This is a genomic window from Nocardioides sp. OK12, assembly GCF_024341885.1.
In the GTDB taxonomy this organism is placed as follows: Bacteria; Actinomycetota; Actinomycetes; order Propionibacteriales; family Nocardioidaceae; genus Nocardioides; species Nocardioides marinisabuli.
The window spans coordinates 55242-99706 of the sequence record NZ_BNET01000009.1; the positions used below are offsets into that span (position 1 = coordinate 55242).

Sequence of the window (44465 nt, forward strand, 5' to 3'; positions counted from 1 at the left end):
ACGAGGTGCACCCCGCAGCCGGCCCGGGCCGCCTCGTCCGCGGCGAAGGCGAGGGCGGCCTCGCCGACGTCGCTGCTGACCGCGACCACGACGGGGTGCGGATCGGTGTCGTCCATGGGGTCCTCCGTTGTCGGTGCAGGTTCGGCAGGCTCGATGGGTGGGCGTCTCTCAGCCGCGGCGGTGGGGCTCGACCAGGAGCACCGGGCAGGCCGCCTCGTGCAGCACGGCCCCGGTCACCGGACCCAGGTGGGAGCCCATCGGCACCAGCGGGTCGTGCTTGCCGAGGACCAGCAGGCAGGAGGTGCGGCTGGCGTCCACGAGCCGCTCGGCCGTGGGCTCCTCGTAGGCCTCCACCGAGACCTCCACCCCGTCCAGGTCGAGCGCCCCCTCGCCGGCCAGGGCGTCGAGCCGCTCCCGGATCTCCTGGGCCTCCTGGCGCCCGACGCCCTCGCCGTGGGTGCGTGCCAGGGCGGGGTCGTCGTAGAAGCCGGGCAACCCCCAGGAGTGCAGCAGCTCGAGCCGGGCGCCGTGGGCGCGGGCGGCACCGACGGCGGCGACCAGCACCGCGTCCGAGCGCTCGGGCGAGTCCACCCCGGCGGTCACGACGGCTCCCCCCGGAGTCGGCGGCGGACCGGTCCAGCCGGCGGGCACCGAGACCAGCGGCACCCGCAGCCGCGCCGCCAGCCCGCGCGTCGTCGAGCGCGAGACGAGGCGGCGCACGCGCGAGAGGTCGCGGTGCTGGAGCACCACGACGCGCGGTTCGTCGAGGTCCTCCACGGCCGCGACGAGCTCGTGCACGACCGTCCCGATCATCAGCCTGCCGGTGACCCGGGTGCCCTCCCCCGCGAGCTCGCGGCACCGCTCGAGGGCGTCGCGCAGGCTCTGGCGCCCGACCGCCTCGACGTCGACCGACTGCACCAGCACCAGCTCGGGCCCCTGCGGCAGCGAGTGGACGACGTGCACCACGTGCAGCCCGCACCCCAGCCGCTGGGCCTCGGCGACGGCGAAGGACATGGCGGCGTCGGCCGGCTGGTCGCCGACGGCGAGGACGACGGGTCCGGGATCGGGCTGGCTCATCTGGGCCTCCGTGTCGGTGTGGAGCCCGGGGCCGGCGGGCCCCGGGTCTGCTCCCACTCTCGTGGACCTCCCCGCTGCTTCCTAGGGACCAAGGTCCGCCCCGTGGGGACCCGAGGCCCCTGCCCCACGTGCCCGTGCGCACGCACCGTGGAGCCGGAAGGCTCGGCACGCACACACAGGAGGGGTCGCGATGCAGGCGCTACGGCTGAAGGCATGGAGGAGCGAGGCGGAGCTCGAGGAGGTGGAGGTGCCCGAGCCTGGTCCCGGCGAGGTGCTGGTGCAGGTGGGCGCCGCGGGCGCCTGCCACTCCGACCTGCACCTGATGCACGAGTTCGACGCCGGCGCGCTGCCCTGGGGCCCGCCCTTCACGCTGGGCCACGAGAACGCCGGCTGGGTGCACACCCTCGGTGCGGGGGTGCGTGGGCTGGAGCCCGGCCAACCGGTCGCCGTCGTCGGCGCGTGGGGCTGCGGCACCTGCCAGCGCTGCCTCGACGGGCTCGAGACCTACTGCGAGCGGCCCGACCTGGCCCCCGTGCCCGGTGGTGGCGGGGGGCTGGGCCTCGACGGCGGGATGGCGGAGTTCCTGCTGGTGCCGGCCGCGCGGCACCTCGTCCCGCTGCCCGACGGGCTCGACCCGCTCGGGGCCGCACCCCTCACCGACGCGGGCCTCACGCCCTACCACGCCGTACGGCGCTCGCAGGCCAAGCTCGGCCCCACCTCCACCGCGGTCGTCATCGGCATCGGTGGGCTGGGCCACCTGTGCGTGCAGGTCCTCAAGGCCACCACGGCCGCCACGGTGGTCGCCGTCGACCCTCGCGGCTCCGCGCGCGACCTGGCGCTCGCCTGCGGGGCCGACCTGGCCCTCCCACCCGGTGCCGACCTGGTCGACCAGGTCCGCGAGGCCAGCCACGGCCGCGGCGCCGACGTGGTGCTCGACATGGTGGGCTCCGACGACACCCTGACCGCGGGCGCGGCCTGCGTGCGCCAGCTGGGCGACCTGACGATCGTGGGCCTCGGCGGGGGCACGCTGCCGGTCTCCTTCTTCGGGATCGCCTACGAGGCCAGCGTGCAGACCACCTACTGGGGCAACCGTCGCGAGCTGGTCGAGGTGCTCGACCTCGGCGCGCGCGGTCTGCTCCGCTCGGAGTCGACCCTCTACACGCTGGCTGACGCCGCGCAGGCCTACCGCGACCTGGCGCACGGCACCGTGTCGGGGCGGGCGGTGGTCGTCCCGAGCGACCGGTACGCCGGGTAGGCGCTCAGCCCTCGAGGTCGATGTCGCACTCCGTCTTGGCGTGCTCGGCGATCTCGTCGGCGGCGGTCTCGAACTCCTCGCCGCCGAAGCCCTCGAGAGCGGCGCCCACCTCCTCTAGCTTCTCGAGGTCCATGTCGGCCTCCGCGTCGCCGCTGACCATGGCGTCGAGGTCCTCGACGCTGAGACCGGCCTCGTCGAGCCGGTCCTCGAGCTCGGCGGTGCCCTCGTTGAGGGTGGCCCACTGCTCGCTGACCTCGTCGGGGGCCGCGTCGCCGAGCCGCTCGAAGACGTCGATGAGCTCGGCGAAGCTGCCCGCCTCGCCGCTGTCGATGGCCTCGAACTGGTCGCGGGAGCCCGCGAGCTCCTCGCAGTAGGCCTCGACGTCGCCGCCGGAGCAGGCGCCCAGCGCCAGCGGGAGGCCCAGGAGGGCTGCCGCGAGGAGGGCGGAGGGACGGGTGGCGCGCGCTCTGGGATTCGTCATGCCAGCAGCATGCACCCATCGCACGGCCCGCGCCGCGCTTCCGCGCTTCCGCGGCGGGTCAGCCCAGGCGCCCGGGGCCCTGCTCCCACCCGTCCGGGTCGGCGGTGAACCTGCGGATGTCGTCGAGCAGCACCGTCGACAGCTCCGGGGCGACGTCGCGGTCCTGCCAGGCGACCTCGCGCAGGTGCTCGATGAAGGCGTCACGACGACGCAGGGCGCCGGAGAGGTCGGGGCCGGGCGGGGCGGCCGAGCGGCCGACCGCGAACCCGACCGCGGCCCCGAGCAGCAGCAGGACGAGGAGCAGCGCGACGGGGATCACCCTTCGACTCTGCCACCCCGCCCCGCACCGCCACACCCCCCGGCGCGGGTGCCCTCAGGCGTCGGCGCCCACCGGGGTGCGGAGCACCGGAGCGGGCGCCGGGCTCTCCTGCACCCAGCCGCCCTCGCGCGGCGCGTCGTACGTCGCGCGGTCGAGGATGCCCTCGCGCTGGGCGACCAGGGTCGGCACCAGCGCCTGCCCGGTGACGTTGACCGCGGTGCGGCCCATGTCGAGGATCGGGTCGATCGCCAGCAGCAGGCCCACGCCCTCGAGTGGCAGCCCGAGCGTCGAGAGGGTCAGGGTGAGCATCACGGTGGCGCCGGTGACGCCGGCCGTGGCGGCCGAGCCGATGACCGAGACCAGCACGATCAGCAGGTAGTCGGTCACCGCGAGGTCGACGCCGAAGAACTGGGCCACGAAGATCGCGGAGATCGCCGGGTAGATCGAGGCGCAGCCGTCCATCTTGGTGGTCGCGCCCAGCGGCACCGCGAAGGAGGAGTAGGCGCGCGGCACGCCCAGGTTGCGCTCGGTCACCGACTCCGTGACGGGCATCGTGCCGACCGAGGAGCGGGAGACGAAGGCCAGCGAGATGGCCGGCCAGGCGCCGGAGAAGAACTGGCGCACCGAGAGGCCGTTGACGGCCAGCAGCACCGGGTAGACGACCAGCAGCACCAGCAGCAGGCCGGCGTACACCGCACCGGTGAAGACGCCCAGCGAGCCCAGCGCGTCCCAGCCGTACGTCGCGACCGCCTTGCCCAGCAGCCCGACCGTGGCGACCGGCGCGAGCAGGATGATCCACCAGAGCACCTTCTGCACCACGGCCAGCGCGGAGCGGACCACGACCAGGAACGGCTCGGCCGCGTCGCCGACCTTGAGGGTGGCGATGCCGACGGCGATGGCCACGACGAGGATCTGCAGCACGTTGAAGGACAGCGCGACGCTGCCGTCGTCACCGGCGGCGGCCTGGAGGCCCAGGACGTTGGAGGGCACGAGGCCGTTGAGGAAGTCGAGCCACGAGCCGCTGGTCGACGGCGCCGACGCGGCCTGCTCGGAGACGCTGGTGCGCGAGCCCGGCTGCAGGACCAGGCCCAGGACGATGCCGATGGACACGGCGATCAGCGCCGTGCCGGCGAACCAGGCCAGCGTCTTCCAGGCCAGCCGGGCGGCGCCGGCGACGTCGCGCAGGTTGGCGATCGAGGCCACGATGGCCAGGAAGACCAGTGCCGGCACGACCGCCTTGAGCAGGGTGACGAAGGTGCTGCCGACCGTGGTCAGGGTCTCGGTCAGCCAGTTGGGGTCGACCTCGCCGGCGGCCGAGACGCCGTCGGGGCCCATCGAGCGGGCCACCAGGCCCAGGACGACGCCGAGGACGAGCCCGATCAGGACCTGGACGCCGAAGGAGGGCATCCGCAGGCGGCGGGCGGGGGGCGAGGCGGGCGTGGTGGGTGGTGCAGAGGTGGGCAGGGCGGAACTCATGGGGTGGTGCCTTTCGCAGCGGCCGACCGGCGTGCGCCGTCGGCTGGGACCGAGGAGTGGGGGTCGGGCTCAGCTGCGACAGGGGGCGCTCTGCGCGCGCTGGAGGTCGATGAAGAGCCGCCGCGTCAGCAGCTCACCCTCGATCGTCCCTCTGCGCACGGGTGGCCGAACCCGGTCCTCACGCGGTTCATTCCCCGCCGGGGGTGGATGTGCCGCAGGGCACACTGCCGCGTGAGTGTCAGCTGCCGTCGGCGATCCGCTTGATCGCCGCCAGCGTGCGCGGGATGCCGTCGAGCGCCTGCTGGGTGCGGTCGTCGATCTGGGCAGCGGCGTCGTCGCCGAACTTCTCCTCGAACATGGCGATCCCGCCGGGCAGGAACTCCCACGACTCGGTGAGCCTCGTGCCCTCGCCGGACGGCTCCATGGTGAAGCCCCACCGCACGAACCCGTCGCCCACGACCCACGCGAACTCGCGCCCGCGCTCGGCCGCGACCACCCGCGACCGGGTCTCCCAGGTGCGGTGCGGCAGCTCGTTGCGGCCGGTGAACCAGGCCCCGACCTGACCGGCCTGCGACTCGTCGTCCCACCAGCACGTCGCGCAGACGGGGCTCCACTCGCCGGTGCGGGTGATGTCGGAGACGAGGTCGTAGACCGCCGGCGGCGACGCGTCGATCTCGATCGACTCCTGGTGGGTGCGGGGGCTGGTGGTGTCCATGCCTCCACCTTCACAGACGAGACGTCGTTCCGTCGCCGTTGCCTGGTGCACGGGACCGTGCCAGCATCGACCGATGGACCTGAGCACGAGGATCCCCCCGCCGGCGTACGCCGCCGCGGCCGTCACGGCCCAGGGCCTGCTGGCCCGCGAGAAGAGGCCGACACGGTGGTCGGGACTGCTGGGTGGCGCCCTGGCCGCCGGTTCGCTCGGCGTCGCGATGTCGGCCACCAGGCTGTTCCACCGGCACGGCACCACCGAGCTGCCGTTCCACCCCGAGCAGGCGAGGGTCCTGGTCACCGACGGCCCCTTCTCCCGCACCCGCAACCCCATGTACGTCGGCCTCACGGGCATGCTGGTCGGCCACGCCCTCGCCCGCCGCTCGCCGGCGGCGCTGCTGCCGGTCGCCGCGTTCGTGACCGTCGTCGACCGGCTGCAGATCGCCGCCGAGGAGGCGGCCCTGAGCGCGAAGTTCGGCGCCGGGTACGACGCCTACCGGGCCAGGGTCCCCCGCTGGCTCGGGCCGGTCGGCGCCTGAGGCTCCTCGTCCTCCCCCGGGTCAACGCGCGCTGGCGAACCAGGGCCGGTGCAGGTCGAGGTACCTCGTGTCCCGCACGTGCGCCATCGCCTCGGCGAACTCCCCCAGCTCGGGCGGCAGGTCCTTCTGCTCGCCGGCCCGGGCCTCCTCCTCGGTGCGGAAGCACACGGTCTCGACGAACCAGCCGTCGGGCTCGATGGCCAGCGTCCCGCCGATGATGTCCGGGCGCGTCTCGTGCAGGGCGTCCATCGGCTGCTGCATCACGTGCCGGAGCCGCTCGGGGTCGTCGATGCGTCCCTGGATGACCTGGACGAAGCCGGCGTCGTCGGAACCGCCGTCCATGAACAGCATCGCGTCGTCGCAGTCGTGGACGCTGACCTCGCCGTCGATGCAGCCCTGCATGCGCTGCCACCACTCGCCCTGTTCGGGCCGCGCCGAGTTGCGCTCCGCAGCCTCGCGCGACCCGAAGCGCACGACCGCCACGGCCTCGCCCTCGTCGGTGACCCCGTAGGTCCCGCCGAGCCAGCCCTCGGCGCTCCGCCCCAGGGTCTCGGTCCACTCCTCCGTGAGCTGGCGCAACCGATCGGGATCGTTGCACCGCCCCTGGATGACCTGGATGAACATGTCTCCTCCCCTCTCCAGAGCCCACCCCGCCCGGAGCGGGCACCCATCGACGTTACGCCTGCACCGGGGCGCTGTCACCGGATGAGGAGGCCTATCGGCAGGCCGTACGCCGCAGCGAGCAGCAGGCCCAGCACCGCCGCGAGGTGCCAGCGCACACCCGTCGCGAGCCGCGCGACGACGGCCAGGAGGGCGACCACCCACAGCACCCCTGCGAGCTGGTAGGCCGCAGCGAACCCGGCGCCCTCGCCGGTCAACCAGCCGAGCGCCTCGTCGGGCGTCACCAGGCCGACCAGCACGAGCACGGCCACCACCGCCTCCACCAGCATGGTGGTGAGCGCGAAGGGGACCGTCGTGGCCAGGCTGACCTGCGCGAACACCCCGGGGAAGCCGGCCGCCTCCGATCCGCTCCGGTCGGAGACCCCTGCCAGCAGCCAGGCGAGAGCGGCGGTCATGGCCAGGAACAGCGGCCCCTGGTACCAGATCTGGTAGGCGTACTGCTCCTCCACCGTGAGCGGCAGGACGGACGGGGCCGCGGCGGGGTAGTCGCGCAGCAGGAACACCAGCAGGATCAGCGTGTAGGTGCCCAGGACGAGCGCGAGGGCCGCCAACCCGGTGCGCAGCGGCGCACCGCTGTGCCCGGCGCTCGCGAGCCCCTCGACCGGTCGCGCCACCACCGACCACCACTGTCGCCGGAGGCCCAGGGCGTCACCCATGGCGAGCTCCTCGTCCGTCGGCCTCACCCGTCCGTACTGCTCCCACCCCACAGGCGCCAGCCGAACGGGGGAAGGGGCGAAGGTCCTTGACGAGGGACGGCGCCTCAGGCGCCGGGCAGCACGAACATCTCCCGGATGAGACGCTTGGCGAGCTGGCCACTGCGCTCGAGATCCATCGTGTCCGGGTCGGCCAGGTGCTGGACCAGGACTCCTCGGAGCAGCGCCTCCACCATCCTGCCGGCATCCTCGGCCGTGTAGCCGCGCAGGTCGAAGTCCCCGGCCTCGACGCCCTCGCGCACCCAGCCGGCCACCAGCGACCGGAACAGCGCGTTGTTCGCGGCGACGGCCTCGCGCAGCTCCGGCGTCGAGGTCGTGGACTCGACGATGATGACGTACATGGCGCGCGACAGGTTCGTGTAGTCACGTCCGCCGCTCAGGTACTGGTCGACGAAGTAGTCGAGCACCTCGATCCCGTGCAGGTCGGGGATGGCCGTCAGGGCCCCCCGCAGTCGGTCCTGGATGCTGCGGACCACCTCGACCATGCACTGGTCCTTGGTGCCGAAGTGGTGCGAGACGAGCCCTCGGCTCAGCTGCGCCACCCGGCCGATCTCCGACATCGTGGTCTTCGCGTACCCGCGGGTCCCGAGCAGCTCGATGGCGGCGCTGACGAGCTTCTCGCGGGACTCCGCGGTCCTGTCGGCCTGGCTGCGGCGCGCGACGCCGTTCGGACTCGGGGACATGGCGGGACTATAGGCCGCACCACCCCTCCCCGCCGGAGCGGCCCGCTCGCCGCGGTCCGCCTGGGACTGGGGCGCTCCCCCGGACGGTCGCCAACCCCGCGAACAGTCCTGGACAAGTTACTTGTCATCCAGCCAACTTGTGGTTAGCGTCACGCGCACCTCGTGACACAGGTCACGGTCGCGTCCGCGTCCCAGCGCACGACGCGTCACCTCGAGACTGGAAAGAGACGTCGTGAACTCAACTCACACTCCCCTGGCGAAGGCGGAGGGGCACCCACCCCGCCCGTCGGCACCGAACAAGGCGGTGATCCTCGCGGTGGCGACCCTGCTGATCTTCACCCTCGACGCGGAGGCGTTCGCCCTGATCCCGATCCTGGCCGACCTGGTGGTGCACTACGGGCTCAGCCCCGTCCAGCTGACCTGGACGCTGGCGGTGATGGGTCTCGTCGGAGCGGGGACGATCCCGATCCTGGCGCGGGTCGGCGACCTCTTCGGCATCCGGCGGGTCATGATCATCTCGTCCGGCATCGCTGCCACGGGTGCGGTGCTCGCCGCCCTGGCCGACGGCGCCACGCTGCTGATCATCGGGCGCGCCATGACCGCCGTCGGCGCAGCCTGCCTCCCGCTGCTCTACGCCTACATGCGCAGCTTCAGCGACAGCAACGACAGCGTCGACTTCGCCGCGGGCTTCATGACCGCCGTCATCGGCGCCGGACTGGTCGTGTCGTTCCTGCTCGGCGGGTTCGTCATCAAGGTCGGCGGCACGGCGCAGACGGTCCTGGCGATCATCGCCGCCCTCGCCGTCCTCGGGTTCGTCCTGCTGTGGCTGCTGCCCGAGGTCAGCACGCGGGTCGTCTCGTCGATCGACTACGTCGGCGCCGGCCTGCTCGTCGCCGCGCTCACCGCGCTCACGCTGGGGCTCAGCCAGGGCAACCGTTGGGAGTGGACGTCCGGCCGTGTCGTCGCGCTGCTCGTCCTCGGCGTTGCTGGGCTGCTGCTCTGGGTCGCGTGGGAGCTGCGGGCAACGAACCCGATCATCGACCTGCGCGTGCTCGGGCGCCGCGAGGTGTGGCCCGCCTGTGTCGTGGCCGCGTTCGGCTCCTTCCTGGCAGGCAGCTTCGTCCTGACCGCCAGCCAGTACATGGCCACCCCTGAGGTGGTCGGGTACGGCTTCGGCATGACCTCGTTCTCGATCGGTCTGTACTTCCTGCCGCTCGGCATCATCATCGGCTTCGGCGGCCTGACCCTGCGCCCCCTGCTCACCCGCCTCGGCCTGCGCGACACCGCGGTCCTCGGCGGCGTGATCTCGACCATCGGCTTCATCTGGTTCACGCTGGACGAGACGCCGTCACGGACGGACTACCTGCTCATCATGGTCGTGTGGGCGTTCTCCTACCTGCTGATGGTGACCGCCGCGGCCGCCGCCTACATGCGAGCCTCCCGCCCCGGCGAGGAGGGCATGGTCGCCGGCGGGGCACGCGTCGTGGCGACCGGACTGGGTGCACTCGGGCCGGCGATCGTCTCGGCCATCCTGACGTCGTCCTTCATCCCCCAGACCGCGGTGCCCCAGGGCACCAACTACAACGGCATCTGGCTCTTCATCGCCGTCTGCACCGGGCTCGTCACCGTCACGGCCATGCTCATCCGCCCCTCGGAGACCCGGTCCGACCTGGCTCCCAACACGGTCCTGGCCGACGAGGGCGACTCCGCGGCCCTGTCGGTCCCGTAGTCGGCGCCGACCGGCCGCAGCCTCTCGAGGCAGCCCCGTGGTCCCCTGCCGCCACCGAGCCCCCCGCCGGTGGTGGCGGGGGGCTCGGTGGCGGTGGAGGCGCCCGGCAGTCTGCTGCCGGGTCACAGCTCGACCAGGAACTCCTCGAGCGAGGCCGCGAAGACGTCGTTGTCGTCGCCGGTCACCATGTGACCGGCACCCGCCACGTCCGCGACCCGTGCCTGCGGAATGAGGGTCCGCAGGAGGTCGACCCCGTCCTCGGTGGCGATGTCGGACGCCGTCCCGCGCACCAGCAGCGTCGGACGGGTGATGCGGCCGGCGGCTCGCTCCAGCGGCTCCTGCAGGTCCTGGGGCGTCGCGCCGGGTCGGCTGGAGAAGAAGGCCGGGTCCCAGTGCCAGTACCAGCGACCGTTGTCCCGCCGGCGCAGGTTCTTGCGCAACCCGTCCAGGTTGCCAGGGTTCTTGCGGTGCGGGTTGTACGCCGAGACGGCCCGGCCGACGGCCTCGAGGTCCTCGAAGCCGTCGGGGGCCGCCGTGACGAACCGGTGGATCCGCTCGATGCCGGCGACCTCGACCTTGGGTGTCACGTCGACGAGGACGAGCGCGTCGGCGAGGTCCGGGTCCGCCGCGAGCGCCATCATGCTCGACGCTCCGCCCATCGAGGCGCCCACGAGGACCACCCGGTCCCGGCCCGTCCTGAGGCGCGCCTGCCTCACCACGTGTGCCACGTCGACAGCCAGGTCCTCGAACTCGTAGCGGCCGTCGCTCGACCAGTCGCTGTCGCCGTGGCCGCGCGCGTCGAAGGTCACGACCGTGGAGCCCCCGTCGGCCAGACGCTCGGCGGTGCGTCGCCAGGAGTGCCGGGTCTGTCCGCCTCCGTGCGCGAGGACCACCAGCGGCCTGCCGGCGTCCGACGTCAGCCACAGCTGGCCCGCGAGCCGCCCGACCTCGCCGTCGAAGGTGACCTCGCTCCCCCGGGTCCCCACCGGTCTGCTCACGGCGTCACCGGCTCGCCGCGCGGGCGGCGATGTCGCGTCCGATGATGTCCTTCATGATCTCGTTCGTCCCGCCGTAGATGGGCTGGATGCGCGCATCCGCGTAGGAGCGGGCGATCGGGTACTCACGCATGTACCCGTAGCCGCCGTGCAGCTGCAGGCACCGGTCGACGACCCGCTGGTGGAGGTCGCTGATCCAGTACTTGACCTTCGCGGCGTCGACAGCGGTGAGCTCCCCGGCGTTGAGCAGGCCGATCGCGCGGTCGAGCAGCGACGTGGCGGCGTCCACGTCGGTCTCGATCTCCGCCAGGGTGAACCGGGTCGCCTGGAAGTCGCCGATGGGCCGCCCGAACGCCGACCTCTCGAAGCAGTACCTCCGGGTCCAGTCCAGGGCGGCGGCCGATGCTGCTGCCGAGGTCGCCGCGATCGACATGCGCTCGCGGGGAAGCCGCTCCATGACGTGCGCAAGACCACGGCCCTCGATCCCGAGCAGGTCCTCGTCTCGCAGCGCCACATCGTCGAAGACCAGCTCGGCCGTGTCGTTCGCCCGCAGTCCCAGCTTGTCCAGCTTCCTGCCGCGCCCGAAGCCCGGCCGATCGGCGGGCACGACGAAGAGCGCGTAGGCACCGGCGTCGACGGCCGGCTCGACCCGAGCCAGCACCACGACCACGTCCGCCAGGTAGCCGTTCGTGATGAACGTCTTCGCGCCGTCCAGCCTCCACCCGCTTCCGGAGCGGCGTGCGGTGGTGCGGATCCCCCGCAGGTCGCTGCCAGCGCCCGGCTCGGTCAGCGCCAGGGCGCCGATCGCCTCCCCGCGGCACAGCTGCGGCAACCACGTCGTGCGCTGCTCGTCGGTGCCGAGGTCCACCAGGTAGGGCATGACCAGGTCGTCCTGGACGCTGAGGCTCGCGTTGAAGGAGTTGGCGCCGATCGCGCACAGCTCCTCGATCAGGACCGTCCGGTAGCGGAAGTCGGCGACCCCGCCGCCGCCCAGCTCCTCGGGGACGGCCACCCCGAGCAGCCCGAGCCGACCGGCCGCCGTCCAGGCGGCGCGGTCGATGATCCCGTCCTCCTCCCACTGCTCCCAGTGGGGTGCGACCGCCGTGCGGACGAAGCCGGCGGCGCTGGCGCGGAAGTCCTCGTGCTCCTGCTCGTAGAGGTCGCGCTTCATGCCTGCGGCTCCGACGCCTGGAGGATGTGGACGGCGCAGACCGCGCCCAGACCCACCATGTGGGCCAGGCCCGTGCGCGCCCCTTCGTGCTGGCGCGCCCCGGCCTCGCCGCGGATCTGCATGGTGATCTCGCCGACCTGACCGACCCCGGTCGGACCGATCGGGTGTCCCGACCCGAGCAGGCCGCCCGAGGTGCTGACCGCGACGCGCCCGCCGCGGTCGAAGTGGCCGGCCTCGAGCGCGGCGGCAGCCTTGCCCTCGCCGACCAGACCCATCGCCTCGACGTACTGCAGCTCCTCGATCGTGAACGCGTCGTGCAGCTCCACGAGGTCCAGGTCGTCGGGACCCACCCCGGCCTGCTCGTAGGCCAGCTCGGTGGTCACCCGCGTGAGCTCGGCGTCGAAGCTCTTCGCGCCGTAGAGCTCCTCGCTCCTCAGCACCGAGGCCACCACGCGCACGCAGCGGGCGCGGTCGAGCCCCAGCTCGTCGATGGCGTCCTCGGAGACGACGATCACCGCGGCCGCTCCCTCACCCACGGGACAGCACTGGAGCCTCGTCAGGTCCCCGGCCAGCGCCGGTCCGGCCAGCACCTCCTCGAGGGTGCGGGCCCGGGGCCGCTGGGCGTTCGGGTTGAGCGCCGCGTTCTGGTAGTTCTTCACCGCGACCGCGGCCAGCTGCTCGGGTGTCGCACCGTAGGTGTGCATGTACTCCGCGGCCAGAAGAGCGAAGTGCGCCATCGGGGGCACGTACTTCTCGGCCAGGCTCGGCACCCCGGTGGGGCTGGGCACCCGGCCGGGACCGGTCATCTTGTCGACGCCCAGCACCAGCGACACGTCGCTCGTGCCCGCGGCGACGTCGTGGCAGGCCAGCCGGAAGGCCGTCGACCCGGAGGCGGAGGCGTTCTCGACCTGGACCATCGGCAGCCCCGTCGCCCCGAGGTGCTTGTACAGGGGGCGTCCCGCGGCCATCCCGAGCATGGCGGTCGCGGTGTAGGCACTGTCGACGTGGCGCCACTCGAGACCGGAGTCGCCGAGCGCCTCGCGCACCGCCGTGAGTCCGAGCTGCACGTACGGCGTGCGGCTCGGCTTCTGGTAGGGGTGCCAGCCGACGCCTGCGACGTAGACCGGTCGGTGGTCGCGCAGGGTCTTCTTCCTCATCAGGCGTTCTCCTCGTGCATGCGGGCGAAGCGGAGCTCGGCGACGGGGCCCGCGGCCTCCTCGCGACCGACGGTCACCGCACGCACGCGGTCCCCGATCGCGACCTCCGCCTCGCCGGTGACCACCGAACGGACGAGCGGCCCCTCGTCGAGGACGATCGACGCGAGCCGGTACGGCGTCTCGACCGACGGGTCGGGGTGGACGTTGACCTGGACCACGGAGGTGACGGTGCCGGTACCGGCCAGGGCCACCCGCTCCACGCTGTCGCCGTGGTCGCCGGTGGACTCGGAGCCGTGCTCCTGGAACGGGTAGGAGACCGCTCCGCTGGAGTCGCGCAGCCCGAACAGCGTCGGGGCGCCGTCGTCGTCGACCTCGTACAGGCTCGGTTCGGCCGCCGTCGGGCTCATGCCGAGACCCCTGATGTGCTGGCCCCGCGCTCGCGGAGCACCCGCTTGAGGACCTTGCCCATCGAGTTCATCGGGAGCTCGTCGACGAACTCGACCGCGCGCGGCCACTTGTACTTCGCGAGCTTGCCCTCGCAGAAGGCGAGGACCTCGTCGGTGGTCAGGCTCGCGCCGGGGACCGTCTGCACGAAGGCCAGGGGCTGCTCCCCGTGGTCGGGATCGGGGACGCCGATCACCGCGACGTGCGCGACCGAGGGATGCGTCCCGATCACGGCCTCGCTCTCGGCCGGGTAGATGTTCACGCCACCGGCGATGATCATGTCCGAGAGCCGGTCGTAGATGAAGAGCACCCCGTCCTCGTCGAGGTGTCCCACGTCGCCCGTGCGGTAGAAGCCGTGCTCGGTGAGCTTGTCCGGGCCGAGCGGTCCCCTGCCGATGTAGCCGGGGATGATGTTGGGGGTCCGGACGGTGATCTCGCCGGTCTGGCCCGGGCCCAGGACGTTCCCCTCCTCGTCGAGGATCTGCACCTCGACGTGGCGGAAGGGCACACCCGTGGCGGTCGGCTTCCGGCTCAGCAGCTCCGGGGTGGCGCCGGCGATCATCCCGGCCTCGGTGGCGCCGTAGATCTCGAAGATCACGTCACCGAAGAGACGTGCCGCGTCCTGCTTCAGCTCGCTGCTGAAGGGCGCCGCCCCGCCGAGGATGAAGCGCAGCGAGTCCAGGTCGTACTGTGCCAGGACTCCGGCGGGCAGTCGCAGCACCCGCTGCAGCATCGTCGGCACCGCGATCCAGTTGGTGATCCGGTGACGCTCGATCAGGCGCAGGACGTCCTCGGCGTCGAAGCGGCGCTGGAAGACGACCTGGTTGCCGGTCGCCAGGGCGAACTCCGAGTAGGAGGGTCCGGCTCCGTGGTGCATCGGGAGGTTGATGAGGGTCGCGCCACCCGGGCCGCCGGCCGCGCCGTCGAACATCACCGACATGGCGTACTCGAGACGGACGGCGTCGTCGACCTCGTTGATGTACTCGCCCATCGGAGCGCCCTTGGGTGCGCCGGTGGTCCCCGAGGAGTAGATGACGATCTTGGCCAGGCGGAGCGCCGGGCGGTCCTCCTCGGCGCCGGCCTCGATCAGGTCGGAGAGCAGCTCGGTGCCGGGCGAGTCGACGTCGACCGAGACCACGACCTTCAGCCCCAGGTCGGCCCAGGCGTCGACGAGCTCGGCCGGGTCGACGTCGTCGATGATGGCCGCGGTGACCTCGCAGTCGCTGGCGATGTAGAGGGCTTCCGGCGGCGAGAGCCGGTAGTTGACGGCGACGATCGCCGCGTCGAGCTTGGACAGTGCCAGGGAGATGACCAGCCACTCCAGGCGCGTGTGCAGGCGCACCGCCACCCGGTCGCCGGCCTGCACCCCGCGGCGTGCGAGCGAGGAGGCGAGGCGGTCGGCCTGTCGGTTCCACTCCCGCCACGTGAGGGTGCGCTCACCCTCGTGGGCGGCGATGGCGTCCAGGTCGTCGCGCGGGGCGTAGGCCGGGGACGGGGTCAGTTCGATAGACATGTGGTGCTCCTCGTTCTCAGGAGAGTCCGCCGCGGGAACCGCCGCTGACAGGGATGACCTGGCCGGTCACGAAGTCGGACAGGGGGGAAGCGAGCCAGAGGATCGAGTCGGCGGCTTCCTGGATGGTTCCGGTCCGCCCGAGCAGGGAGCCCTGGACCGGCCTCGGCGCGAACAGGTCGCGCTCCTCCTCGGGGTCGAACCCCATGGCGCGCAGGGTCTTGTCGGGGACGCCGATGGGGATCTCGCGACCGTCGACGGTGATCTTCTGCTGCGCGGACTGGGGTGCCCCGAACCGGGTCTGGATCACGCCGAACGCCACGGCGTTGACGTTGACGTTGGAGGGGCCCCACTCGGCGGCCAACGTCTTGGTGAGGCCGACGAGGCCCGCCTTCGCGGCCGCGTAGTTGCCGGCTCCGGGGTTGCCGAAGCTCGCGGCGAGGGAGGTCACGTTCACCACCTTGCGGTGCCGGGTCACGCCCTCCTTCGCCTCCGCTCGCCCGGCGTCGCGGAAGTACGGCGCCGCGGCGCGCAGGATCCGGAACGGCACCAGCAGGTGGATGTCGAGCATCGCCTGGAACTGCTCGTCGGTCATGCGGTGGATCGGGGCGTCCCAGAAGTAGCCCGCGCTGTTGACGATGATGTCGATGCCGCCCCCGCTGGCGGCCTGCGCGACGAGCTCGTCGGGCACGGCGGGGTCGGTCAGGTCGGCGGCGAACGTGGTGGCGCCGTTCCCGATCTCGGCGGCCACCTCCTTCGCCAGGTCCGCGTCGATGTCGACGACGACGACACGAGCACCGTTGGCGGCGAGCGCCTCGGCCGTCGCGCGGCCGATGCCGTTGCCGGCACCGGTCACGATGGCGACCTTGCCGTCGAGCATCGAGCTGGTCAGGGTGGGGTTGGTCAGCATGTCAGCGGCCTTTCCATTGGGGGGCGCGCTTCTCGATGAACGCGCTGATTCCTTCGTTCTTGTCCTCGGAGTCGAGCACCGCCTGCGCGAACTCCATCTGCTTGTGCCAGGCGTCCTCGTCAGCCCACTCGAAGCTGTGCCGGACGATCGCCTTGCTGGCCCGCACGGCCACGGGCCCGGCAGCGACGATGTCTGCCGCGAGCTCGAGGGCGGCCTCGACCGCCTGACCGACCGGCACGAGCCGGTTGACCAGTCCCATTCGGTGGAACTCCGAGGCAGGCATCGGCTTGCCGGTCAGCGCGAGCTCCATGGCGACGTTGAAGGGGATCTTGCGGGGCAGCCGGAACAGCCCGCCGCCGATCGCGACCAGCGCCTTGGCCGCCTCCGGGATGCCCATGCGCGTCGCCTCGGTGGCGACGACCAGGTCGCACGCCAGGCACAGCTCCATCCCGCCGGCGAGGGCGTCCCCCTCGACCGCGGCGATGAGCGGCTTCGCCGGCGGCTGGCCCATCACGCCGAAGCCACCACGACGCTCGCTCGCGCCCATGTCACCGACAGCGGCGGCCTTCAGGTCCTGACCGGCCGAGAAGGTCGGACCCGCGCCGGTGATGACGGCGACTCGCAGCGAGTCGTCGGCGTCGTACTCGTCGATGACGGCCTCGAGGGCCCGCGCGGTCGCTCCGTCGAACGCGTTGCGGCGGTGCTCCCGGTTGATGGTGATCAACAGCGCCTGTCCGTCGAGCCTGCGCTCGGTGAGGATCACGTCCCCTGGGTCGTCAGTCATTGCGGTCCTGTCTGCTCGGGCTCCGGTAGTGGTCGCGGTCACACGGAGTGACCACGCTCACCGTACTTACTTACTGGACAGCAGGCAAGTAAGTTGCAGAGACGGTGAGACGACCCATCCATCCGGAGCCGCAGCGTCCGCGCCCGGCCGGTGGACCTGGTCCTGTCGGCGGGATCGCGCGCCGGTCAGCCGTCGCCCACGGACGGGCTCAGGCGGTGAGGACCCAGTGGCCTGGTGATTCCAGGACCCAGGTGGGTTCGGGTGGGAGGAGGCCGGGTGGGTCGGGGGCGCGGGAGTGGGTGGTCTGGCCGGCGGGTGAGGTGATCTCGACGTCGTGGGGGTCGAGGTCGTAGTGGTGGAGCACTCTGTGGTGCCAGCCGGGTTCTTCCTTGAGCTGGTTGCAGGCTGCGCAGAGGCCTTGGCCGTTGAGGGTGCTGGTGGGGCCGCCGGCGTGGTCGGGGGTGATGTGGTCGTGGTGGCGGATGGGGGCGTTGCACCACGGGGTGCGGCAGGTGCGGTCGCGCAGGGTGATGAACTGGCGCAGCAGTCCGTCGAAGGTCCGGCTGGTGGATTCCATGGCGACGAGCTGGTCGGTGTCGGCGAAGAGGCGGCGTACCCGGGTGCCCATCTCGGGGGCGCAGGCCAGGAGGTTGCGGGCCACGGAGGCGGGGATGGGTCCGCCGGCGCCGCCGTACATCGGGACGACCTCGGCCGGCTCGTCGCCGTCGCCGAGGAGTGCTTCGGCGGAGATCACGATGTTGAGGGCGATGGGGGTGTGGGTGGCGGTGATCTGGCCGGTCAGGCGGGCCACGAACAGGTCGGCGACGATCTGGGCGTGGGAGCGGTCCTCGTCGGGTTGGGCCTTGAGCTGGGTGGCGCGTTGGTGCAGGGACTGCATGACCGCGGCCGCTTGGACATCCGAGATGACGGCGGTGATCTGGGCGGTGCCGTCCTCGCGTCGCTGGTAGGTGAGGTGGCGGTTGCGGTGGGCGCGTTCGCGGCGCCGGGCGGCGGCGTGGTCGTCGAGGCGGATCGCGATCCGCTGGGCGGCGAGGCGGAGTGCCCGGTCCCCGAGCGGTGTCCCGGTGGCGAGGAGCTCACCGAGGGCGGTGTCGAAGGCTGGACGCAGCGCGGAGTGGACGTGGTCGGCCTCGGTGGCGAGGATCTCGGCGCGGTGCTCGTTGATCAGCCCGTCGTCGAGGGCGGCGAGGACGTGGGGCAGGTCGTCGACCAGGGTGCAGGCCATCGCGCGCAGCCGGGCACCGCGGTGCGGTGACTCGTGGCGCGCGAGCGCGACCTGCGCACCCACCGACCGATCCGAGGCACCGGCCTGGAGGTCGTCGAGGTGCGCGGTCAACCGCACCTGGCGTGCGGCGAGGTGGGCCTTGATGGACTCGAGCTCCTCCAGCATCGCGACACACTCACCCGCGGTGGCGGGGAGGGCGTCGCTCGAGGTCATGTCTTCGACCCTAGACGCGACCACCGACAACGACGCCCAGCCTCGGCGCCGGTCCGCTGGACCTAGGTGCAGCGCACACCCGGCGCCGGCCGTTCGGCGGCGCCGGCGCGGCTGGCTGACGAGAGAACGGCGCCCGGGTGGCGGTTCCGCCACTCAGACGCCGTTCTCGTTCGGTCGGGCTGACAGGATTTGAACCTGCGACCCCTTGACCCCCAGTCAAGTGCGCTACCAAGCTGCGCCACAGCCCGAACTGCGCGATCCGCTGCACTGCAGCGCCTCGCGACGCGTGAACACTACAACAGCCCCACCCGAGGTCCGGCATCGGCACCCCGGGCGGGTCGGCGGCTCAGCGCTTGCGCTTCTCGCGCACCCGCTGGTTGATCACGATCGGGGTGCCGACGAAGCCGAACTCCTCGCGCAGGCGCCGCTCGATGTAGCGCTCGTAGCCGTCGTCGAGCTTGCCCGAGGTGAACAGCACGAAGGTCGGCGGGGCCGTCGAGGGCTGGGTGCCGAAGAGGATCTTGGGCTGCTTGCCGCTGCGCACCGGGTGCGGGTGCTCGGCGACCAGGCGTCCCAGGAACGCGTTCAGAGCACCGGTCGGCACGCGGGTCTCCCAGCCGTTCAGCGCCTTGTCGAGCGCCGGTACGAGCCGGTCGACGTGCCAGCCGGTGCGGGCGGTGACGTTGATGCGCGGCGCCCACTGCACCTGCACCAGCTCGCGCTCGATCTCGCGCTCGAGGTAGTGGCGGCGCTCCTCGTCGACGAGGTCCCACTTGTTGAAGGCGATGACCAGCGCACGGCCGGCCTCACGGACCGTCTGGAGGATCCGCACGTCCTGCTCGGAGATCGACAGGCCGGCGTCGAGCACCAGCACCGCCACCTCGGCACGGTCGATGGCGATCGAGGTGCGCAGGGAGGCGTAGTACTCGTGGCCCGAGGCCTCCTTGACCCGCTTGCGGATCCCCGCGGTGTCGATGAAGCGCCAGTCGCGCCCGCCGAGCGAGATCAGCTCGTCGACCGGGTCGACGGTGGTGCCGGCGACGTTGTCGACGACCACGCGCTCCTCCCCCGCCAACCGGTTGAGCAGCGAGGACTTGCCGACGTTGGGCTTGCCGACGATCGCGATGCGGCGCGGCCCACCGACCTCGGCGTCGCGCTCGGGCGGGGGCTCGGGCAGGGCGGCCAGCACGGCGTCGAGCAGGTCGCCCGACCCGCGCCCGTGCAGCGCCGAGACCACGAACGGCTCGCCGAGACCGAGGTTCCACAGCCCGTAGGCCTCGGCCTCGGTGCGCTCGTCGTCGACCTTGTTGGCCGCCAGCACGACGGGCTTGCCCGACTTGCGCAGGATCCGCACCACGGCCTCGTCGGCGTCGGTGATGCCGACGGTCGCGTCGACCACGAAGAGCACCGCGTCGGCCAGCGAGATGGCGATCTCGGCCTGGGCCGCGATCCGCTCGGCCAGGCCGCGCGCGTCAGGGTCCCAGCCGCCGGTGTCGACGACGGTGAAGGCCCGGCCGTTCCAGTGCGCGTCGTACGACACGCGGTCACGGGTGACGCCGGGGACGTCCTCGACGACCGCCTCGCGCCGGCCGATGAACCGGTTCACCAGCGTCGACTTGCCCACGTTGGGCCGGCCGATGATCGCCAGGACGGGCAGGGGGCCGTCGACGAGCGGGCCCTCGGTGGGGGTGTCGTCGGCGTGCTCGGTCATGGTGCTCCTAGATCGGTGACCCCGGTGGCGGGGTCGGGTTCGAGGTCTCCTGCGGGCAGGGGGCCCGGCAGCTCGCGGCCCGTGAGGGCCAGCGCGGCGTCCAGCTCGCGCGTCATGTGCTCCCACAACAACTGTGAGGTGGCCTCCACTTGTTCCTTCGTGCGCGGGAAGGCCACGGAGTCGATGGTGACGGGTCGACCGAAGACGACGTGCATCGGCGCGCCCCGGGCCGGCAGCGAGCTGCTGCGCCCGCCGGGCTCACGGGTGCCCAGGAACGAGACCGGCACCACCGTCGCCCCCGCCGCCAGCGCGAAGTACGCCGCCCCGCGGTGGAAGCGCTGCAGGTCCCCGGGGCCGCGTCGTCCCTCGGGGAAGATCCCGATCACGCCGTCGTCGCGCAGCACCCGCAGGCAGCTGCGGGCCGCGGCCACGTCGGTGCGGAAGCGGTCGAGCGGCAGCTGCCCGGAGTAGTGCAGGAAGCGCCCCAGCCGCCCGACGAACATCTCCGACTTGGTCAGCGCGTGCACCGGCCGCGGCGCGTAGATCGCCAGCAGCGGGCCGTCGATGACGCCGATGTGGTTGGCCGCCAGCACCACCGGACCCTGCGCTGGCACGTGCTCGGCGCCCAGCACCTCGACCCGGTAGCGCCGCCGGATCAGCCAGCGGGCCAGCGGCCGCAGCCCGTGGAGCATCAGCCGGGGCGGGTGCGGCACCTCGGCGGTGCGCGGCAGGTCGTGGTGCGTGCTGCGCGAGCGGGGCGCCTGCGCGGCGCTCACGCGTGCGCCTCCACCGCCTCGACGAGACCGACGACCAGGTCGACGACCTCCTCGAGCGTGTACGGCGTGGTGTCGAGGTGCACCGCGCCCTCGGCCATCGTGAGCGGCGAGACCGCCCGCCCGGAGTCGATCTCGTCGCGTCCGCGCAGCGACTTCTCGACGGCTGCCACGTCGGTGCCGCCCTCCTCCGCCGCGCGCCGCCGCGCCCGCGCGGCGGGGTCGGCGGTCAGGTAGAGCTTGACGGGCGCCTCGGGGGCGACCACCGAGCCGATGTCACGGCCCTCGACGACGATGCCGGCGCCCTCGAGCGCCGCGGCGATCTCGGCGCGCTGCAGCTCCACCAGGCGGGTGCGCACCTCGGGCACCGTGGAGACCGGCGAGACCGAGCCGGTGACCTGCTCGGTGCGGATCGCGGCGCCGACGTCGTGGCCGTCCACGCGGATGGTCGGGCCGGCCGGGTCGGTGCCGGAGTCGATGACCGGTTCGCCGCTGCGGGCGGCGACCGCGGCCGGGTCGTGCACGTCGACGCCCTGCTCGAGCATCCACCAGGTCATCGCGCGGTACATCGCCCCGGTGTCGAGGTAGCGCAGCCCCAGCCGGACGGCCACGCCGCGGCAGGTGCTGGACTTCCCGGAGCCGGAGGTGCCGTCGACGGCCACCACGATGCCGGTCGTGCGCGTCGGGTCGGGGTCGGAGGGCTTGGTGCTCACGGGCCCGCAGCCTACCGGTGCGTCACCCAGCCGCGGGATTCCAGCGACACCAGCAGCCGTTCCCCGCTCTGCTCGGCCACCACGAGCTCGACGAGACCGGTGGGACGGCTGGTGTCGTGGTCGATGCGGATGTCCTCCACGTTGACCTCGCTGGCCACCGCGTCGGCCAGCAGCCGGGCCAGCTCGCCGGGGTGGTCGGGCACCGTGACGAAGACCGAGACCATGGCCGTCGCGGGGGCGCCGTGCTTGCCGGGGATCGCCCGAGTGCCCGCCACGCCGGTCTCGAGCAGCTGCTCGAGGGCCGCGCGCTCGTCGCCGGCGATCGCCTCGATCATCGCGTCGAGGTCGCGGCGCAGCTCGCGCAGCAGCTCGCCCACGGCGGGCGCGTTGCCGGCCACGATCTGGCCGTAGAGCCGCGGGTCGCCGGCCGCGACCCGGGTCACGTCGCGCACCCCCTGCCCCGAGAGCGAGAGGTGGTTGTCGGGGGCACCGGCCAGCCGGCCCGCCACCAGCGAGGAGACCAGGTGCGGCACGTGCGAGATCCGCGCCACCGCCCGGTCGTGCTCCTCGGGGGTCAACCACGCCGGCACCGCCCCGACCAGGCGCACCAGGTCCTCCACCAGCTCCACGGCCGCCACGTCGGCGTCGCGGTGCGGGGTGATCGCCCACGGCCGGCCCTCGAAGAGGGTCGGGCTGGCCGCCAGCGGCCCGGAGTGCTCGCTGCCGGCCATCGGGTGGCTGCCCACGTAGCGGGCGGCGTGCGCCGCCGCCTCGGGGTGCTCGAGCACCTGCGCCAGCGGGCGCGCCTTGATGCTGCCGACGTCGGTGACGACCGCCTCCGAGGCGGTCAGCGCCGCGGTGATGACCGGGCCCAGCACGTCGGGCGGCACCGCGACGACCACCAGCTGCGGCCGGTCGTCGGCGCGCCGCACCCGCCCGGCTCCCAGGCCGCTGGCGGTGCGCACGTGCTCGTCGTTGTGGTCGCTGAGCAGCACCTCGATCCCGGCGCGGGCGCAGGCCAGGGCCACCGAGGTGCCGACCAGGCCGGTGCCGACCACCTCGACCGGGCCCACCAGGGACCCGGTGCCGGCCTCAGGCATCGGTGTCGGGGACCGAGCGCACGCGGGTCAGGTCGCTGCGCAGCGCCGCGGCGCCGTGCAGGTAGCTGTGCGTGATGTCGGAGCGCGGCAGGTCGGTCTCGACGTGCGCCATCATCCGCACCACCCGCGGCATCGAGCGCTCGATCTCGAGCTCGCGCGCGCAGATCAGCGGCACCTCGCCGAAGCCCAGGCGCCGGGCGGCGTACGCCGGGAACTCCGCGACCAGGTCGGAGGTCGCGGTGAAGATCACCGAGATGAAGTCGTCGACCTCGAGACCGTTGGAGGCCATCACGTCGAGCACCATCTCCGCGACCCGCTCGAGCATGTGGTCTCGCGAGTCCTCCTCGAGCTGGGTCGCGCCCCGGACCGCTCGCACCGCCACGTCTGCTCCTCCATCTGCCTCGTCGTGCCCTGGGGCCGGCTGCTGCCGGCCAGGGGCCAGGCTATCGGGGCCGCGCGCTCACAGCTGCGCCCTGTCCAGCAGGCTGCCCAGCTCGGTGCGGGTCAGCTCACGCATCTCCCCCGGCGCCAGGCCGCCCAGGCGCACCGGACCCAGCTCGGTGCGGGTCAGGCGGCGCACCGGGTGCCCGACGTGGTCGAGCAGGCGCCGCACGATCCGGTTGCGGCCCTCGTGGATGACCAGCTCGACGATGCTGCGCTCGCGGTCGGTGCGCCCGTGGCTGCCCTCGACCAGGCGCGCGCGGCTCACCGTCACCGGCCCGTCCTCGAGCTCGACCCCGGCCAGCAGCTTCTTGATGGTGCCGCGGTGCACCTGGCCCTCGACCTCCGCGACGTAGGTCTTGTCGACCTCGTACGACGGGTGGGCCATGCGGTGGGCGAAGTCGCCGTCGTTGGTGAGCAGGATCAGCCCGGAGGTGTCGGTGTCGAGCCGCCCCACGTGGAAGAGCCGCTCGGGGCGGTCGGCCACCACGTCGCCCAGGGTGCGGCGTCCCTCGGGGTCCGACATGGTCGAGACCACCCCGCGGGGCTTGTTGAGCACCAGGTAGACGTGGGGGCTCATCGGCGGCAGCCGGTGGCCCTCGACGCGCACCACGGCCGTGCGCGGGTCGACCTTGGTGCCCAGTCGGGTCACCACCTCGCCGTCGACCTCGACCAGCCCGTCGAGCATCAGCTCCTCGCACTTGCGCCGCGAGGCGACACCCGACTGGGCGAGCAGCTTCTGCAGCCGCACCTGGCCGTCGTCGTCGAGCGGGATCTCGCGGCCGTCGTCCTCGCCGAGGGGGGCGGGGCGGTCGTGCGGGGGGCGGGTCACGGGGTCTCCTCGGTCGGGGTGGCGGCGCCCGGCTGGTCACCGGGCTGCTCGTCAGGGCGGGTCTGGAACCCGCCGACGCGCTCGAGCTCGTCCTCCAGATCCTCCATGTCCGGCAGGTACGGCGCCAGCTCGGGCAGCTCGTCGAGCGAGCTGACCCCGATCCGCTCCAGGAAGTAGCCGGTGGTGCGGTAGAGGTGGGCGCCGGTGCCGACGTCCTGGCCGGCCTCCTCGACCAGGCCGCGGGTCAGCAGGGTGCGCATCACGCCGTCGACGTTCACGCCGCGCACCGCAGAGACCCGGGCCCGCGAGACCGGCTGCTGGTAGGCCACCACGGCCAGCGTCTCGAGCGCGGCCTGGGTCAGCCGGGCCTGCTGGCCCTCCAGCACGAACTTCTCCACCGCGGGCGCGTAGGCCTCGCGGGTGTAGTAGCGCCAGCCGCCCGCGACGTGGCGCAGCTCGAAGCCCCGGTCCTGCTCGTCGTACTGCTCGGCCAGGGTCTGCAGGGCGGCCACGACGTCCTCGACGGGGTGCCCGACCGCGGTGGCCAGGGCCACCGAGTCGAGCGGCTGGTCGGCGACCATCAGCACGGCCTCCAGCGCCGGGCGCAGCGGCAGCGGCCGCTCGGTGGGCGGGTCGATCAGGGTGTCGCTCACGCCAGGCCCTCCTCGGGGGTGTCGGTGGGAGCGGGCGGGGCGCCCTCGAACTCGTCGGTGACCAGGTCCTCGGCCTCGGTGTCGTCGTCCCCGGTCCAGCGCAGGGTCAGCACACCGAGCGGCGTGACCTGGTCGAAGACCAGGACCCCCTCGCGGAACAGCTCCAGCAGCGAGAGGAAGCGGGCCACGGTGGTCAGCGTGTCCGGGGAGTCGCGGCACAGCGCGGCGAAGGTGGTGGTGCCGGCGCGACGCAGCCGCTCCACCACGATCGCGGCCTGCTCGCGCACCGAGACCCGGGCGGCGTGGATGTGCTGCAGCGAGACCTCGACGACCGGTTTGGGCGCCATCGCCCTGGCGGCCAGGGCTGCGAACTGCTCCAGGCCGATGCCGATCAGCACCTCGGGCAGCAGCGAGGCGAACCGCTCCTCCAGGCCCACCGCGCGGGGGTAGCGGCGCGCCTCGTCGAGCAGGCGCTGCTCGACCACGGCCGCGACCTGCTTGTAGGCGCGGTACTGGATGAGCCGGGCGAAGAGCAGGTCGCGGGCCTCGAGCAGCGCCAGGTCCTCCTCGTCCTCGACGTCGCCCTGGGGCAGCAGGCGTGCGGCCTTGAGGTCGAGCAGCGTCGAGGCCACCAGCAGGAACGACGTGGTCTGCTCGAGGTCGAGGGCGGCGTCACGTCCGGTGCCCGAGGCAGGCACCGGCGCGGTGCGCAGCGCCTTGACGTGGGCGATGAACTCGTCGGTGACCTTGGAGAGCGAGACCTCGGTGATGTCGAGCTTGTGCTTGGCGATCAGGTTGAGCAGCAGGTCGAAGGGACCCTCGAAGTTGTCGAGCCGCACCGCGAAGGCCGGGCTCGCGGAGCCCTCCTCGGCCTCCACGCCCGAGCCGGCGGCCACGCTCACCCCTCGGTGAGACGGCGTACGAGCGCGCTGTCCTCGCCGTGCGCCTCGAGGTCGGCCAGCGCCAGCGCCAGCGCCTCACGCACCAGGCGGCCGCGGTCGACGGCCAGCCCGTGGCCGCTGCGCAGCGACAGCCGGGCCTGCTCGACCGCCAGCAGCTCCTCGGAGGTGATGTAGACGGTCATCTTCTCGTCGTGGCGCACCCGGCCGCTGGGCCGCGCGGGCCTCGCCGGCGCGGCGGGCGGGGCCGGTGCCGGCTGCGCTGCCGCGTCGTCGCGCTGCCCGGTCTCGTCGCGCTGCCTCGTCCCGCTCGGTGCCGTGGGGCGGAACAGGTCGTCCGCCGTCGGCATGCTCACTCGTCGAGCCAACGGCCCAGCACCTCCCGCGACAGCTGCCGGTAGGACTCGGCGCCGGCCGAGGACGAGGCGTAGCTGGTGATCGGCTCGCCGGCCACGGTCGAGTCGGAGAACTTCACCGTGCGGCGGATGACGGTGTGGAAGACCTTGTCGCCCCACGCCTGGACCAGGCGGTCCATGACCTCGCGCGAGTGCAGCGTGCGCCCGTCGAACATGGTGCCGAGCACGCCGTCGATCTCGAGGCCGGGGTTGAGCCGCTCACGGACCTTGTCGATGGTGGTCTTGAGCAGCGCGACACCGCGCAGGGCGAAGTACTCGCACTCCAGGGGCACGATGACGCCGTGGGAGGCGGTGAGGGCGTTGACGGTGAGCAGGCCCAGCGAGGGCTGGCAGTCGATCAGCACGACGTCGTACTGCTCGAGCGCTGGGGCGAGGACGCGCTGCAGCGTCTGCTCGCGGGCCACCTCGTGCACCAGCTGCACCTCGGCGGCCGAGAGGTCGATGTTGGAGGGCAGCAGGTCCATCCCGGGCACCCCCGAGGGCACGACGACGTCGTCGAGGGTGACGTCGCGCTCCATCAGCAGGTTGTAGACCGACAGGTCCATCTCGTGCGGGTTCAGCCCGAGGCCGACCGACAGCGAGCCCTGGGGGTCGAAGTCGACCAGCAGCACCTTGCGGCCGTACTCGGCGAGCGAGGCGCCCAGGTTGATGGTCGTCGTCGTCTTGCCGACGCCGCCCTTCTGGTTGCACATCGCCACGACCCGGGCCTTGCCGTGCTCGGTGACCGGGCGGGGCTCGGGGAAGTCCGGCATCGGCCGGCCGGTGGGGCCGAGGACCGAGGTGCCGGCGTCCCGGCGCGCCGGGCGCTCGAAGGGCAGGGGGTCGCTCACGGACAGATCGTCTCCGGGATCGGGGGCGGGCGGCTGGGTCGGGGTCCGGACCAGCGGTGGCACCGCGGGTGCACTGGTGCCGCCGTGACCTGCTCCGGTCCCCGGGGACATCCCACCATCGCTCATCTGCTGCTCCTCCACCGGCCCCGCTCGCGACGGCACGACGCCCTGTCGGCTCAGGCGACCAGGTCCGGGTTGCGGGCGAGCCTAGGACCGCCCCTGGTCACCCACAAGCGTGTTCGGCAGGTTCCTGGGGACCCGCGCGACCAGGAGCCGATCTGTGCATGGGCCCCCGCGTGTCTGCACAGGCGATCCACCGCCTGTGGAGCAATCTGTGGACGACTGTTGACGCTCAGTGGACGAGGAGGTCCTCGTACTCCGGGTGCTTCTCGATCCAGCCGGCGATGAAGGAGCACTGCGCCACCACCGACCGCTCCCCCGCTGCGCGCACGTCGTCGAGGGCCTCGCGGGCCAGGGCCGAGCCGACCCCGTCGCCGCCGAACCCGTCGCCGACCACGGTGTGGGTGAACACGACCCGGGCCGGGTCGTCGGCGAGCTCGTACTGCGCCACACCGGCCTCGACCCCGTCGAGGGAGGCGACGTAGCGCTGCTGCTCGGGCTGGTGGGTCACGACCGGATCGCTCATGCCGGCGATCGTAGGTCGGGGCGTCTCACCCCTGGGGCGCACCGCCGACCACGAGCACCACGTGGCCCGGCTCGGAGTCGTCGTCGCCCAGCACGTCGACCCGCACCCTGCCCGCCTCGACGCCCACGGTCTCGTACTCCCTGCTGTAGATGTCGCGCAGCACCAGCAGTCCCTCGGACTCGATCTCGAACGAGCCCAGCCGCACCAGGTCTGCGAGCCCCTCGCGCGACGCGTCGTCGGTGAGCTCGGCCAGGGTCGGGCCGTCGTCGACGCTGCGCACGGCGACCGCGACGCAGTCGCTGGTCGCGACGCAGGGCGCGCCCCCGAAGGAGCTCGGCGGGGCGAAGTCCTCGCGCCCCACCAGCAGCAGCACCGAGCTGGGCGGTCTGATCATGCGGCTCACGTCGCCCCCCTCAGCCGAGCCGGTGGAACGCCACGGTCGGCATCACCAGCTCGCCCAGCTCGTCGGTGGCGTCGAGGTCGGCCACGGCGTCGATCACCCAGTCGTGGTGGCCCTCGGGGTCGTGCACGGTCTGGCGCACCTGGAGCAGCCGGGCCGGGGCAGCGTCGTCGTCCAGGCCGGCCGGTACGCCGGTCGCGGCGGTCGTCACCAGCAGGCGGGGCCCGCGGGCGTCCGGACCGAGGTCGACGCGGTCGTGCTCGGCGTAGTACTCCTCGATGGCGGAGTCCCAGGCCGAGCGTCCCACCACGACCTCGCGGGCCGGGTCGGTGCGGTCGGCCGCGGCCCGCTCGAGGGCCAACAGGCCGTCGAGGTCGTCGCGCGCGACCAGCTCGACGCGCCGGAACATCGCGTTGCGCACCATCACCTCGAACGAGCGCCCCTGCTGCGAGAGCGGTCGCGGTGGCGGGGGCGGCGCGTGGTGGGTCAGCTCGTCGCCGAGGCGTGCCAGTGCGGCCGCCGGGTCGGTCAGCGCCTCCCACTCGTCGAGCAGCGAGGAATCGGTCTGGCGCACGGTCTCGCCGAGCCAGTCGACCAGCGCCTCGAGCTCCTCGGAGCGGTGCTGCTCGGGCACGCTCTGGCGCAGCGTGCGGTAGGCGTCGGTGAGGTAGCGCAGCACCAGGCCCTCGGAGCGGGCCAGCTGGTAGCGCCCGACGAGGTCGGTGAAGCTCATCCCCTGCTCGTACATCTGGCGCACCACCGACTTGGGGTCCAGGGCGTCCTCGGGCAGCCAGGGGTGCGCGCCGCGGTAGAGCTCGTACGCCGCGCCCAGCAGCTCGGCGAGCGGCTGGGGCCAGGTGATCTCCTCGAGCAGCGCCATCCGCTCCTCGTACTCGACCCCGTCGGCCTTCAGCTCGTTGACGGCCTCGCCGCGCGCGGCCCACTGCTGGGCCATCAGGATCTGGCGCGGGGAGTCGAGCACCGCCTCGACGACCGAGACCACGTCGAGCGCGTGGGTCACCGGGTCGGACTCCTCGGGCGGGGTGAGCACGTCGAGGGCCTCGAGCGCGAAGTGGGCCAACGGCTGGTTGAGCGCGAAGTCGGGCGGCAGGTCGTGGGTCAGCCGGTAGCGGCGCCCGTGCTCGTCGAGCTCGTCGAGGCGCACCAGCACCCCCGAGGCCACCAGCGAGCGCGCCAAGCGCAGGGCCCGGCGGGCCAGGCGGCGCTGCTGGCGCGGCTCCTCGTGGTTGTCGGTGAGCAGCCGCCGCAGCACCGCGAAGGCGTCCTCCTCGCGGGAGACCACGTTGAGGATCATCGAGTTGTCGACCTTCATCCGTGAGGCCAGGGGCTCGGGCTCCCCGGCCACCAGCTTGTCGAAGGTCTGCTCGGTCCACACCACGGTGCCCTCGGGCGGCTTCCTCAGCTGCGCCTTCGACTTGCGCTTGGCCTGCTTCTCCTCGCTCATCGCGGCGTTCTTGGCCGCGGCCTTGGCCTTGGCCTTCTCGTTCTCGATGGTGTGCTCGGGCGCCTGGACGACCACGTAGCCGGCGGTGTCGAAGCCGGCCCGACCGGCGCGACCGGCGATCTGCAGGAACTCGCGGGTGCGCAGCACCCGTTGGCGGGTGCCGTCGAACTTGGCCAGGCCGGTGAAGAGCACGGTGCGGATCGGCACGTTGATGCCGACCCCGAGGGTGTCGGTGCCGCAGATGACCGAGAGCTCGCCCGACTGGGCCAGCTGCTCGACCAGGCGCCGGTAGCGCGGCAGCATCCCGGCGTGGTGCACGCCCACCCCGCGCTTGAGCATCTTGGCCAGGGTCTTGCCGAAGCCGGCGCCGAAGCGGGTGCCGGCCAGCCGCTCGCTCATCCCCTCCGGCTTGGGGATCCAGCCGGCGTTGAGCAGCGAGGTGGCGTGCTCGACGGCAGCGGCCTGGGTGAAGTGCACGACGTAGACGGGCGCCTGCCCAGTGGTCACGATCTCCTCGAGCCGCTCGGGCAGCGGGTCGAGCGACCAGCTGAACGACAGCGGGACTGGGCGCTCGGCGTCGTCGACGACCGCCGTCTCGCGCCCGTTGCGGCGCGTCAGGTCGGCTCCCAGTGCGCTGACGTCGCCCAGGGTGGCCGACATCAGCAGGAACTGCGCCTGCGGCAGCTCGAGGAGCGGCACCTGCCAGGCCCAGCCGCGGTCGGGCTCGCCGTAGTAGTGGAACTCGTCCATCACCACCAGCCCCACGTCGGCGGCGCGACCCTCGCGCAGCGCGAGGTTGGCCAGCACCTCCGCGGTGCAGCAGATGATCGGGGCGTCGGCGTTGACCGCGGCGTCACCGGTCAGCATCCCGACGTTGTCGGCGCCGAAGACCGTGCACAGGTCGAAGAACTTCTCGCTGACCAGCGCCTTGATCGGCGCGGTGTAGAACGAGACCCGGTCGTCGGCCAGCGCGGTGGCGTGCGCGGCCAGGGCGACCAGCGACTTGCCCGACCCGGTCGGTGTCGCCAGCACCACGTTGCTGCCGGCCAGCAGCTCGAGCACCGCCTCGTCCTGGTGCGGGTAGAGCGCCAGGCCCTTGCTCGCGGCGTACGCCGCCACCGCGTCGTAGACGGCGTCGGCGTCGGCGCCGACCCGTGGCCAGTCGAAGCCCTGCAGCCGGTCGGCACCCTCGGTGGTGCGGGGGTCCTGCTGGGTCTCTTGATGGGTGTCCTGCTGGGTCATCAGCCTCTGGCTCTCGGGTGCGCGGTCGCGAAGACCTCGCGCAGGTTGTCGACGGTCACCAGGGTGTAGACCTGGGTGGTGGTCACGGACGCGTGGCCCAGCAGCTCCTGCACGACGCGCACGTCGGCGCCACCGTCGAGCAGGTGGGTGGCGAACGAGTGGCGCAGCGTGTGCGGCGAGACGTCGCGGGTCACCCCGGCGCGCTCGGCGGCCCGGGTCAGCACGGTCCAGGCCGACTGGCGCGAGAGGCGTCCGCCCCGGGCGTTGAGGAAGAGCGCACCCCCGGTGCCGCCCGGCCCACCGAGCCCGGCGAGCTCGGGGCGGGCGCGCACCAGGTAGGCCTGGACCGCCTCCAGGGCGTAGGAGCCGACCGGCACGATGCGCTGCTTGCCGCCCTTGCCGCGCAGCAGCACGGTGCCCTCGAGGGGGGCTGCCTCGTCGGTGGCCAGGTCGAGGTCGTCGACGTCGAGCCCGACCGCCTCGGAGATCCGGGCGCCGGTGCCGTAGAGCACCTCGAGCAGCGCCCGGTCGCGCAGGGCCAGCGTGGTGCCGGGCGCGCCGGCGGCCTCGAGGATCGCCTCCACGTCGGCCAGGGGCAGCGCCTTGGGCAGCCGCTTGGCCGGCGTGGGCGGCTTGACCTCACGGGCCGGGTCGGTCTCGGCGAGCCCGTCGGCGACGGCGAAGCGGTGGAAGCCGCGCACCGCCACCACGGTGCGCGCCGCCGAGGTGGCGCTCAGCGGCGGGTGGTCGGCGTCGCCCTCGCGCAGGTGCACCAGGAAGGCACCCACGCCGGCCTCGGTCACGTCGTCGAGCCGCTGCACGCCCTGCGCCGCGAGGTGGGCCAGGTAGCGGCGCAGGTCCCGCCGGTACGAGGCCAGGGTGTTGGCCGCCAGCCCCCGCTCGACCGAGAGGTGGTCGAGGTAGGTGCGCACCGCGGCCCCCAGCGCGTCGGCGGGGGCCGCGGTGCGGGCGTCGAGGGCGGGCACGCTCAGGAGAGCACCTGCTCCAGGCCCACCGCGTCGATGCCGGTCGCCGCGCCCACGGGCTCGTTGGTCAGCTGGCCGTCGTGGGTGTTCAGGCCCTTGGCCAGGGAGCGGTCGTCGACCAGCGCCTGGCGCCAGCCCTTGTTGGCCAGCGCGACGGCGTACGGCATCGTCGCGTTGGTCAGGGCGTACGTCGAGGTGGTCGGCACGGCGCCCGGCATGTTGGCCACGCAGTAGAACACCGAGTCGTGCACCTGGAAGGTCGGGTCGGCGTGCGTGGTGGCCCGGGTGTCCTCGAAGCAGCCGCCCTGGTCGACGGCGATGTCGACGAGGACCGAGCCGGGCTTCATCCGCGAGACCAGCTCGTTGGAGACCAGCTTGGGGGCCGCGGCGCCGGGGATCAGCACCGCACCGATGACCATGTCGGCCTCGGTGACGTGCTGCTCGATGGCGAGCTTGGAGGAGGCCAGCCCGTGCACCTTGTTGTTGTAGCGCCAGAACGACATCCGCAGCTTCTCGAGGTCGGTGTCGAGCAGGGTGACGTCGGCGCCCATGCCCAGCGCGATGTTGGCGGCGTTCTGGCCCGAGACGCCGGCGCCGATGATGACGACCTTGGCGTTCGCCACGCCGCCGACGCCGCCGAGCAGCACGCCGCGCCCGCCCTGGGCCTTGAGCAGCGAGTGGGCGCCGACCTGGGGCGCCAGGCAGCCGGCGACCTCCGACATCGGGTAGAGCAGCGGCAGCGCGCCGTTGTCGAGCTGCACGGTCTCGTACGCGATCGCGGTGACCTTGCGCTGGAGCAGCTCCTGGGTCAGGGGCTTGTCGGCGGCCAGGTGCAGGTAGGTGAAGAGCACCTGCCCCTCACGCATCCGGTGGTACTCCTCGGCGACCGGCTCCTTGACCTTCAAGATCATGTCGGCGCTGCCCCACACGGCGTCGGCGTCGGGCAGGATCTCCGCACCGGCGGCGACGTACTCGTCGTCGGTGACCTGGGAGCCGAGCCCGGCGTTCTTCTCGATCACCACCTGGTGGCCGGCCGCGACCAGCTCGTTGACACCCAGGGGCGTGATGGCCACCCGGTACTCGTGGTTCTTGACTTCCTTGGGGACGCCGACCTTCATCTGCCTGCTCCTTCTTCCTGCACGGGTCCCGGCACCCCGTCGTGCCGAGCGGTCCCCGCGAGTCCGCGGGCGTGCGCGACCAGTATCGCGATGACGAGAGGTGCGTCACAAAGTCGACCCTCGAGCACCCCGGCGCGCAGGTCGTCGAAGGGCACCCAGGCGGCCTCCATCTCGGCCTCCTCGTGCTGGGGCTCGAAGTCGCCGCGCCCGACCTCGGTCAGGTCGCGCGCCAGGTAGATGTGGGCCAGCTCGGCCGAGATGCCCGGCGAGGCGTAGGTCGAGACCAGGTGGGTCCACTCCCCCGCCGCCAGCCCGGCCTCCTCGGCCAGCTCGCGCCGCGCCACCTCGATCGGGTCCTCGTCGTCGCCGTCCATCAGCCCCGCGGGGATCTCCACGAAGCGGTGCGCCGCGGCGTGGCGGTACTGCCACAGGCACAGCACCCGCTCCCGCTCGTCGACGGCCAGCACCACCGCGGCACCCGGGTGCTCGAGCACCACGCGCCGGAACGGCTCCTCGTCGGGGTGGTCGGGGCGCCGGACGTGGTCCTCGCGCAGCGCGACCACCCAGCCGTCGCGGTGCAGGTCGGCCGAGGCCGTCACCGGCCACGTGGTGGGGACGTCTCGCAGCGGCGGGTGGTCCATGGAGGCGACGCTACCGGTGGGCACCGACGTCAGTCGTCGGCGGGCTTGCGGCGCAGGCCCTTCTCGTCGATCGGGAAGCGCAGCTCGCGCTGGCGGGTGATCGCCGCGCCGACCAGCCCGGCGAAGAGCGGGTGCGGGCGGGTGGGCCGCGAGCGGTACTCCGGGTGCGCCTGGGTGGAGACGTAGAAGGGGTGCACGTCGCGCGGCAGCTCGACGAACTCGACGAGGTTGTTGTCGGGCGAGGTGCCCGAGAAGACCAGGCCGGCCGACTCCAGGTCGTCGCGGTAGGCGTTGTTGACCTCGTAGCGGTGCCGGTGCCGCTCGTGCACCTCGGCCTGTCCGTACGCCGCGCGCACGACCGAGCCCTCCTTGAGGGCGGCCGGGTAGAGGCCCAGGCGCATCGTGCCGCCGAGGTCGCCCTCCCCGTCGACGATGTCGACCTGCTCGGCCATCGTGGCGATGACCGGCTCGGGGGTCTGCGGGTCGAACTCGGTCGAGCCGGCCTTCTCCAGGCCCAGCACCTCGCGGGAGTACTCGATGACCATGCACTGCAGGCCCAGGCACAGCCCGAGGGTGGGGATGCCGTGGGTGCGCGTGTAGGTCAGGGCGCCGACCTTGCCCTCGAGCCCGCGGATGCCGAAGCCGCCCGGCACGCAGACGGCGTCGACGTCCTGCAGGTGCTTGGCGGCGCCGGCAGGGGTGGCGCACTCGTCGGAGGCGATCCAGCGCAGGTTGACCTTGGCGCTGTGCGCGAAGCCACCGGCGCGCAGCGCCTCGGCGACCGAGAGGTAGGCGTCGGGCAGGTCGACGTACTTGCCGACCAGGCCGATCGTGACCTCCTCCTCGGGGTGGTGGACGCGCTCGAGGAGGTCGTCCCACAGCGTCCAGTCGACGTCGCGGAAGGGCAGGTCGAGGCGGCGCACCAGGTAGGCGTCGAGGCCCTCGCGGTGCAGCACCTTGGGGATGTCGTAGATGGAGGGCGCGTCGGCGGCGGTGACGACGGCCTCGTCGTCGACGTCGCACATCAGCGCGATCTTGCTCTTGATCGAGGCCGGCAGCTCGCGGTCGGCGCGGCACACGATGGCATCGGGCTGGATGCCGACCTGGCGCAGGGCGGCCACCGAGTGCTGGGTGGGCTTGGTCTTCAGCTCGCCGGAGGGGCCGATGTAGGGCACCAGCGAGACGTGGATGAAGAAGCAGTTGTCGCGCCCGACGTCGTGGCGCACCTGGCGGGCGGCCTCGAGGAACGGCAGCGACTCGATGTCGCCGACGGTGCCGCCGACCTCGGTGATGACGACGTCGATGTCCTCGCCGCCCATCGCGAGGACCCGGTCCTTGATCTCGTTGGTGATGTGCGGGATCACCTGCACGGTGTCGCCGAGGTAGTCGCCGCGGCGCTCCTTGGCGATGACCTGCGAGTAGACCTGCCCGGTGGTCACGTTCGCGATCTGCGACAGGTCGGTGTCGAGGAAGCGCTCGTAGTGGCCGATGTCGAGGTCGGTCTCGGCGCCGTCGTCGGTCACGAAGACCTCGCCGTGCTGGAACGGGTTCATCGTCCCGGGATCGACGTTGAGGTACGGGTCGAGCTTCTGCATCGTCACCCGGAGGCCGCGCGAGCGCAGCAGCCGACCCAGGCTGGAGGCCGTGAGTCCCTTCCCGAGCGAGGAGGCGACGCCTCCGGTCACGAACACGTGCTTGGTCGGGCCTGAGTTCCTCACGGAACTCCACCCTACTTCAGCCGGGGGCCGGTTCCGAACCCGACTCGCGCTCAGGTGACGGGGACCGCACCGTCCTCGCCGGCCGGGCCGTAGTCGCCCCCGGCGCCGCCGGTCGCGGCGAGCAGCGCGAGGGCCGCGGTGACCTGGCCGGCGGGCGTCTCCACGCCGTCCACGCTGAGCACGCCCCCGGGTGTGCCGTCCTCGCGCAGCGCGGCCAGGGTGCCCTCGCGCGCCGAGGTGGAGCCCGCGGCCACGACGGTCCCGCCGGCCACGGTGGCCAGCCCCGAGACCAGGCCGGAGAGCACGTCGGGGTCGGTGTCGTCACCGAGCACCAGCAGCACCAGCGGGGCGCGGTCGGCGTCGGGGTCGCTGGTGCTGAGCAGGTCGGCTCCCGCGAGCCCCTGGCGCACGGTGCGGGCGTTGCCGCCCGCGGGGGTGCCCTCGGGCGCCGAGGTCGCGAGCGCGAGCCCCAGCAGCTGCCCGAGCCGGTCGTACGCCGGCGCGTCGGGGTCGATGGCGCCGTCGTCGACCTCGTCGACCAGGCGGCTGCCGAGGGTGTCGACCAGCGAGGTCGAGGACCCGCCCACCAGCCGGTCGAGGAGCTCGTAGCGGGCCGCGACCTCTCCCCCGGCCTGCTCGACGTGGGCGGTGAGCGCGCCGAGCACCTCGTCGTCGGGGCCTCCCGTGGCGACCAGGGCCACCGAGCGTCCCTCCAGCCCCCCGTCGAGCAGGGCACCGGCGGTGGTGGCGGCGAAGGTGTCGGCGTAGTCGCCGAGGGACGTCTGCGGGACGGCGGCGCTGGCGGGGGTCTCGTCGCCCGCGCCGTCGCCGGCGTCGGCGAGCGGTCCGCCGCCGAGGACCACCCCGACCGCGAGGGCGAGGAAGACGGCGACGAGCGAGACGACGTGGTGGCGGTAGGTGATCACGGTGCTACCTCAGAGATCGGTGAGTCGGTCGGTCAGGGAGCCGGCACGGTCGGCCCAGCCGGCGAGGCGCTCGCCCCACCACGCGGCCCATTCCTGGCCCACCGGGGTGACGGCCAGGGCGCACAGCAGCGCGACGAGCCCGGCCAGCATCACGACGTAGAGGTGGCGGGGCCGCACGCGACCGGAGTAGAGCAGCGGGACCGCCGTCGCGTCGACGAGGCGGGGGCCGAGGGCCAGGCGGGTCAGGTAGGTGCTGGCGACGCCACCGCGGTCGCGGTCGAGGAAGTCCTCGAGGTCGGCGTGCAGGCCGACCCCGACCACGGGGCTGGCCTCGCCGGCCTTGGCCAGCAGCAGGGCCGCGTCCTCGGCGGTCGCGGTGGTGCTCAGGGTCGCTGCGCGCACCCCGACCCGCTCGACCGCAGCGGTGGTGGCGTGCCCGTCGCCGGGGGCGACGACGACCACCACGTCGGCGGCGGCGGTCAGGGTCGCGGCCCGGGGCGGGTCCAGGTCGCTGCGCCCGTCGACGACGACCACGTCGGGCTGCAGGCCGGCGGCCGCGAGGCGGTCGGCGGCCTGGTGCACCGCGATCACGACCGGGTGCTGCTCGCGCACGTAGGGCGTCACCAGCGCCAGCTCAGCGGCCAGCTCGGGACCCTCCACCGCCACCACGGCGGCGCGTCCCTCGAAGCGGGTGGCCAGGGCGGGCAGGCCGCGCCCGTGCAGGAGCAGCTCCTCCTCGCGGCGCAGCAGCTCGGCGGCGTTGTGGGTCAGCGCCTCGAGCTGGGAGGCCAGCCCCAGCCGGGCCCGCTCGGTCTCCTCCTCCAGGTCGGTCAGCGCCAGCAGGCGCCCCTCGAGCACCCGGCCGTCGTCGAGGTGGAGCGCCGACTCGTGCAACCGCACGCTGCTGCCGTCCTCGACACCGCCGGCGGCCGCACCGACCCGGTCGAGCAGCAGCACGCCGTGCTGGGCCAGCAGGCCGGGGCCCTGCGCCGGGTAGCGCCCCGACATCATCGGGGCCGCGTTGACCACGGCCACGACGCCGGCGTCGACCAGCGACTGGGCCGTGGCGCGGTCGAGGTCGCTGTGGTCGACGACCGCGACGTCGCCGGGACGCAGCCGCGACAGCAGCGTGCGTGGGCGGCGCTCCACGCGGGCGGTGGCGGTGAGGCCGGGCAGGACGGGGGCCGGGCGACGGCGGACCGAGAGCTTCATATCGCTCCACTGTCGCACCGCGACGGGTCGCTGCGTCGAAGGCGGGCGCCGTGTCGCCGCCCGCCCGTGTGACCCGGGTCTCAGGCCAGCGCGCGGGCCGGCTGGGCGACCTCGAGCAGCTCGCGGGCGTGGGCGACCGCGGTGTCGGAGCCGGCGAGACCGGCCATCATCCGCGACAGCTCGACCTCGCGGGCGTCGTCGTCGAGAAGGGTCAGACCCGAGCTGGTGACGCTGCCGTCGCTGGACTTGCGCACCACCACGTGCCGGTCGGCGTACGCCGCGACCTGCGGCAGGTGGGTCACCACCAGCACCTGCGCGGAGCGCGCGAGCTGGGCGAGGCGGCGGCCGACCTCGACGGCGGCTGCGCCGCCGACCCCGGCGTCGACCTCGTCGAAGACGAAGGTCGGCACCGGGCTGGTGCCGGCGAGCGCGACCTCGAGGGCCAGCATCACCCGCGACAGCTCACCGCCCGACGCGCCCTTGTGCAGGGGCCTGGGCTCGCTGCCGGTGTTGGCGGCCAGCAGCATCTCGACCTCGTCGACGCCCGAGCGGGCGTAGCGCAGCCAGCGCCCCCCGACCCGCAGCGGGGCACCGGTGGGCAGCTCGCCCTCGGCCGGGGCACCGGTCTCGTGCTGGTGCACGGCGATGGTGAGCCGCGCGTGCGGCATCGCGAGCAGCCCGAGCTCGGCGGTGACCTCGGTGGCCAGCCGCTCGGCGGCCTGCGAGCGCGCAGCAGTGAGCTGCTCGGCGGTGGCGGAGAGCTCCTCGCGCAGGCGGACCTGCTCGGCGCGCAGCTGCTCGATCCGCTCGTCGGTGCCGTCGAGCTCGAGGAGCCGCGCCGCGGACTGCTCCGCCCAGGCGAGCACCTCCTCGACGGTGTCGCCGTACTTGCGCGTCAGCGCGGTCAGCGCGGCCCGGCGCTCCGAGACCCCGGCGAGCCGGGCCGGGTCGACGTCGATGCGGCTGGCGTAGCCGGCCACGTCGGCGGCGACGTCGGAGAGCAGGTAGATGACCTCGGCGAGCCGGTCGGCCAGCGCCCCGGCCTCGGCGTCGTGCTCGCGCACCGCCTCGAGGGCGGTGCGGGCGGCTGAGGTGGTGGCCAGCGCGTCCGGCGCGCCGTCCTCGCTGGAGAGCGCCTCGCGCGCCTGCTCGGCGGCGGTGCGCAGGGTGTCGGCGAAGCCGAGCCGGGTCTCCTCGGCGGCCAGCTGCTCCTCCTCGCCCGGCTCGGGCGCGACGGCCTCGACCTCGCCGAGCCCGAAGCGCAGCAGGTCCGCCTCGCGGACGCGTTCGCGGGCGTGGGCGACCACGTCGTCCAGCTCGCCCTCGACCTCGCGCAGCCGGTCGAAGAGCCCCGTCCACCGGGCGAGCAGGTCGGCCAGCGGCGCCCCGCCGAAGCGGTCGAGGGCGCCACGCTGGGCGCGGGCCTGCAGCAGCCGGTGCTGGTCGGACTGCCCGTGCACGGCGACCAGGGGCTCGGCCACCGCGGCCAGCCCCGAGACGGGGACGCCGGCGCCGCCGACGAAGGCGCGGGAGCGGCCCTCGGCCGAGACGTTGCGGGCCAGCACGACGCGCTGGTCCTCGACCTCGCCGCCGACCTCCTCGACCGCGGCGACCAGCCCGGGCAGGTCGGCGGCCGCGACGACGCCCTCGACCCGGGCGCTGCGGGCGCCCAGGCGCACGGCGCCGCTGTCGCTGCGTCCGCCCAGGAGCAGCCCCAGCGCGGTGACGATCATCGTCTTGCCCGCACCGGTCTCACCGGTGATGACGGTCAGGCCGGGGCCGAGCTCGAGCGTGGAGGCGTCGATGACGCCCAGCGAGCTGATCCGGATCTCCTCGATCATGCGTCCTGCCCCCTGCGCCGTCGCTCCGCCGAGCCGCGCCAGCCCTCGACGGGCAGCCCGAACTTGGCGACCAGCCGGTCGGTGAAGGGTGCCTGGTGCAGCCGGGCCAGGCGGACCGGCCGCTCGCCGCGACGCACCTCGATGCGGGCGCCCGGGGGCAGGTCGACCGCGCGCCGCCCGTCGCACCACAGCACCCCGGCGGAGTCGGTGCGCGCGAGCACCTCGACGGCCAGGACGGAGGTCGGCGCGACCACCAGCGGCCGCGCGAAGAGCGCGTGCGCGCTGATCGGCACCATCAGCAGCGCCTCGACGCCGGGCCACACGACCGGGCCGCCGGCGGAGAAGTTGTAGGCGGTGGAGCCGGTCGGGGTGGCGCACACGACCCCGTCGCAGCCCCAGCGCGAGAGCGGGCGGCCGTCGACCTCGACGACCACCTCGATCATCCGCTCGCGGGCGGCCTTCTCGACGCTGGCCTCGTTGAGCGCGAAGGTGGAGGTCACCACCTCGCCGTCGCGCAGCACCTGCACGTCGATGCTCATCCGGTCCTCGACGCTGTAGCGGCGGGCCACCACGGCGTCGATGACCGAGGCGACGTCGTCGTGCTCGGCCTCGGCCAGGAAGCCCACGTGGCCCAGGTTGACCCCCAGCACCGGGGTGCCCGCCTCGCGGGCGATCTCGGCGGCGCGCAGGATCGTGCCGTCGCCGCCGATGACCAGCGTCAGCTCGCAGTCGTCGCTGGCCCCGGCCTCGGTCTGGGTGGTCTCGACGTCACCGGCGACGCCGAGGTCGTCGGCCTCGCGGGCGATCATGCGCACCACGATGCCGTGGCCGGCCAGGGCGCCGGCGACCTCGTGGGCCACGCTGCGGGCCTCGTCGCGGCCGGTGTGGGTCAGCATCAGCACCCGGCGCGCGGGGCGGTCGCCGTCGACGGGGGCGGACGACGGTCGCACGGGGGGCTGGCTCACTCCTCCACCCTCTCACCCGGGTCCCCCACCGGGTCCTCGCCCCGCACGAGGCGGGCCAGGTCGTCGGCGTCGACGCGGGCGGGGCCGCGGCGCAGCCACAGGAAGAACTCGACGTTGCCCGACGGGCCGGGCAGCTGGCTGGTGGTGGCCATCACCGCGCCCCAGCCCCGCTGGGCCGCCGCGGCGGCGACGGTGGCGACGGCCTCGGCGCGCAGGTCGAGGTCGCGCACGACCCCACCCTTGCCGACGCGGTCCTTGCCGACCTCGAACTGGGGCTTGACCATCAGGGCCAGGTCCGCGTCGTCGGCGCACACCGACAGCACGGCGTCGAGCACCAGGACCAGGGAGATGAAGGACAGGTCGCCGACCACGACGTCGACCGGGCCGCCGACCAGCTCGGGGGTCAGCTCGCGGATGTTGGTGCGGTCGTGCACGCGCACCCGCTCGTCCTGGCGCAGCGACCAGGCCAGCTGGCCGTAGCCGACGTCGACGGCGACCACCTCGGCCGCGCCGTGGCGCAGCAGCACGTCGGTGAATCCGCCGGTCGACGCGCCGGCGTCGAGGCAGCGGCGGCCCTCGACGGTGAAGCCGTGCGGGCCGAACGCCGCCAGTGCACCGCTGAGCTTGTGCCCACCGCGGGACACGAAGTCGGGCACGCCCTCGACCTCGGTGACCACGAGCGCCACGTCGGTGGTCACCCCGGTCGCCGGCTTCGAGGCGACGGCGCCGGAGACCTTCACCCGGCCCTGGGCCACCAGCTCGGAGGCGTGCTCGCGCGAGCGGGCCAGCCCGCGGCGGACCAGCTCCGCGTCGAGGCGCAGACGACGAGGGGGCACCGGCTCAGCCCTCGCGCGCGGACGTCGGGGCAGCGTCGGGGTCGCTGTCGAGGGCGCGGCGCAGTGCGTCGTGCGCGGCCTCGAAGACGGCGGCGTGCTCGCCGACCGGGCGAGTCGCCAGCTCCTCGACGGAGGCCGTCACCGCGTCGACGGCCGCGACGCCGGTGCGGGGCCCCTCCGGTGCCGCGGGGTGGTGCTCGTCCATGCCGGCGAGGCTACCGCGCGACCGCGCTCGGGGGGCCGACCAGGTCGCCGGTCTCCACGGGCCGCCCGGTGCGGTCGAGGTGCGCCCAGCCGGCGACCGCGACCGCGCGCCACCAGTCGGCCTCGCTGCCCTTGCCGCTGACCTGCAGGCGGCCGTCCTCGGCGTGGGCGCTCCAGCCCCCGCAGCGCGCGACGCCACCGTCGGCGACGACCTCGGGGTGCGGCTCGAGGAGGCCACGCAGGTCGGGGTGCAGGTAGGTGGGCCGCTCCTGCTCGCGGGCGGCCAGCAGGGTCGGCAGGTCGGTGACCCCGGTGAGCACCAGGAGCGCCTCGATGCCGGTGCCGACCGCACCCTCGATGTCGGTGTCGAGGCGGTCCCCCACCATGAGCGGCCGCTCGCCCCCGACGCGGCGCACGGTCTCGTCGAGCAGCGGCCGGGCGGGCTTGCCGGCGACCACGGGCTCGACGCCGCTGAAGCGCTGGAGCGTCTCCACCAGCACACCGTGGCCGGGCGCGACGCCGTACGACGTCGGGATGGACTGGTCGGTGTTGCTGGCCACCCACCACAGGCCCTCGCGGATCCGCACGGCGGCGCGCATCACGTCGCGCCACAGCACGTCGGGGCCGTAGCCGGTGACCACCGCGTCGGCGTCGTCCTCGACCCCGACCGACTCGAGACCCACGGCGCGCACCGACTCCAGCAGCCCGTCGGCGCCCAGCACCACGACCCGGGCACCCTCGCCGAGGCGCTCCGCCAGCACCCGGGCGGCGGCCTGGGCCGAGGTGACCACGTCGGCGTCGTCGGCGTGCACACCGATCCGGCGCAGGTGTGCGGAGACGGTGGCGGGGGTGCGGGAGGCGTTGTTGGTGATGAAGGCGACCCGAATCTGCTGCTCGCGGGCGGCCGCGATGGCCTCCGCCGCCTGCGGCACGGCCTCCCCGTCGACGTACACGACCCCGTCGAGGTCGAGCATCGCGAGGTCGTGGCAGCCGGTCAGCGCCTCGCGTGTCCCACGCAGCACGTGTGTCCCCTTCCCGTGGTCGGTCCGAGCGCACCCTACGATGCACCGATGGACGAGAGCGCTGTGGTCTGCCCGCCCGCCCTCGCCGGACCCGTGAGGCTGCACCCCTTCCGGGCGCTGCACCTGGCGGCCGACCGGGTCGGGACGGCGGCCGGGGCCAGGGCCTTCGCCCACCCGCACGACCGCGTCCCCGGACGGCTGGCCGGCTGGCTGCGCGAGGGGCTGGCCGTCGAGGAGACGAGCCCGGCGGTGTGGGTGCACGAGTACACCGCTCGCGGCATGACCGTGCGCGGGATCGTCGGGGCGCTCGACCTGACCCGGCCGGCCGTCCCCGGCACCGCCCCCGCGGTGCTGCCGCACGAACGGGTCCTCCCCGCCCAGGTCGACGAGCTCGAGCGTCGGATGGCCGAGATGCAGCTGCAGCCGGCAGCGATCCTGCTCGCCCACCGGGCCACCCCGCGCCTGCGGGCGCTGGTCGAGCGGGTGGTGGCCGCCGAGCCCGACGTCGAGATCGACGACCCGACCGGTCAGGAGCACCGGGCATGGGCGGTCACCGACCCGGGCACGACCCGGGAGCTCGACGAGTCCCTCGCGGGCACCCAGGCGTTGATCGCCGACGGTCACCACCGCTATGCCGCCTACCTGCGGCTCTGCGCCGAGCACGGGGCCGAGGGGCCCTGGGGCCGGGGGCTGGCCATGCTGGTCGACCACGACGACACCCCGCTCTTCCTGGGCGCGATCCACCGGCTGCTGCGCGGCGTCCAGGTCGCCGACCTGGTCGCCCTGGCCCGCGACGCCGGGCTGAGCGTGCGCACCGGCGGCCGCGGCGCGGCGCTGGCCGCCCTGGACCGCCAGGTGCTGGTGCTCGCCGACTCCCGCGAGGCCGCCTGGGTGCGGGTGCCGGAGGACCGGTTGCCGGTCGAGCTGCTCCACCACGACCTGCTGCCCGCCCTGCGGGAGCACGGGCGTCCGGAGACCGGCACCGACCACCTGCACACCGCGGAGCAGGCGCTCGCGGGCGCGGACGCCGGGTCGGGCACCGCGGTCCTGCTGCCGGCGCTCGAGCTGGACGAGGTGATGACGGTCCTGCGCGCCGGCCGCCTGCTGCCCGAGAAAGCCACGTCCTTCCAGCCCAAGCCGAGCGTCGGTGTGCTCATGCGGCCGGTGCGCGACGGATCCGGCGACCCGACCTGACCTCGACCTCCACCCGGGAGGCGGTGCCGGCCGGGCTGCGGAAGAAGCGCCGGCGCACCGCGCCCTCCACCGCCACGACGTCACCGGCGTGCCAGCGCTCCACGCTGCGGCGCACCCGGGCGTCCCACGCCGCGCACTCGATCGCGTCCACCGACCCGCGCGGGCCGCGTCCCTCGGCCGCAGCCGGCCGGGGCGGGCGACCGACCACGACCCGGAAGGTCCACAGCCGGTCGCCGCTGGGCAGCTCGCGCAGCTGGGGGTCCTGGGCCAGCCTCCCCTGCAGGCGCACCTCGTTGACCGGGTCCGTGTCCTGCACCGTCTCCACCGTGGGCATCCGCACCACCTCCTGACCACCATCCTCGCGGGCACCGGCCCCGCGTGGGGGCACCGGAACGGATCTGTGGAGAACCACCGGGGCCGGCACGCGAGGCAGGTCTGAGCACGCGTACGGATGCGGCACGACGGGGCGAGGCCCAGGCTCGTCCCATGGACCACGAGCACAGCTCCCCGGGGCGCACCGCAGGCCGGGTGGCGGCCACAGCCCTCGTCCTGCTCGCCGTCGCGACGTCGATCGTGCTCGGCACCGCCGGGTGGTTCGCAGTGGGCTTCGCGACCATGACCGACTGCACCAACAGCTACAGCTGCTCCCCCGCCGGCTGCCCGCCCTGCACGGCGACCGGGCGCTGGATCAACGCCGGCGGGCTGGCCCAGTGGGCGCTGGCCGCGATCGGGGTAGCCGTGCTGGTGCGGGCGCGCGGGCGGCGTCGACCGCTGCGACTCGCGGCTGCGGGGGCACTGCTGCTGTCGCTGTCGGTGTTGACCGTGGTGCTGAGCACGACCCTGGCGCAGTCGTCGTACTGCCGTCCCGGCACCCCCGGCTATGCCGACAGCTACTGCGCCGGCAAGCGCACGGCGGAGTAGCCGGCGCCGCCTCCGCTGGTGAGGTGGGTCGAAAAGTGTGGAGTCTGCGATGAAGCAGGTTGATCCAAGGCTCCACACTCTCGCTTGCCGAGATCGGCGGGTTGCGTGTGGAAATGGTCACCGGATCAAGCAGAAGGGGTGACCTACCGGGTCGAGGTACACACGGAACCCGCCGTCCTCAGAGGGCTGATGCTCGTGGACACGAGCCCCGAGAGCAAGGATCTGTGGTTCGGCAGCGTCGATATCGCCGACGCTGAAGTCGAGGTGGAACTGTTGGGGGTGCTCGCCGCCCGGCCACGTGGGCACTATCCAGTCGTCGATCTGCTGGAAGGCCAGCGTTGCTCGTCCGTCTGGATGGTCCGGGGAAACGCCGCCGCCGGGCGGACTGAGCGTGGCGAAGTGCTGGTCTGCGCCGTCCTCGATCGGCCAGCCCAGGAGACCTGAGTAGAACTGCGCGAGCTCCAGCGCATCGGGACAGTCGATGATGACCAGGTCCAGCCTAGGAATGAGGTCCATGCGACGAGGCTAACCGCACTCTTGGACGAAGTACGTCCTGCAGTCACACCTGCTCAGCGTGGGACCGACACGCAAATGACAGCAGCCCCACCGCGGTGCGGTGGGGCTGCTGCGAAGAATTGTCCGGCGGCGTCCTACTCTCCCACAACC

Annotated in this window: 48 protein-coding genes and 1 tRNA gene (1 of these 49 only partly in view); 5 read left to right on the top strand and 44 right to left on the bottom strand. The window is 73.4% G+C overall.

Annotation, left to right across the window (positions count from 1 at the left end):
* Positions 1-116, bottom strand: the 5' end (the start) of a protein-coding gene (locus OCU29_RS18930; protein WP_261821140.1) for a universal stress protein. It extends 793 nt beyond the left edge of the window; 116 of the gene's 909 nt are visible here — the first part of the coding sequence; its start codon is at positions 114-116; its stop codon lies off the left edge, out of view.
* Positions 117-168: 52 nt separating this feature from the next.
* Positions 169-1077, bottom strand: a complete 909-nt coding sequence (locus OCU29_RS18935; protein ID WP_261821141.1) for a universal stress protein — start codon at positions 1075-1077, stop codon at positions 169-171.
* 247 nt (positions 1078-1324) lie between these two features.
* Here OCU29_RS18935 and OCU29_RS18940 point away from each other — a divergent pair, with 247 nt between their 5' ends.
* Entirely contained in the window at positions 1325-2332 is a 1008-nt protein-coding gene (locus OCU29_RS18940; RefSeq protein ID WP_261821142.1) for an NAD(P)-dependent alcohol dehydrogenase, read from the top strand.
* A 4-nt stretch (positions 2333-2336) separates the two neighbouring features.
* Here the strand turns inward: OCU29_RS18940 and OCU29_RS18945 are convergent, their stop codons facing one another.
* The 4 genes from OCU29_RS18945 to OCU29_RS18960 form a co-directional block, all read right to left on the bottom strand.
* Positions 2337-2813 carry a hypothetical protein gene (locus tag OCU29_RS18945; protein WP_261821143.1) on the bottom strand — a complete coding sequence of 159 codons (477 nt, stop codon included), beginning with the start codon at positions 2811-2813 and terminating at the stop codon, positions 2337-2339.
* Positions 2814-2871: 58 nt separating this feature from the next.
* Positions 2872-3132, bottom strand: coding sequence for a hypothetical protein (locus OCU29_RS18950; RefSeq protein WP_261821144.1), 261 nt, complete (start codon positions 3130-3132; stop codon positions 2872-2874).
* 54 nt (positions 3133-3186) lie between these two features.
* The gene (locus tag OCU29_RS18955) at positions 3187-4608 is read right to left on the bottom strand and encodes a dicarboxylate/amino acid:cation symporter (RefSeq protein ID WP_179616474.1); all 1422 of its coding nucleotides are present in this window, start codon (positions 4606-4608) and stop codon (positions 3187-3189) included.
* Positions 4609-4846: 238 nt separating this feature from the next.
* Positions 4847-5323 carry an SRPBCC family protein gene (locus tag OCU29_RS18960; protein WP_261821145.1) on the bottom strand — a complete coding sequence of 159 codons (477 nt, stop codon included), beginning with the start codon at positions 5321-5323 and terminating at the stop codon, positions 4847-4849.
* Between the two features lie 73 nt (positions 5324-5396).
* On the opposite strand from OCU29_RS18960, the gene OCU29_RS18965 reads away from it, so the two are divergent.
* Positions 5397-5858 (top strand): isoprenylcysteine carboxylmethyltransferase family protein, encoded by a 462-nt coding sequence (locus OCU29_RS18965; protein WP_261821146.1) that lies wholly within the window; start codon positions 5397-5399, stop codon positions 5856-5858.
* Positions 5859-5879: 21 nt separating this feature from the next.
* Here the strand turns inward: OCU29_RS18965 and OCU29_RS18970 are convergent, their stop codons facing one another.
* The 3 genes from OCU29_RS18970 to OCU29_RS18980 all read right to left on the bottom strand — a co-directional run bounded on the left by OCU29_RS18970 (position 5880) and on the right by OCU29_RS18980 (position 7935).
* The gene (locus OCU29_RS18970; protein WP_261821147.1) at positions 5880-6482 is read right to left on the bottom strand and encodes a hypothetical protein; all 603 of its coding nucleotides are present in this window, start codon (positions 6480-6482) and stop codon (positions 5880-5882) included.
* Positions 6483-6556: 74 nt separating this feature from the next.
* Complete coding sequence (locus OCU29_RS18975) at positions 6557-7195, bottom strand: hypothetical protein (RefSeq protein ID WP_261821148.1); 639 nt, start codon at positions 7193-7195, stop codon at positions 6557-6559.
* A gap of 104 nt (positions 7196-7299) precedes the next feature.
* Positions 7300-7935, bottom strand: a complete 636-nt coding sequence (locus tag OCU29_RS18980; RefSeq protein ID WP_261821149.1) for a TetR/AcrR family transcriptional regulator — start codon at positions 7933-7935, stop codon at positions 7300-7302.
* Positions 7936-8251: 316 nt separating this feature from the next.
* Between OCU29_RS18980 and OCU29_RS18985 the strand changes: the two genes are divergently transcribed.
* Entirely contained in the window at positions 8252-9664 is a 1413-nt protein-coding gene (locus OCU29_RS18985) for an MFS transporter (protein ID WP_261821150.1), read from the top strand.
* Between the two features lie 122 nt (positions 9665-9786).
* On the opposite strand, the gene OCU29_RS18990 is transcribed toward OCU29_RS18985, so the two are convergent.
* The 33 genes from OCU29_RS18990 to OCU29_RS19150 all read right to left on the bottom strand — a co-directional run bounded on the left by OCU29_RS18990 (position 9787) and on the right by OCU29_RS19150 (position 41684).
* Positions 9787-10662 (bottom strand): alpha/beta fold hydrolase, encoded by an 876-nt coding sequence (locus tag OCU29_RS18990; RefSeq protein ID WP_261821151.1) that lies wholly within the window; start codon positions 10660-10662, stop codon positions 9787-9789.
* Between the two features lie 4 nt (positions 10663-10666).
* Positions 10667-11830, bottom strand: coding sequence for an acyl-CoA dehydrogenase family protein (locus OCU29_RS18995; RefSeq protein WP_261821152.1), 1164 nt, complete (start codon positions 11828-11830; stop codon positions 10667-10669).
* Complete coding sequence (locus OCU29_RS19000) at positions 11827-12987, bottom strand: thiolase family protein (protein ID WP_261821153.1); 1161 nt, start codon at positions 12985-12987, stop codon at positions 11827-11829. Before OCU29_RS19000 ends, OCU29_RS18995 begins: the two co-directional genes overlap by 4 nt.
* Entirely contained in the window at positions 12987-13394 is a 408-nt protein-coding gene (locus tag OCU29_RS19005; protein ID WP_179616463.1) for a Zn-ribbon domain-containing OB-fold protein, read from the bottom strand. Before OCU29_RS19005 ends, OCU29_RS19000 begins: the two co-directional genes overlap by 1 nt.
* Entirely contained in the window at positions 13391-14944 is a 1554-nt protein-coding gene (locus tag OCU29_RS19010; protein WP_261821154.1) for a class I adenylate-forming enzyme family protein, read from the bottom strand. The genes OCU29_RS19005 and OCU29_RS19010 overlap by 4 nt, the downstream gene beginning before the upstream one ends.
* 16 nt (positions 14945-14960) lie before the next feature.
* A complete protein-coding gene (locus OCU29_RS19015; protein ID WP_261821155.1) occupies positions 14961-15851 on the bottom strand; it encodes an SDR family NAD(P)-dependent oxidoreductase in 891 nt (296 codons plus the stop codon).
* Position 15852: 1 nt separating this feature from the next.
* Complete coding sequence (locus OCU29_RS19020; protein WP_261821156.1) at positions 15853-16614, bottom strand: crotonase/enoyl-CoA hydratase family protein; 762 nt, start codon at positions 16612-16614, stop codon at positions 15853-15855.
* 229 nt (positions 16615-16843) lie between these two features.
* On the bottom strand, positions 16844-18094 hold the full coding sequence (locus OCU29_RS19025; protein ID WP_261821157.1) for an HNH endonuclease signature motif containing protein: 1251 nt from the start codon (positions 18092-18094) through the stop codon (positions 16844-16846).
* A 174-nt stretch (positions 18095-18268) separates the two neighbouring features.
* Positions 18269-18342 (bottom strand) — tRNA-Pro (locus tag OCU29_RS19030).
* Positions 18343-18440: 98 nt separating this feature from the next.
* Positions 18441-19805 (bottom strand): ribosome biogenesis GTPase Der, encoded by a 1365-nt coding sequence (gene der, locus OCU29_RS19035; protein WP_261821158.1) that lies wholly within the window; start codon positions 19803-19805, stop codon positions 18441-18443.
* Positions 19802-20581, bottom strand: coding sequence for a 1-acyl-sn-glycerol-3-phosphate acyltransferase (locus OCU29_RS19040; RefSeq protein ID WP_261821159.1), 780 nt, complete (start codon positions 20579-20581; stop codon positions 19802-19804). The genes der and OCU29_RS19040 overlap by 4 nt, the downstream gene beginning before the upstream one ends.
* A complete protein-coding gene (gene cmk / locus OCU29_RS19045) occupies positions 20578-21291 on the bottom strand; it encodes a (d)CMP kinase (RefSeq protein ID WP_261821160.1) in 714 nt (237 codons plus the stop codon). The genes OCU29_RS19040 and cmk overlap by 4 nt, the downstream gene beginning before the upstream one ends.
* 11 nt (positions 21292-21302) lie before the next feature.
* The gene (locus OCU29_RS19050) at positions 21303-22391 is read right to left on the bottom strand and encodes a prephenate dehydrogenase (RefSeq protein WP_179616458.1); all 1089 of its coding nucleotides are present in this window, start codon (positions 22389-22391) and stop codon (positions 21303-21305) included.
* On the bottom strand, positions 22384-22773 hold the full coding sequence (gene aroH, locus OCU29_RS19055; protein WP_179616457.1) for a chorismate mutase: 390 nt from the start codon (positions 22771-22773) through the stop codon (positions 22384-22386). The genes OCU29_RS19050 and aroH overlap by 8 nt, the downstream gene beginning before the upstream one ends.
* A 78-nt stretch (positions 22774-22851) precedes the next feature.
* Positions 22852-23607, bottom strand: coding sequence for a pseudouridine synthase (locus tag OCU29_RS19060; protein ID WP_261821179.1), 756 nt, complete (start codon positions 23605-23607; stop codon positions 22852-22854).
* A 53-nt stretch (positions 23608-23660) separates the two neighbouring features.
* Positions 23661-24317 (bottom strand): SMC-Scp complex subunit ScpB, encoded by a 657-nt coding sequence (scpB, locus tag OCU29_RS19065; protein WP_370463685.1) that lies wholly within the window; start codon positions 24315-24317, stop codon positions 23661-23663.
* Complete coding sequence (locus tag OCU29_RS19070) at positions 24314-25219, bottom strand: ScpA family protein (protein ID WP_370463686.1); 906 nt, start codon at positions 25217-25219, stop codon at positions 24314-24316. Before OCU29_RS19070 ends, scpB begins: the two co-directional genes overlap by 4 nt.
* Entirely contained in the window at positions 25216-25584 is a 369-nt protein-coding gene (locus OCU29_RS19075; protein ID WP_218876361.1) for a hypothetical protein, read from the bottom strand. The genes OCU29_RS19070 and OCU29_RS19075 overlap by 4 nt, the downstream gene beginning before the upstream one ends.
* A complete protein-coding gene (locus OCU29_RS19080; RefSeq protein WP_246305738.1) occupies positions 25569-26384 on the bottom strand; it encodes a ParA family protein in 816 nt (271 codons plus the stop codon). The genes OCU29_RS19075 and OCU29_RS19080 overlap by 16 nt, the downstream gene beginning before the upstream one ends.
* Before the next feature lie 430 nt (positions 26385-26814).
* Positions 26815-27108, bottom strand: a complete 294-nt coding sequence (locus OCU29_RS19085) for a GNAT family N-acetyltransferase (RefSeq protein ID WP_261821162.1) — start codon at positions 27106-27108, stop codon at positions 26815-26817.
* A gap of 25 nt (positions 27109-27133) precedes the next feature.
* Entirely contained in the window at positions 27134-27511 is a 378-nt protein-coding gene (locus tag OCU29_RS19090; protein WP_261821163.1) for a hypothetical protein, read from the bottom strand.
* 10 nt (positions 27512-27521) lie between these two features.
* Entirely contained in the window at positions 27522-30215 is a 2694-nt protein-coding gene (locus OCU29_RS19095) for an RNA helicase (RefSeq protein ID WP_261821164.1), read from the bottom strand.
* Complete coding sequence (locus OCU29_RS19100; RefSeq protein WP_370463687.1) at positions 30215-31201, bottom strand: site-specific tyrosine recombinase XerD; 987 nt, start codon at positions 31199-31201, stop codon at positions 30215-30217. Before OCU29_RS19100 ends, OCU29_RS19095 begins: the two co-directional genes overlap by 1 nt.
* Positions 31202-31203: 2 nt before the next feature.
* Positions 31204-32319: an alanine dehydrogenase gene (gene ald / locus OCU29_RS19105; RefSeq protein ID WP_261821165.1), complete on the bottom strand. Its 1116-nt coding sequence runs from the start codon at positions 32317-32319 to the stop codon at positions 31204-31206.
* Positions 32316-32960 carry an NUDIX domain-containing protein gene (locus tag OCU29_RS19110; protein ID WP_261821166.1) on the bottom strand — a complete coding sequence of 215 codons (645 nt, stop codon included), beginning with the start codon at positions 32958-32960 and terminating at the stop codon, positions 32316-32318. Before OCU29_RS19110 ends, ald begins: the two co-directional genes overlap by 4 nt.
* Before the next feature lie 29 nt (positions 32961-32989).
* Positions 32990-34678: a CTP synthase gene (locus OCU29_RS19115; protein ID WP_261821167.1), complete on the bottom strand. Its 1689-nt coding sequence runs from the start codon at positions 34676-34678 to the stop codon at positions 32990-32992.
* Between the two features lie 50 nt (positions 34679-34728).
* Positions 34729-35604, bottom strand: coding sequence for a copper transporter (locus OCU29_RS19120; RefSeq protein ID WP_261821168.1), 876 nt, complete (start codon positions 35602-35604; stop codon positions 34729-34731).
* Positions 35605-35613: 9 nt separating this feature from the next.
* Entirely contained in the window at positions 35614-36816 is a 1203-nt protein-coding gene (gene steA, locus OCU29_RS19125) for a putative cytokinetic ring protein SteA (protein ID WP_261821169.1), read from the bottom strand.
* A gap of 80 nt (positions 36817-36896) precedes the next feature.
* Positions 36897-38657: a DNA repair protein RecN gene (gene recN / locus OCU29_RS19130; RefSeq protein ID WP_261821170.1), complete on the bottom strand. Its 1761-nt coding sequence runs from the start codon at positions 38655-38657 to the stop codon at positions 36897-36899.
* Positions 38654-39553, bottom strand: a complete 900-nt coding sequence (locus OCU29_RS19135) for an NAD kinase (RefSeq protein ID WP_179617488.1) — start codon at positions 39551-39553, stop codon at positions 38654-38656. Before OCU29_RS19135 ends, recN begins: the two co-directional genes overlap by 4 nt.
* 65 nt (positions 39554-39618) lie before the next feature.
* Positions 39619-40458, bottom strand: coding sequence for a TlyA family RNA methyltransferase (locus OCU29_RS19140; protein WP_261821172.1), 840 nt, complete (start codon positions 40456-40458; stop codon positions 39619-39621).
* Between the two features lie 4 nt (positions 40459-40462).
* On the bottom strand, positions 40463-40663 hold the full coding sequence (locus tag OCU29_RS19145; RefSeq protein ID WP_261821173.1) for a hypothetical protein: 201 nt from the start codon (positions 40661-40663) through the stop codon (positions 40463-40465).
* Between the two features lie 10 nt (positions 40664-40673).
* On the bottom strand, positions 40674-41684 hold the full coding sequence (locus OCU29_RS19150; protein WP_261821174.1) for an HAD-IIA family hydrolase: 1011 nt from the start codon (positions 41682-41684) through the stop codon (positions 40674-40676).
* A 48-nt stretch (positions 41685-41732) separates the two neighbouring features.
* Between OCU29_RS19150 and OCU29_RS19155 the strand changes: the two genes are divergently transcribed.
* Positions 41733-42878: a DUF1015 domain-containing protein gene (locus tag OCU29_RS19155; RefSeq protein WP_261821175.1), complete on the top strand. Its 1146-nt coding sequence runs from the start codon at positions 41733-41735 to the stop codon at positions 42876-42878.
* Here the strand turns inward: OCU29_RS19155 and OCU29_RS19160 are convergent.
* Positions 42838-43212 (bottom strand): single-stranded DNA-binding protein, encoded by a 375-nt coding sequence (locus tag OCU29_RS19160; RefSeq protein WP_179616442.1) that lies wholly within the window; start codon positions 43210-43212, stop codon positions 42838-42840. The two genes, OCU29_RS19155 and OCU29_RS19160, sit on opposite strands and share 41 nt — an antisense overlap.
* Positions 43213-43364: 152 nt before the next feature.
* On the opposite strand from OCU29_RS19160, the gene OCU29_RS19165 reads away from it, so the two are divergent.
* The gene (locus OCU29_RS19165; protein WP_261821176.1) at positions 43365-43799 is read left to right on the top strand and encodes a hypothetical protein; all 435 of its coding nucleotides are present in this window, start codon (positions 43365-43367) and stop codon (positions 43797-43799) included.
* A 117-nt stretch (positions 43800-43916) separates the two neighbouring features.
* On the opposite strand, the gene OCU29_RS19170 is transcribed toward OCU29_RS19165, so the two are convergent.
* Positions 43917-44315: a VOC family protein gene (locus OCU29_RS19170; RefSeq protein ID WP_261821177.1), complete on the bottom strand. Its 399-nt coding sequence runs from the start codon at positions 44313-44315 to the stop codon at positions 43917-43919.
* Positions 44316-44465: the final 150 nt, after the last annotated feature.

Excerpts from the sequence above, each read along its gene's own strand:
- OCU29_RS18935 (WP_261821141.1), bottom strand. The coding sequence starts at position 1,077 with ATGAGCCAGCCCGATCCCGGACCCGTCGTCCTCGCCGTCGGCGACCAG.
- OCU29_RS18945 (WP_261821143.1), bottom strand. The coding sequence starts at position 2,813 with ATGACGAATCCCAGAGCGCGCGCCACCCGTCCCTCCGCCCTCCTCGCG.
- OCU29_RS18955 (WP_179616474.1), bottom strand. The coding sequence starts at position 4,608 with ATGAGTTCCGCCCTGCCCACCTCTGCACCACCCACCACGCCCGCCTCG.
- OCU29_RS18960 (WP_261821145.1), bottom strand. The coding sequence starts at position 5,323 with ATGGACACCACCAGCCCCCGCACCCACCAGGAGTCGATCGAGATCGAC.
- OCU29_RS18965 (WP_261821146.1), top strand. The coding sequence starts at position 5,397 with ATGGACCTGAGCACGAGGATCCCCCCGCCGGCGTACGCCGCCGCGGCC.
- OCU29_RS18970 (WP_261821147.1), bottom strand. The coding sequence starts at position 6,482 with ATGTTCATCCAGGTCATCCAGGGGCGGTGCAACGATCCCGATCGGTTG.
- OCU29_RS18975 (WP_261821148.1), bottom strand. The coding sequence starts at position 7,195 with ATGGGTGACGCCCTGGGCCTCCGGCGACAGTGGTGGTCGGTGGTGGCG.
- OCU29_RS18980 (WP_261821149.1), bottom strand. The coding sequence starts at position 7,935 with ATGTCCCCGAGTCCGAACGGCGTCGCGCGCCGCAGCCAGGCCGACAGG.
- OCU29_RS18995 (WP_261821152.1), bottom strand. The coding sequence starts at position 11,830 with ATGAAGCGCGACCTCTACGAGCAGGAGCACGAGGACTTCCGCGCCAGC.
- OCU29_RS19000 (WP_261821153.1), bottom strand. The coding sequence starts at position 12,987 with ATGAGGAAGAAGACCCTGCGCGACCACCGACCGGTCTACGTCGCAGGC.
- OCU29_RS19005 (WP_179616463.1), bottom strand. The coding sequence starts at position 13,394 with ATGAGCCCGACGGCGGCCGAACCGAGCCTGTACGAGGTCGACGACGAC.
- OCU29_RS19010 (WP_261821154.1), bottom strand. The coding sequence starts at position 14,944 with ATGTCTATCGAACTGACCCCGTCCCCGGCCTACGCCCCGCGCGACGAC.
- OCU29_RS19015 (WP_261821155.1), bottom strand. The coding sequence starts at position 15,851 with ATGCTGACCAACCCCACCCTGACCAGCTCGATGCTCGACGGCAAGGTC.
- OCU29_RS19025 (WP_261821157.1), bottom strand. The coding sequence starts at position 18,094 with ATGACCTCGAGCGACGCCCTCCCCGCCACCGCGGGTGAGTGTGTCGCG.
- der (WP_261821158.1), bottom strand. The coding sequence starts at position 19,805 with ATGACCGAGCACGCCGACGACACCCCCACCGAGGGCCCGCTCGTCGAC.
- OCU29_RS19050 (WP_179616458.1), bottom strand. The coding sequence starts at position 22,391 with ATGCCTGAGGCCGGCACCGGGTCCCTGGTGGGCCCGGTCGAGGTGGTC.
- OCU29_RS19080 (WP_246305738.1), bottom strand. The coding sequence starts at position 26,384 with ATGCCGGACTTCCCCGAGCCCCGCCCGGTCACCGAGCACGGCAAGGCC.
- OCU29_RS19085 (WP_261821162.1), bottom strand. The coding sequence starts at position 27,108 with ATGAGCGATCCGGTCGTGACCCACCAGCCCGAGCAGCAGCGCTACGTC.
- OCU29_RS19095 (WP_261821164.1), bottom strand. The coding sequence starts at position 30,215 with ATGACCCAGCAGGACACCCATCAAGAGACCCAGCAGGACCCCCGCACC.
- ald (WP_261821165.1), bottom strand. The coding sequence starts at position 32,319 with ATGAAGGTCGGCGTCCCCAAGGAAGTCAAGAACCACGAGTACCGGGTG.
- OCU29_RS19110 (WP_261821166.1), bottom strand. The coding sequence starts at position 32,960 with ATGGACCACCCGCCGCTGCGAGACGTCCCCACCACGTGGCCGGTGACG.
- steA (WP_261821169.1), bottom strand. The coding sequence starts at position 36,816 with ATGAAGCTCTCGGTCCGCCGTCGCCCGGCCCCCGTCCTGCCCGGCCTC.
- recN (WP_261821170.1), bottom strand. The coding sequence starts at position 38,657 with ATGATCGAGGAGATCCGGATCAGCTCGCTGGGCGTCATCGACGCCTCC.
- OCU29_RS19135 (WP_179617488.1), bottom strand. The coding sequence starts at position 39,553 with ATGCTGACCCACACCGGCCGCGACGAGGCCCGCAGCGTGGCCCACGAG.
- OCU29_RS19145 (WP_261821173.1), bottom strand. The coding sequence starts at position 40,663 with ATGGACGAGCACCACCCCGCGGCACCGGAGGGGCCCCGCACCGGCGTC.
- OCU29_RS19155 (WP_261821175.1), top strand. The coding sequence starts at position 41,733 with ATGGACGAGAGCGCTGTGGTCTGCCCGCCCGCCCTCGCCGGACCCGTG.
- OCU29_RS19160 (WP_179616442.1), bottom strand. The coding sequence starts at position 43,212 with ATGCCCACGGTGGAGACGGTGCAGGACACGGACCCGGTCAACGAGGTG.
- OCU29_RS19165 (WP_261821176.1), top strand. The coding sequence starts at position 43,365 with ATGGACCACGAGCACAGCTCCCCGGGGCGCACCGCAGGCCGGGTGGCG.
- OCU29_RS19170 (WP_261821177.1), bottom strand. The coding sequence starts at position 44,315 with ATGGACCTCATTCCTAGGCTGGACCTGGTCATCATCGACTGTCCCGAT.